This window comes from Novosphingobium sp. BL-S-21, assembly GCF_055521655.1.
This window is the reverse complement of record NZ_CM145496.1, coordinates 2,871,998-2,928,703: the sequence shown is the minus strand read 5'-3', so window position 1 is coordinate 2,928,703 and position 56,706 is coordinate 2,871,998. Positions and strand designations below refer to the sequence as shown.

At 66.3% G+C, this 56,706-nt stretch carries 50 protein-coding genes and 1 tRNA gene (2 of these 51 only partly in view); 14 read left to right on the top strand and 37 right to left on the bottom strand.

What is annotated here, in order from left to right; genetic code table 11:
- Nucleotides 1–712, top strand: the 3' portion of a protein-coding gene (locus tag ACZ1J6_RS22455; protein WP_431568801.1) for a formylglycine-generating enzyme family protein. 215 nt of this gene lie to the left of the window's left edge; only the last 712 of its 927 coding nucleotides appear in the window; its start codon lies beyond the left edge, outside the window; it ends in the stop codon at nt 710–712.
- 123 nt (nt 713–835) lie between these two features.
- On the opposite strand, the gene ACZ1J6_RS22450 is transcribed toward ACZ1J6_RS22455, so the two are convergent.
- From ACZ1J6_RS22450 to ACZ1J6_RS22435, 4 genes are all read right to left on the bottom strand, one after another.
- Entirely contained in the window at nt 836–1,576 is a 741-nt protein-coding gene (locus ACZ1J6_RS22450) for a LuxR C-terminal-related transcriptional regulator (protein WP_132261827.1), read from the bottom strand.
- Between the two features lie 1,135 nt (nt 1,577–2,711).
- The gene (locus ACZ1J6_RS22445; RefSeq protein WP_132261826.1) at nt 2,712–3,395 is read right to left on the bottom strand and encodes a PIG-L deacetylase family protein; all 684 of its coding nucleotides are present in this window, start codon (nt 3,393–3,395) and stop codon (nt 2,712–2,714) included.
- Between the two features lie 3 nt (nt 3,396–3,398).
- Nucleotides 3,399–4,304: a methionyl-tRNA formyltransferase gene (locus ACZ1J6_RS22440; RefSeq protein WP_431568704.1), complete on the bottom strand. Its 906-nt coding sequence runs from the start codon at nt 4,302–4,304 to the stop codon at nt 3,399–3,401.
- Between the two features lie 97 nt (nt 4,305–4,401).
- Entirely contained in the window at nt 4,402–5,643 is a 1,242-nt protein-coding gene (locus ACZ1J6_RS22435; RefSeq protein WP_132261823.1) for a glycosyltransferase family 4 protein, read from the bottom strand.
- Between the two features lie 485 nt (nt 5,644–6,128).
- Between ACZ1J6_RS22435 and ACZ1J6_RS22430 the strand changes: the two genes are divergently transcribed.
- The 3 genes from ACZ1J6_RS22430 to ACZ1J6_RS22420 are packed head-to-tail and all read left to right on the top strand — an operon-like array spanning nt 6,129 to nt 10,388.
- Nucleotides 6,129–8,228: a nucleoside-diphosphate sugar epimerase/dehydratase gene (locus tag ACZ1J6_RS22430; RefSeq protein ID WP_165921304.1), complete on the top strand. Its 2,100-nt coding sequence runs from the start codon at nt 6,129–6,131 to the stop codon at nt 8,226–8,228.
- A 13-nt stretch (nt 8,229–8,241) separates the two neighbouring features.
- Entirely contained in the window at nt 8,242–9,543 is a 1,302-nt protein-coding gene (locus tag ACZ1J6_RS22425; protein WP_431568703.1) for a DegT/DnrJ/EryC1/StrS family aminotransferase, read from the top strand.
- Nucleotides 9,540–10,388 (top strand): sulfotransferase family protein, encoded by an 849-nt coding sequence (locus tag ACZ1J6_RS22420; RefSeq protein WP_243654011.1) that lies wholly within the window; start codon nt 9,540–9,542, stop codon nt 10,386–10,388. The genes ACZ1J6_RS22425 and ACZ1J6_RS22420 overlap by 4 nt, the downstream gene beginning before the upstream one ends.
- A 49-nt stretch (nt 10,389–10,437) precedes the next feature.
- Here the strand turns inward: ACZ1J6_RS22420 and ACZ1J6_RS22415 are convergent, their stop codons facing one another.
- From ACZ1J6_RS22415 to ACZ1J6_RS22405, 3 genes are all read right to left on the bottom strand, one after another.
- Complete coding sequence (locus ACZ1J6_RS22415; RefSeq protein WP_431568800.1) at nt 10,438–11,808, bottom strand: aromatic ring-hydroxylating oxygenase subunit alpha; 1,371 nt, start codon at nt 11,806–11,808, stop codon at nt 10,438–10,440.
- Nucleotides 11,809–12,080: 272 nt separating this feature from the next.
- Nucleotides 12,081–14,549 (bottom strand): PhoX family protein, encoded by a 2,469-nt coding sequence (locus ACZ1J6_RS22410; RefSeq protein ID WP_431568702.1) that lies wholly within the window; start codon nt 14,547–14,549, stop codon nt 12,081–12,083.
- A gap of 209 nt (nt 14,550–14,758) precedes the next feature.
- Complete coding sequence (locus tag ACZ1J6_RS22405; protein WP_243654009.1) at nt 14,759–15,514, bottom strand: Crp/Fnr family transcriptional regulator; 756 nt, start codon at nt 15,512–15,514, stop codon at nt 14,759–14,761.
- Nucleotides 15,515–15,859: 345 nt separating this feature from the next.
- On the opposite strand from ACZ1J6_RS22405, the gene ACZ1J6_RS22400 reads away from it, so the two are divergent.
- The gene (locus ACZ1J6_RS22400) at nt 15,860–16,501 is read left to right on the top strand and encodes a biliverdin-producing heme oxygenase (RefSeq protein WP_431568701.1); all 642 of its coding nucleotides are present in this window, start codon (nt 15,860–15,862) and stop codon (nt 16,499–16,501) included.
- Complete coding sequence (locus ACZ1J6_RS22395; RefSeq protein ID WP_431568700.1) at nt 16,488–19,055, top strand: HWE histidine kinase domain-containing protein; 2,568 nt, start codon at nt 16,488–16,490, stop codon at nt 19,053–19,055. Before ACZ1J6_RS22400 ends, ACZ1J6_RS22395 begins: the two co-directional genes overlap by 14 nt.
- Before the next feature lie 54 nt (nt 19,056–19,109).
- Here ACZ1J6_RS22395 and ACZ1J6_RS22390 read toward each other — a convergent pair whose 3' ends face one another.
- Nucleotides 19,110–20,117, bottom strand: a complete 1,008-nt coding sequence (locus ACZ1J6_RS22390; protein WP_431568699.1) for a DNA topoisomerase IB — start codon at nt 20,115–20,117, stop codon at nt 19,110–19,112.
- Between the two features lie 180 nt (nt 20,118–20,297).
- On the opposite strand from ACZ1J6_RS22390, the gene ACZ1J6_RS22385 reads away from it, so the two are divergent.
- Both ACZ1J6_RS22385 and ACZ1J6_RS22380 read left to right on the top strand, forming a co-directional pair.
- Complete coding sequence (locus tag ACZ1J6_RS22385; protein ID WP_431568698.1) at nt 20,298–20,780, top strand: hemerythrin domain-containing protein; 483 nt, start codon at nt 20,298–20,300, stop codon at nt 20,778–20,780.
- 120 nt (nt 20,781–20,900) lie between these two features.
- The gene (locus ACZ1J6_RS22380) at nt 20,901–21,365 is read left to right on the top strand and encodes a pyridoxamine 5'-phosphate oxidase family protein (RefSeq protein ID WP_134095094.1); all 465 of its coding nucleotides are present in this window, start codon (nt 20,901–20,903) and stop codon (nt 21,363–21,365) included.
- Between the two features lie 94 nt (nt 21,366–21,459).
- Here the strand turns inward: ACZ1J6_RS22380 and ACZ1J6_RS22375 are convergent, their stop codons facing one another.
- The 3 genes from ACZ1J6_RS22375 to ACZ1J6_RS22365 all read right to left on the bottom strand — a co-directional run bounded on the left by ACZ1J6_RS22375 (nt 21,460) and on the right by ACZ1J6_RS22365 (nt 23,123).
- Entirely contained in the window at nt 21,460–21,846 is a 387-nt protein-coding gene (locus ACZ1J6_RS22375; RefSeq protein WP_431568697.1) for a DUF2501 domain-containing protein, read from the bottom strand.
- Between the two features lie 95 nt (nt 21,847–21,941).
- Nucleotides 21,942–22,349, bottom strand: a complete 408-nt coding sequence (locus tag ACZ1J6_RS22370) for a response regulator (RefSeq protein WP_134095096.1) — start codon at nt 22,347–22,349, stop codon at nt 21,942–21,944.
- Nucleotides 22,350–22,457: 108 nt separating this feature from the next.
- Complete coding sequence (locus tag ACZ1J6_RS22365) at nt 22,458–23,123, bottom strand: sigma-70 family RNA polymerase sigma factor (RefSeq protein ID WP_243654007.1); 666 nt, start codon at nt 23,121–23,123, stop codon at nt 22,458–22,460.
- Between the two features lie 544 nt (nt 23,124–23,667).
- On the opposite strand from ACZ1J6_RS22365, the gene ACZ1J6_RS22360 reads away from it, so the two are divergent.
- Nucleotides 23,668–24,462: a response regulator gene (locus tag ACZ1J6_RS22360; RefSeq protein ID WP_132261806.1), complete on the top strand. Its 795-nt coding sequence runs from the start codon at nt 23,668–23,670 to the stop codon at nt 24,460–24,462.
- Between the two features lie 146 nt (nt 24,463–24,608).
- On the opposite strand, the gene ACZ1J6_RS22355 is transcribed toward ACZ1J6_RS22360, so the two are convergent.
- Together ACZ1J6_RS22355 and ACZ1J6_RS22350 are read right to left on the bottom strand one after the other, a co-directional pair.
- Complete coding sequence (locus ACZ1J6_RS22355; protein ID WP_314463706.1) at nt 24,609–24,986, bottom strand: PilZ domain-containing protein; 378 nt, start codon at nt 24,984–24,986, stop codon at nt 24,609–24,611.
- A gap of 95 nt (nt 24,987–25,081) precedes the next feature.
- Complete coding sequence (locus ACZ1J6_RS22350) at nt 25,082–26,743, bottom strand: CHASE domain-containing protein (protein ID WP_134095098.1); 1,662 nt, start codon at nt 26,741–26,743, stop codon at nt 25,082–25,084.
- Between the two features lie 271 nt (nt 26,744–27,014).
- On the opposite strand from ACZ1J6_RS22350, the gene ACZ1J6_RS22345 reads away from it, so the two are divergent.
- The gene (locus tag ACZ1J6_RS22345; protein WP_431568696.1) at nt 27,015–27,227 is read left to right on the top strand and encodes a NepR family anti-sigma factor; all 213 of its coding nucleotides are present in this window, start codon (nt 27,015–27,017) and stop codon (nt 27,225–27,227) included.
- Complete coding sequence (locus ACZ1J6_RS22340; protein WP_431568695.1) at nt 27,220–27,873, top strand: sigma-70 family RNA polymerase sigma factor; 654 nt, start codon at nt 27,220–27,222, stop codon at nt 27,871–27,873. The genes ACZ1J6_RS22345 and ACZ1J6_RS22340 overlap by 8 nt, the downstream gene beginning before the upstream one ends.
- A 164-nt stretch (nt 27,874–28,037) precedes the next feature.
- Here ACZ1J6_RS22340 and ACZ1J6_RS22335 read toward each other — a convergent pair whose 3' ends face one another.
- The 4 genes from ACZ1J6_RS22335 to ACZ1J6_RS22320 form a co-directional block, all read right to left on the bottom strand.
- Nucleotides 28,038–28,904: an NAD(P)-dependent oxidoreductase gene (locus ACZ1J6_RS22335; protein ID WP_431568694.1), complete on the bottom strand. Its 867-nt coding sequence runs from the start codon at nt 28,902–28,904 to the stop codon at nt 28,038–28,040.
- 130 nt (nt 28,905–29,034) lie between these two features.
- Complete coding sequence (locus ACZ1J6_RS22330; protein ID WP_132261797.1) at nt 29,035–29,637, bottom strand: superoxide dismutase; 603 nt, start codon at nt 29,635–29,637, stop codon at nt 29,035–29,037.
- A 317-nt stretch (nt 29,638–29,954) separates the two neighbouring features.
- The gene (locus ACZ1J6_RS22325) at nt 29,955–30,242 is read right to left on the bottom strand and encodes a hypothetical protein (RefSeq protein WP_132261795.1); all 288 of its coding nucleotides are present in this window, start codon (nt 30,240–30,242) and stop codon (nt 29,955–29,957) included.
- A gap of 106 nt (nt 30,243–30,348) precedes the next feature.
- Nucleotides 30,349–30,618, bottom strand: coding sequence for a GlsB/YeaQ/YmgE family stress response membrane protein (locus ACZ1J6_RS22320; RefSeq protein WP_054439274.1), 270 nt, complete (start codon nt 30,616–30,618; stop codon nt 30,349–30,351).
- Nucleotides 30,619–30,813: 195 nt separating this feature from the next.
- Between ACZ1J6_RS22320 and ACZ1J6_RS22315 the strand changes: the two genes are divergently transcribed.
- Together ACZ1J6_RS22315 and fahA are read left to right on the top strand one after the other, a co-directional pair.
- Nucleotides 30,814–31,566: a TonB family protein gene (locus ACZ1J6_RS22315; protein WP_431568693.1), complete on the top strand. Its 753-nt coding sequence runs from the start codon at nt 30,814–30,816 to the stop codon at nt 31,564–31,566.
- Nucleotides 31,567–31,651: 85 nt separating this feature from the next.
- Nucleotides 31,652–32,968, top strand: coding sequence for a fumarylacetoacetase (gene fahA / locus ACZ1J6_RS22310; RefSeq protein WP_431568692.1), 1,317 nt, complete (start codon nt 31,652–31,654; stop codon nt 32,966–32,968).
- 69 nt (nt 32,969–33,037) lie between these two features.
- Here fahA and ACZ1J6_RS22305 read toward each other — a convergent pair whose 3' ends face one another.
- The 3 genes from ACZ1J6_RS22305 to ACZ1J6_RS22295 form a co-directional block, all read right to left on the bottom strand.
- On the bottom strand, nt 33,038–33,961 hold the full coding sequence (locus ACZ1J6_RS22305) for an NAD-dependent epimerase/dehydratase family protein (RefSeq protein ID WP_431568691.1): 924 nt from the start codon (nt 33,959–33,961) through the stop codon (nt 33,038–33,040).
- Nucleotides 33,961–35,091, bottom strand: a complete 1,131-nt coding sequence (gene proB, locus ACZ1J6_RS22300) for a glutamate 5-kinase (protein ID WP_314463717.1) — start codon at nt 35,089–35,091, stop codon at nt 33,961–33,963. Before proB ends, ACZ1J6_RS22305 begins: the two co-directional genes overlap by 1 nt.
- Nucleotides 35,092–35,221: 130 nt before the next feature.
- Nucleotides 35,222–36,181, bottom strand: coding sequence for a DMT family transporter (locus ACZ1J6_RS22295; RefSeq protein WP_465128046.1), 960 nt, complete (start codon nt 36,179–36,181; stop codon nt 35,222–35,224).
- Between the two features lie 161 nt (nt 36,182–36,342).
- Between ACZ1J6_RS22295 and ACZ1J6_RS22290 the strand changes: the two genes are divergently transcribed.
- Nucleotides 36,343–37,671 (top strand): family 1 glycosylhydrolase, encoded by a 1,329-nt coding sequence (locus ACZ1J6_RS22290; protein WP_431568689.1) that lies wholly within the window; start codon nt 36,343–36,345, stop codon nt 37,669–37,671.
- Between the two features lie 10 nt (nt 37,672–37,681).
- Here ACZ1J6_RS22290 and ACZ1J6_RS22285 read toward each other — a convergent pair whose 3' ends face one another.
- The 17 genes from ACZ1J6_RS22285 to murD all read right to left on the bottom strand — a co-directional run.
- A complete protein-coding gene (locus ACZ1J6_RS22285) occupies nt 37,682–38,611 on the bottom strand; it encodes an alpha/beta hydrolase (RefSeq protein WP_431568688.1) in 930 nt (309 codons plus the stop codon).
- 143 nt (nt 38,612–38,754) lie between these two features.
- Entirely contained in the window at nt 38,755–39,810 is a 1,056-nt protein-coding gene (obgE, locus tag ACZ1J6_RS22280; RefSeq protein ID WP_132261783.1) for a GTPase ObgE, read from the bottom strand.
- A gap of 161 nt (nt 39,811–39,971) precedes the next feature.
- Nucleotides 39,972–40,047: transfer RNA gene (locus tag ACZ1J6_RS22275), tRNA-Ala, on the bottom strand.
- 221 nt (nt 40,048–40,268) lie between these two features.
- Nucleotides 40,269–40,964: a hypothetical protein gene (locus ACZ1J6_RS22270; RefSeq protein WP_132261781.1), complete on the bottom strand. Its 696-nt coding sequence runs from the start codon at nt 40,962–40,964 to the stop codon at nt 40,269–40,271.
- A gap of 163 nt (nt 40,965–41,127) precedes the next feature.
- Nucleotides 41,128–41,868 (bottom strand): Bax inhibitor-1/YccA family protein, encoded by a 741-nt coding sequence (locus ACZ1J6_RS22265; RefSeq protein ID WP_132261779.1) that lies wholly within the window; start codon nt 41,866–41,868, stop codon nt 41,128–41,130.
- A 147-nt stretch (nt 41,869–42,015) separates the two neighbouring features.
- A complete protein-coding gene (locus ACZ1J6_RS22260) occupies nt 42,016–42,825 on the bottom strand; it encodes a pyrroline-5-carboxylate reductase family protein (RefSeq protein ID WP_132261777.1) in 810 nt (269 codons plus the stop codon).
- 282 nt (nt 42,826–43,107) lie between these two features.
- Nucleotides 43,108–43,614 carry a type III secretion system chaperone family protein gene (locus ACZ1J6_RS22255; protein WP_243654004.1) on the bottom strand — a complete coding sequence of 169 codons (507 nt, stop codon included), beginning with the start codon at nt 43,612–43,614 and terminating at the stop codon, nt 43,108–43,110.
- 235 nt (nt 43,615–43,849) lie between these two features.
- Nucleotides 43,850–45,916 carry an SPOR domain-containing protein gene (locus tag ACZ1J6_RS22250; RefSeq protein ID WP_431568687.1) on the bottom strand — a complete coding sequence of 689 codons (2,067 nt, stop codon included), beginning with the start codon at nt 45,914–45,916 and terminating at the stop codon, nt 43,850–43,852.
- 150 nt (nt 45,917–46,066) lie between these two features.
- Nucleotides 46,067–47,617 (bottom strand): cell division protein FtsZ, encoded by a 1,551-nt coding sequence (ftsZ, locus tag ACZ1J6_RS22245; RefSeq protein ID WP_431568686.1) that lies wholly within the window; start codon nt 47,615–47,617, stop codon nt 46,067–46,069.
- Nucleotides 47,618–47,879: 262 nt separating this feature from the next.
- Nucleotides 47,880–49,160, bottom strand: coding sequence for a cell division protein FtsA (gene ftsA, locus ACZ1J6_RS22240; protein WP_134095109.1), 1,281 nt, complete (start codon nt 49,158–49,160; stop codon nt 47,880–47,882).
- The gene (locus ACZ1J6_RS22235) at nt 49,160–50,125 is read right to left on the bottom strand and encodes a cell division protein FtsQ/DivIB (RefSeq protein WP_132261769.1); all 966 of its coding nucleotides are present in this window, start codon (nt 50,123–50,125) and stop codon (nt 49,160–49,162) included. Before ACZ1J6_RS22235 ends, ftsA begins: the two co-directional genes overlap by 1 nt.
- Nucleotides 50,122–51,078 (bottom strand): D-alanine--D-alanine ligase, encoded by a 957-nt coding sequence (locus ACZ1J6_RS22230; RefSeq protein ID WP_431568685.1) that lies wholly within the window; start codon nt 51,076–51,078, stop codon nt 50,122–50,124. Before ACZ1J6_RS22230 ends, ACZ1J6_RS22235 begins: the two co-directional genes overlap by 4 nt.
- Nucleotides 51,075–51,998, bottom strand: a complete 924-nt coding sequence (murB, locus tag ACZ1J6_RS22225) for a UDP-N-acetylmuramate dehydrogenase (RefSeq protein ID WP_431568684.1) — start codon at nt 51,996–51,998, stop codon at nt 51,075–51,077. The genes ACZ1J6_RS22230 and murB overlap by 4 nt, the downstream gene beginning before the upstream one ends.
- On the bottom strand, nt 51,995–53,416 hold the full coding sequence (gene murC, locus ACZ1J6_RS22220) for a UDP-N-acetylmuramate--L-alanine ligase (protein WP_431568683.1): 1,422 nt from the start codon (nt 53,414–53,416) through the stop codon (nt 51,995–51,997). Before murC ends, murB begins: the two co-directional genes overlap by 4 nt.
- Entirely contained in the window at nt 53,413–54,639 is a 1,227-nt protein-coding gene (gene murG, locus ACZ1J6_RS22215; RefSeq protein WP_431568682.1) for an undecaprenyldiphospho-muramoylpentapeptide beta-N-acetylglucosaminyltransferase, read from the bottom strand. Before murG ends, murC begins: the two co-directional genes overlap by 4 nt.
- The gene (locus tag ACZ1J6_RS22210; RefSeq protein WP_134095114.1) at nt 54,636–55,847 is read right to left on the bottom strand and encodes an FtsW/RodA/SpoVE family cell cycle protein; all 1,212 of its coding nucleotides are present in this window, start codon (nt 55,845–55,847) and stop codon (nt 54,636–54,638) included. The genes murG and ACZ1J6_RS22210 overlap by 4 nt, the downstream gene beginning before the upstream one ends.
- A protein-coding gene (gene murD / locus ACZ1J6_RS22205) for a UDP-N-acetylmuramoyl-L-alanine--D-glutamate ligase (RefSeq protein ID WP_431568681.1) crosses the window boundary here: on the bottom strand, nt 55,847–56,706 show its 3' portion. Its footprint extends 541 nt past the window's final position; 860 of the gene's 1,401 nt are visible here — the last part of the coding sequence; the start codon falls outside the window, past its right edge — the gene reads right to left on this strand; it ends in the stop codon at nt 55,847–55,849. The genes ACZ1J6_RS22210 and murD overlap by 1 nt, the downstream gene beginning before the upstream one ends.

Below are 56,706 nucleotides of genomic sequence, written 5' to 3'. Positions count from 1 at the left end.
GGCGCATGCCGGCTCGCTGGTCTTCCGCAAGAGCGCGACCCCGGTGGACACGTCCAACCCGGCCAACTGGTGGAATTTCGAATTCGGCGCATCGTGGCGCCATCCGCTCGGGCCGGGCAGCGACATCGATGCGCTGGACCTCTGGGATCATCCGGTGATCCACGTCGCTTATGCCGATGCCGAAGCCTACGCGACGTGGGCAGGCAAGGATCTTCCGACCGAGGCCGAGTTCGAATTCGCCGCCAAGGGCGGTCTCGATGATGCGGCCTATGCCTGGGGCGACGAACTCGCGCCCGAAGGCCGGATGATGGCCAATTACTGGCAGGGGCTGTTCCCTTTCGCGAACCAGTGCCTGGACGGCTGGGAACGCACTTCGCCGGTGCGCAGCTTCCCGGCCAACGGCTACGGGCTTTACGACATGATCGGCAATACCTGGGAATGGACGCGCGACTGGTGGTCGGAGCGGCCGGACGCCGGCAAGAAGCAGGGCGGCTCCTGCTGCGCGATCAGCAACCCCAAGGGCGCGAAGCTGAAGGACAGCTTCGATCCCGCGCAGCCGCAGATCCGTATCGGCCGCAAGGTCATCAAGGGCGGCTCGCATCTTTGCGCTGCGAATTACTGCCAGCGCTATCGCCCCGCCGCACGCCATCCCGAAATGATCGACACGGCGACGACGCACATCGGCTTTCGCTGCGTGGTCCGGGAAAAATAGAAATCCGATCAAGGCGCAGCGTGTAGGAAGCGGCGCTTTGGGAAGCAGCGGCCGGCCGATGGGATCGGCCGGCCAGCACTGTCATTCAGGTCCGTTGCGGCAAAATCGCGCTCGGGACGTTTCCTAGCGGGCGATGGCCAGGGCCACCGGCGCGCGGACCGTTTCCTCGACCGGCACGAAGTCCGGCGTTTCGCGGAAGTCGCCGCCGTGCGTGATGAGCCCCTGGTTCACGGCCCAGATCGCGGCCTGGGTACGGTTCTGGACCATGAGCTTGCGCAGAATGGCCTTGACGTGAACCTTGACCGTGGCCTCGCTGATGTCGAGACGATAGGCGATCACCTTGTTGGGATAGCCCATGACCAGGCAGCGCAGCGTATCGATTTCGCGATCGGAAAGCAGCTCGCTGAGCTGGACCTGCACTTCGGCCTTGCCCTCGGCAATGACCTGCTTCTGCGGCAGATGCTGCAGCAGCGCGCTGGGCAATACCTTTTCACCCTGATTAACCAATCGCAGGGATTCGATCAGGGGTTCGGAGCCGATTTCCTTCAACAGGAAGGCATGGGCGCCAAGCTGGAAGGCTTCCACCATCTGCCCGAACTCGAATTCGTCCGCCAGCAGGACCGCCCGCATGTGCGGATGGCGCTCCTTCATGGCCGGAAGGCATTCGAGCAGGTCTCCACACGTTCCCATGTCGAAAACGGTAAGACCAACGGTTGGTGAATCGCTGTCGCTGAGCACCGCGTCACAGTCCTTGAAGAACCGGGTGCACTTGAACTCGCACTTGTCGAGAATCTTGCAGATCCCTTCCCTCACGAGGGAGTTGAAACCGACAATGCTCACGCACACTTCATCAAAAGTCGACATCGTCTTTCTCTCCTGAATAACGGAAATACGGACGACCCAAGCGTATTATGATATTATTTTGGGACTGATCCTGACTCACCCAAGCGCAGGACGGAACAGTCAAAGAACTTCCCTTTCGGAAAATCCCAAATCAGAAAATCAACGACAATCGCTGGATGACCTTGCCAGAATGGCGAGCCCCCCCTTTGCATGCCCCCTATTTCCACCCACACCTTAGGTAGATCACCTTAGAACATATTGTCGTCTTCAAGTCGAGGGGGTGGTTAGGTTCTATTCGAGCCGTGAATGAGCATTCTAGGTGCCTTCGAATTCCCCCTATGATCAGTGGGATACCCCCCCTTTCCAAAAGTTCATTCTGGAGGGCAGGGAGTCAAACGTATAATTCTGGTACACTGTACCTCCAAAGAGGTAGTCTTTCGATAACTTACACCTTTTCAAGACGTTAACTTACAAAAGTTAACATACCTTCCCCTGCCAGGCACGGCTGGAGGGGATCCGCGCCAGCCTGCGGAACGGGTGCGAGCGAGGCGTCTTTTTCCGGAAGTCGAGGATTTCCGCCATGCGACTCGCGCTGCGACTGCCCAGTCGCTGCAATCCTCTGCAACCTCCTGGGATCAGGAGGTAGGGCCGGCGAATCGGTTGAGGCCCAGGGCGATTCTCTTCGCGGCTGCAGCACGAGTCTCGCGGCACTGCGGTGAGAAGCTACCGGCAACTACCTCCCCGGTTGTACAGTAAACTAACCGGGCGAATCGATTCGGAGATTTTTCGGGCTCGTTCGAGCCTTTTTACGATGCTCGATCGGGTCGGGGTGAAAGACCGCCCCAAACCGGCGTCACGACGCCGCGGCAAAGTATTCACCATCTATACATATTCGGATCGCGTCAGAAAAACCGAAGTATTCCCGCTTCAATAGCTGACGCGCAGGCCGCTTCTTGGCAAAGACCGGCCGCCCAACTGTAAAGAGCAGCTCCGCGGCGGCGGCTGGCGGCCGGCGATCCCGCCCTTGCCGGGACGGTGCGACGAGCCGCCCGCGTCTTGCGCCGGGCGGGACCCGAAGCGCGGTCACGGCTTTCAGCGTCAGGCGCGATCGAAAGATGACCTTTCGCGCGTGCCGGGAGTCGCGCCGGCCGTGGCCTCAGCGCTCTATGGCGCGAACCAGGACGAAGCCTTCGGCAGCCTCGGAAAACACGGTGGAACCCCGCAGCCGGGCCAGGGCCTCGATGGTGATGAGCGAGCGCTCGTCGGGAAAGTCGCGAACCTGGCTCTCGAACAGCGCGAAGGCATCGAGCTTGCGCTGCAGGGTGGCCGAGATGTCGATATGGACGTTGGGCACGAAAGGCGGCGTCATCGGCGCTGCGTACCAGTTGGTCTCGGACAGGGTCTCATAGGCCAGCACCCGCGTCGGCACGGTGCGGTCGCGCGGGCGAGCGGCGACCATCGCGGCCAGGAAGCTCAACTGGTGGTCCTGGTGAATGTCCCCCAGGAACGGCACGAAGAGCGTGTCCGGCGCGACTTCGCGCACCACGCGCCCGAGCGCCGCATTGAGTTCCGCAGCAGGCACCACGTCCAGCGAGGCGGCCGGAAAATCCAGCATGTGCACTTGGCTCACGCCGATATGATCGTGCGCGCGGCGCATCTCGGCCTGGACCCGCGCGACGCCGTCTTCCGAGAAGGCGGGAGGCCGCCCGCTGGTGACGACCACGACCTGCACGTCCATGCCCGCCGCCGCCATGCGCGCCATCGTGCCGCCGCAGCCGAGGATCTCGTCGTCGGGATGGGGCGCGACGACGAGGACCTTTCCATAGTGATCGAGAGCCAAGCGCTATCCTTTCAGCACGGCATGCAGGGCCGGTGGCTTGCCCTCGGCAAGCTCCCAGTCGGTCAGTTCGAGCAACCCGTCTCCGGTCTGCACGGTCAATATCCCGTCGCGGCTGGCCATGACCTGCCCCGCGATGGCGTGATGCCGGTCCGCGCCGCCCACGGGCCGCGTGGCCCAGACGGTCATCCTGCGTCCGGAAACATGCGTGAAAGCCCCCGGATAGGGCCGCCCCACGGCGCGGACGAGCCGGTCGATCCCGGCCGCGGAATCGCGCCAGTCGATCAGGCCGTCGGCCGGAGTGCGCTTGGTCGCCCAGGTCGCATAGCGCTCGTCCTGCACCTGCCTTGGCTGCTCGCCTTGCGCCAGGCGGGGCAGGAGCGCGCGCAACATCGTGCGCAGGGCATCCATGTGCTTGTCGTAGAGGCCCTGCGCCGTTTCATCGCGCGCAAGGTGGAAATAGTGCTGCCCCAGGATGTCGCCATCGTCGGTGCCCTCGGCGATCCAGAACAGGCTGGACGCGGAGATCGGCTCGTCCAGCAGGATCGTCCAGGGAATGGCGGCGCGCCCGCGCAGGCGCGGCAGCGGTGCGGGATGATAGCCGATCGCGCCTTTCGCGGCGATCGACAGGAATTCCGGACCGACGATCTGCGACCAGCCGACCACGAAGACGTAGTCGGGCCGCTCGGCGCGAACCATGTCCAGCACCTCGGCATCGTTGGTGCGCGCGATATGGGCGAGCCGCGCCCCTGCCCTTTCGGCGAATGGCGCCATGTCGACCAGGTCCGAGTGCCGCCCGTGCAGTTCGGGCGGCAAGGTGCCGACCAACGTGAGGTCCCAGCCCGGCGCCTCGGCCAGTTCTTCGACGAGCACCTGCGTGCTCCCCACGGCGCCGATCACGACAGCCCGCATTGCCTTGCCCCCGATCCTGACTTCAGAGCACTTTCGCATCGGTTAGGACACCGGATGACTCGGAAAATGCGAAAAACGAAAAACTGGAGTGACCGCTCTAACCCGCGATCGCCCGCGAAGGCCCTGCACTCTGGAGGCGCGGCCCGGCGGATTCGGGCGGCCGGTCGTCCGACGGCGCCGGTTCCGAGCGGATCGTCGCCGGCTCGTTCCAGGGTTCGCGCAGGAGATCCATCTCGTCGAGCAGCTGGTGGTTCACCTTGCGCACGTCGTAGATCTTCTCGGCCAGATCCCGTGAGCGCGCGGCCATGCTCGTCACCAGCGAGGGCGCCTCGATGAAGCGCTGCATCGCCGCCTTGAGCGCGCCCGCGTCGCGCGGTGCCACCAGGAAGCCGTTCTCGCCCTCGATGATCGGCTCGCGGCAGCCGGGCATGTCGGTGGTGATGATCGGACGGCCGGTGGCCATGGCTTCGAGGATCGTGCGCGGCAGGCCCTCGCGGTAGTAGGACGGCAGCACGAAGACCGAGCAGCTCGCGAGATAGGGCCGCACGTCGCTGGTGCCGGGGATGAACTGAACGGGGAACTGCCGCGCCAGCCGGGCGCATTCGACTTCGTCGATCCCGGTCGGATTGTCGCGCTCGTAATGGCCGAGCACGCAGAATTCGACTTCGGGATTGTCCAGCTTGAGCTGCCGGGCCGCCTCGACGAATTCGTAGATGCCCTTATCGCGCATCAGCCGGCCGACCAGCAGGAAGCGCAGGCGGTTGCGCGGCAGCGGCTCCAGCCGAAAGCGTTCGAGATCGATGCCCGAGCCTGGCACTTGCACCACGTTCTGGCGCGACGTGACGATACCGAGGTCGATCATGTCCTGCCGGTCGTCGGCATTGAACACGAAGACGCCCCGGGCGCGGCGAACCGCCTCGCGGTAAAGCCGGGTCACGGCCCAGCGCAGGCCCTTGCGGGCGCTGGAATCCTCGCTGAAGACGTAGCCCAGCCCCGACATCAGCGCGAAGAAGCGCGGCACGCAGAGCATGCGTGCGGCGATCCCGCCGTAGATGATCGGCTTCTGGGTATAGGCCAGGACCAGGTCCGGCTTTTCGGCCATCATCAACTTGACGTAAGCGGACAGCAGGGCCGCATCCTTGACCGGATTGGTGCCGGTGCGCGCCATCGGCACGATCCTGAAGCCTATGCCCCAGGCCGCGAGATCGCGTTCCACGGCGGCGTTCTGGTCAGGCGCCACGGCGACGACTTCATGCCCGTTCGCCTTCAATTCCCGCAGCAAGGCGCCCCGGAAATTGGTGAGCGAATAGGCAAGACTGGACAGGACGAGTATCTTCATTGCGTAATCGAGCCCCAGGCTGACGGATGGTGCCGCAAGGCAGCCCCCACGCCCCCGCGTGTGTGCCCCATCCCGATGTCGCCCTGAATGATGACCCTCGGACCGCCGATCGCAAGCGACTAATCGGCTGATAGCCCTTCGAGATGGCCCGCGGCGATTAAGGGATGGTTTCCGGCAAGGGCGCCCGCTCCCTTTGGATCACCCCCATGTCCGACAGTCGAAGGCGCGACCTATTCGCAAGAGAATCGGCAATTACGGCTGATGGCTTCATGCACAAGTGCGCGCCCTGAAATTGGTCAATAGATCATGAATCGATGAGGCCGGGTGCGGCCCCCCGAGCATTTTTCCGGTCCTGAAAAACGGCGCCGGAAAGAAGGAGCCGGAAAAGCCGGACCCGCGGAAACTGCCACGGGCACTGCTCCGGAACGCCGGGAGGCAGGATGCACCGGGGAAATTGGGCCCGAAAAGCTGAAAAGGTCGACGCGATGAGTCATACCGCCACGGGAAGCAGTGCCTCGACGATGAGCGTCGGCTCCGCAAACAGGTTCCTGCGCGTACGCAAGTTCGGATCGACGGGCGGGCGTTCGCGCTCTCCGTCCACGCAGTTCAGCCTGCGGCGGACTTTCCGCAATACCGTGCTGATGACGATCGACTTCATCGTGCTGTCGATCACGCTGGCGCTGGCCTTCACGCTGATCGGCAAGACCGGCTTCCCCAAGTCCGACGGCCACATGGGCGCCATCCTGGGCTTTGCCCTGGTGGTGATCGGCGTGTTCTACACCGCCGGGATCTATCGCCGCAGCTGGCGCTACTTCAGCTTCGCCCATGCCATCCAGCTGGCGATGCTGACGGTGCCGGCCTTCGCGCTGGCCTGGGTGGCGATCATGATCGTGCCCGGTGTGCGCGCCGAACGCGCGCAGCTGCTGGAGATCGCGCTGGCCCAGTGGCTCTTCGCGATGACCGCGCTGTTCTTCGTGCGCGGCGCCCGCCGTGCCCTGCGCGAGAAGATGACGCACACGGCCAAGATCCTGCCGGCGCATGTCGACAACAAGAACCTGCGCGGCGCGCTGCTGGTGGGATCGCCCGACTGGGCGCTCTCGATCATCGAGATGCTGCGCCGCGAGGCCACGCCCAGCTTCTTCGTCACCGGCGTCCTGCTTCCGGCCGACAACGATACCCTGCAGCAGATCGCCAGCGTACCGGTGCTCGGCAGCCACGACGATCTGGCCCATGCGGTGGAAACGCTGGAACTCCAGGGCCGCCGCCCTTCGCTGGTGATCGCCTGCGACGACGGCACCGACCTTTCCAACCGCGAGATGGCGCGGCTGACGTCGCGCGCGCGCAACCTCGGCCTCGAACTCTCGCGCATCCGCGACGGCTGGAGCCATATCCTCCAGCGCAACCACGGTGCCGCGCCCGACGAGCTTTCGGTGAAGGACCTGCTGGGCCGCAGCGAATTCACGCTGGAGGGCGAGCAGATCACCAGCCAGATCACCGGCAAGTGCGTGCTGGTGACCGGCGCGGGCGGCACGATCGGCGGCGAACTGTGCTGGCAGCTCGCCAGCTTCCGCCCCTCGCGCATCGTGCTGGTGGAGCATAGCGAATACCATCTCTATGCCATCGAGATGAAGCTGCGCGAGCAGTATCCCGATCTCGACGTCCAGCCCGAGCTTTGCAACATCCGCGAACGCGACGAAGTGCGCCGCGTGTTCGAGCGCCACCGGCCGGTCATCGTCTACCATGCCGCCGCGCTCAAGCATGTGCCCATCGTCGAGGCCAGCCCTTGCGCCGGGGTCCACACCAATATCCTGGGCACGCGCATCGTCGCTGACGCGGTCTGCGAATATTCCGCCAAGGCCATGGTCCAGGTCTCCACCGACAAGGCGGTGAACCCAGTGGGCATGATGGGCGCCACCAAGCGCGTGGGCGAGCTTTACAGCCAGGCGCTGGACATGTGCGGCGTGGACGATCCGGAAGCCCCGCGCTTCATGACCGTGCGCTTCGGCAACGTGCTGGGATCGAGCGGCTCCATCGTCCCGCTGTTCCACCGCCAGCTTCGCGAAGGCCGCGCGCTCACCGTCACCCATCCCGACATCGAGCGCTTCTTCATGACCGTGCGCGAAGCGGTGCAGCTGATCCTCCAGAGCAGCTCGGCCGCGCTCAGCCAGAACTCCCAGCGCGGCACGATCTTCGTGCTCGACATGGGCAAGGCGGTGCGCATCGTCGACCTCGCCTATCGCATGATCCGGCTCTACGGACTTCAGCCGGAGATCGACGTGCCGGTGGAATTCGTGGGCCTGCGCCCCGGCGAGAAGCTCTACGAGGAGCTGTTCGACATCTGCGAGGAACAGCTTCCCTCGGGCATCAAGGGCATCTTCGAGGCGCAGTCCAAGCCGATCCCCCTGCCCTTCATCTCGCGCAGCATCGACCGGCTCGCCCGCGCGGTGGAACTGGGCGACCACACCGAAGCGCGGCGGATCACGCACACCCTCGTCAAGGTGCCGAGCGGCAGTGCCGGGTTCGAAGTGGTCGAGAACCAGAGCATGATCCACCCGCACGGCACCGGCGAACCGGTCAAGGCTTGAGGAGAGCATTGTCGTGAACCTGGCTTCCCCGCCCGCCGTCGAGGATGCGTCCTCGCCGGCGGCAGACACCACCCGTCCTTTGCACGCCTCCGCGGTATCGGCCGCGACGACGACCGCGACCGAGCCGGTGCCGCCCCGGCCCGTGCGCAGCCTCTGGCCCCGCCACGAGGCCGACGAGATCGAGGCGGTCGCCCATGTCCTGCGCTCGGGCAAGGTCAATGCGCTCGTGCACGGCGGGGAGAACCGCGCCTTTGCCGCCGAGTTCGCCCGCTTCGTCGGCATGCCGGAAGGGATGTGCCTGGCCAATGGCACGCTGACGCTGGAAGTGGCGCTGCGCGCGCTTGGCGTCGGGCCGGGCCATGAAGTGATCGTCCCCGCCCGCAGCTTCTTCGCCACGGCCAGCTGCGTGCTGGCGGTGGGCGCACTGCCGGTCTTCGCGGATGTCGACCCGGTCAGCCAGAACATCGATCCGGCCTCGGTCGAGCGGCTGGTGACGCCGGCGACGCGCGCCGTGCTCTGCGTCCATCTGGCCGGCTGGCCCTGCGACATGGATGCGCTCGGCCGGATCTGCGAGGATCACCGCCTCCACCTCATCGAGGACTGCGCCCAGGCCCACGGCGCCACCTGGCGCGGCCGCCAGGTCGGCTCCTTCGGCGCGGCATCGTCCTTCTCGTTCTGCACCGACAAGATCATGTCCACCGGGGGCGAAGGCGGCCTGCTGCTGCTGCGCGACCATCAGGTCTGGCTGCGCGGCTGGGCCTTCAAGGACCACGGCAAGAGCTACCTCAAGGTCACTGACGGCGGCGGCACGCCCGGCGCCTTCCGCTATATCCACGACACGCCCGGCTCCAACTATCGCATGACCGAGATGCAGGCCGCGCTCGGCCGCTGCCAGCTCGGCAAGCTGCCGCGCTGGCTGGCCGCCCGCCGCCGCAATGCCGAGGCGCTGCTGGAAATGCTGGCCGATGTGCCCGGGCTGATCCTGCCCGAAGCGCCGGCGGAAGTGGGCCATGCCTGGTACAAGTTCTATGTCCGCCTGGAAGGCAGCGCCGACCGGGTGGAAGAGCGCCGCCGCGCGGTGCTGGCCGGTCTGCTGGCGCGCGGCATTCCCGCCGGAAGCGGATCGTGCCCCGACATGAGCCGCGAACATGCGCTCTCCGGACTGCCCGTCCGGCGCGACGGCGCGCTGGCGAATGCCGTGGACCTCGGCCGGCGAACCTTGATGTTCCCGGTCGATCACACGCTGGAACCGCAGGACATGGCACGCATGGCCGAAGCCCTGCGCGAGGCGATGATGGAGACGACGGCACGATGATGACCCCCGAATGGCATCCCGGTTTCATCGTCATCGGCGCGGTCAAGGCAGCCACCACCTGGATCCAGGCGCGCCTTCAGGACAATCCGGCGATCTTCATGCCCGATGCCGAGCCGCACTACTTCAGTTCCGAATTCGATCGCGGCGAGGACTGGTATCGCGGCTTCTTCGCGAACCGCCCTGCGCAGGCCCAGGTGATCGGCGAGAAATCCGCCGACTATCTTGCCCATCCGCTGGCCGCGCATCGGATCGCCCGCGCGCTGCCGCAGGCGCGGCTGGTGCTGCAGCTGCGCAACCCGGTGGAGCGCGCTTATTCCGACTACAAGATGTTCTACCGCCGCGGCACCTTGAAAGGGCCCCCGGAAGAATACCTGCGCTCGATGGACAATCCCTACCCCCGCTTTCTGGAGGACGGGCTCTATGCACGCCATCTGGCGCGCTGGTACGACCTGTTTCCGCGCGAGCAGATCCTGATCTACCTCTATGACGACGTGACCGTGCAGCCCGAGCGAATCGTCGAGGCCGTGTCCGAACATATCGGCGTCTCGCCGGTCTATCGGCCGGAAGCCGCGCGGGAGCGCGCCAACAACAGCCGCGCCGCGATCCTGCCGCTGCCGCTGCGCAAGGCGCTGGCCCCGCTGAAAGACACGGTGCGCCCGCTACGCGGCACCCCGGTGTTCGAGAACGTCCGCTCGCTGCTGGCGCGGGAAATGACCTATCCCCCGCTCGCGCCGGGCCTGCGCGAACAGCTGCGCGATTTCTATGCGCGCGACGTGGAGACGCTGGAAGCGATCTGCGGGCTGGACCTTTCGCGCTGGAAAGTGACGGCGCGAACCGCCGCCTGAACGCGCAAAAAGCCCGTCGTCACCGTTCCGGCACGACGGGCTTTTTGGCTTACTCCAGTTCCAGCCGCGTCGGCGCGCCCATGCCGTCCATGAAATTGGCCAGGTTGCGGTGGAGGTTGATGACCTTCTGCTCCTGGTGCGGGTTGGGCAGCGGGCCGCGGAAGCCGCTGGACTTCATGCCCTTCTGCACGAACTGCATGTTCGAGAAGTCCTGCGCCAGCACCGAACCCCAGTTCTCGCCGATCGGGTCGGCATAAGTCCATTCGGTTTCCGGCGCCTCGCCATTAGGGAAGCGTTCGAGCGCGTAGCTTTCGAACACGCACTTGTCCGGGTCGTCGCCGTAAGGACGCACGCGGTAGCAGAGCGCGAACGTCTCGCCGTGCAGGATGTTCTGGTTGGGGAACAGGCCCCAGGCGAGACCGCCCTCCTTCTTGATCTCCGGCGGGACGTCCGGCCAGACCACCCCGCGCGCGGCATCGTCGGCACGGGCGGATTTCAGCCAGTGAGCGATGATCTCACCCGGCGTGGCGGTGTCGGGCAATTCGTCCACCAGGCGGCTGGCGGCATTCACCAGCGTTTCGGTGGAGGCGGAGTAGTTCACCGTCTCGTAGTTTTCGCGGATGAGTTCGTAGGTGGAGACGCGCGCGTCGTCGCCCTTGCCGGCGCGGGTGGTGCCGGCGCTTTCGCTCATCTGGAACTTGCTGTCGCGGGTGTCGTAGCTGGAGACCGAGTGCAGCCCGTACTGCTTCGACAGCGCGTAGTAGTCGCCATAAGCGAGCAGCTGCGTGTGGGTGCCGGCGACGTGGTAGGGTTCCAGGAACGCCTCGATTGCGGTCTTCCAGTTGCAGTCGTAGATCGCCCACTGGCGCCACTTGTAGTGCATGCCGGCCAGGTCGAAGTGATCCAGGATCTCGCCCGCGCGGCCCATCCATTCCTTCAGCGGCACCGCATCGGGGTCCATGCTGATGTAGATGTAGCCGCCCCAGGTATCGACCTGCACGTCCGACAGGCAGGTCATCTCCGGCGTCAGCTTGTTCTGCCAGTCCTGCGGGTCGAGGATGTAGGTGTTCTTGCCGTCCAGGTCGAACGTCCAGCCGTGGAAGCCGCAGACGAAGCTCTTGCGGTTGTTGCCGCGCACGTCGTGCACTTTGCCGGGCAGCATCGACGGCACCGAGACGAGCTGGCGGCCGCGGTGCGGGCAGACATTGTGGAAGGCGCGCAGGCTGCCGTCGTCCCCCCGCAGGACGATGATCGATTCGTCCGCGACGTCGTACGTCATCCAGTCGCCGGGATTCGGCAGGTCGCTCTCGCGCTCCACCATCTGCCAGACCTTCGGCCAGAGCAGTGTCTTTTCGGCTGCCAGGTAGTCCTTCGAAAGGAAGGCGGTGGTGGGGTAGGTGGCGAGACGTTCCTCGTCCATGTCCTGCGCGGTCAGCGTGGTCCTGGTGCTTGTTTGCCCGTTGCCATATTGCGGCTTGCCCGTCTCTTTCACGCGGCCTCTCCTGTTATCAACAGGACTGTTCATTAAGCCATCGCGGGCACCAGTTCCAGCGGCAGTATCCCCTCGGCGCAACGCCGGGGCGATACGACCGACGCGCCCCTGAACGAAAAGAGGAGGAGACGCGCTGCGTCCCCTCCTCCTTCGATCGCTAAAGGATTTCCGTCAGAGCGCGATAACGCCCCCATCATCGCTCACAGAGCGATAACGCCTCCGTCATCCTTGGTGATCGCAACGATCGCCGAGCGCGGACGCACGGTGGCAGCCGCCGCGCCCGTCTGGCTGTCGGGCCAGTGGCTCGACGGTGCGGCCGGGGTGCCGTCCTCGCCCGGGTGCTGGATGCCGACGAAGAGCGTGCGGCCGTCCGGCGTCATGTCGATGCCGGTGATCTCGCACTGGACCGGTCCGACGAGGAAGCGGCGCAGGTTCGCTGCGGTCGCTGCCGCGCCAACGATGGTCGCCTGGGTGGCGGTGGCGCCGGTGGAGCCGGTGTTGGTGATCGTCCTGGCGCCGCCGTCTCCGACATGGCCGGGAATGGCCGCCAGCAGCATGCAGTTGGTGCGATCGGTCATCGCGCCGTCGTCCGTTTCGATCCAGAGCACCGGATTGAACTGGCCTGCCGCATTGGTTGCGCGCGAGAAGTAGCAACCGTCCGGGCTGGAGAAGTCGTTGTCGGCAGTCAGGCCCGAGATGTTGACGTTGGCCCCAGCATCGGCGGCATCCGCGCCGAACAGGTAGATATCCCACTTGAAGGTGAGCGCGGCCGTGGTGTCGCCGTCTTCGCGCAGGCGGACGATGTGGCCGTTGGGGTTGCCGTACTGCGCGGTGTTCGACGAACCCTTGGGGTCGTTGTAGTGGCGCGGGTTGGCAGCGTCGGTGCCGGTGAGCGGACGGCCGGCGGCATTGTTGTTGGTGAGGGTGAGGTAGATCTCACCGGTCACCGGGTTGCCGGCCGTCCATTCCGGACGGTCCATCGGCGTGGCGCCGAGCGCGTCGGCGGCCAGGCGGGTGTTGACGAGAATGTCGGCCTGGTCGGCGAAGACATATTCCGGGGTCGTGCCCACGGCCGCACGGTTCGGCACCGAACCGAAGACCATGGGCAGCCACTGGCCGGAACCGTCGGCATTGAACTTGGCGACGTAGAGCGTGCCGGCGTCAAGGTACTTGTCGCCCATGGCCAGGCGGCTGGTCGTGGCGGCATCGGCTGCGGCGTAAGTGGCCGAGGACACGAACTTGTAGAGGTATTCGCGGCGCGAGTCGTCGCCCATGTAGACGCCCAGCTTCTGGCCATCGACGGCGCGAACGAAGGCGCCTTCATGGCCGCAGCGGCCCAGTGCCGTGCGCTTGCGCGGGGTCGATTTGGGATCGTAGGGATCGATCTCGACCACCCAGCCGTACTGGTTGGGCTCGTTGCGATAATCTTCGGCCGCACTGGCGCCGATGATGGTCGCATTCCACTTGGTGTAGATCGAGTCGGCCGAATCGGCGAACGACCAGGCATAGCTGCCGGTGCGGCTGGTGACGCCGAAACGGGCAAGCGCGGTCATTTCGCGAACGCTGCGCTTGGCGTCGTCCGCTGCGTCGCGGCGGAAGTAGCCGGCCCAGTTTTCCTCGCACGTGAGGTTGGTGGCCCAGGGCGTGATGCCGTTGGCGCAGTTGTTGATGGTGCCGCGGCCGATCGACCCATTGGTCGAGTAAGCCGTGACCAGCATCGCCGAACCGGCTGCCGGACCGTGGAAGCTCATCGGCGTGTTCGGGGTGATGCGGCGATTGAAGCTGCCGGTGGGCACGTAGGACCACTTGCGGCTTCCGGCATCGACATATTCCGACACCGAGACGCCGTGGGCCTCGATTTCCTTGAGCGCTTCGGCAGCCGGGCGCGGGCCGGTGGAAACGTTCGTGGGGCCGTTCGGGTGGAGGTACTGGACGTTCAGGTTCTCGTGGTTCTGCACCATGAGGCCGCGGGTCGAGCTGGCATCGTCGCGTCCGCCGGCGGCCGAGAGGCCGAAGAAGTGCAGCGCGTCGCCGTGATCGCCGATGCGCTGGGCGAAGTTGCTGTCCGAACCGTCGTTGGCATAAGCCGAAATACCGGTGGCGAGCGGGTCGCCAAGGCGGGTCATCACGGTGACCGAATAGCCCGAGGGCACCTTGACGCTGTCTTCCAGGCTATGAGCGACGGCGGCAAAGCCGAGCACCGCCGGCGAGACGCGCACGGTGGTGGTGGCGGTGCGCACTTCGCCGGTCACGCTGGTGGCCGAGAACGTGAAGACCAGATCGCTGGCGGCGCTCACGGCCGGGGCGAGGAAGCTGACGGTGGAGCCGGTGCCGGTGAGGGTCACGGCGGTGCCGGACGTCTGGGCCCAGCCGGTGGCATAGCCGCCGAAGCCGTTCTCGGGCGTGCCGGTCAGCGTGACGACGCGGCCGGCGCTGGTCGCGGCATTGGCGCCGGCGCTGACCGAAACGGTGTTTTCGTTGTCGTCATCGCCGCAGGCGGCCAGCAGGGCCGTGCCCATGAAGGCCATGGTCGTGGCGCCGGCGCCGCGGAACAGGGCCTGGCGGCGCGAGTAACGCTCCGCGGCCATGCTCTCCAGCGAGCGCTCGGTAGTTGGATTCGTATCGACATCGCCATCGGTATAGCCGTTGGCGGGAAGCCCTTCAGTCATGGTGTGCCCCTGTTCTTGTGACATTCGCACAGGGGTAGCTAAGAGCGCTTCATGGCAATTGAGCGCAAATTCGATGTCACTTCGATGTCTATTTCACGACATCACTCCGTGTTGCAGCAGAACGCCGGCAACTTTGCTCGATTACGGAGGCGATTGCGGTATTTCTTGGGGGATCACCGGCGCGGCGGACACGCCATTCTCTTTCGCGCTCAGTCCTCTTTCGGGTAGACGCCGCCCAGCACTTTCTCGAAATGCGCGGCAACGTGCTCGTTGCACGAACAGGCCTTCTCGCTCAGGCTTTCACGGTCCGCGACATGGATCCCGCCGCGCCGGGTCCGCACCAGCCCCTCGCGCTTGAAGCGCTGGAGCACGCGGCTGGCATAGCTGCGCCCGATCCCCATCATCGAGGCGAGCTGTTCCTGGGTCATCGTCACGTCGTTGCGGCCGATCCGGTCCACCGCGGCGATCAGCCACTTGGCCGCGCGTTCCTCGATGGTATGGACCGCGTTGCAGGCGATCGACTGGAACACTTGCGCCATGACGCAGTCCGCATAGCGCGCGAACAGGCTGGCGACCGACGGGGAGCGGCTTTTCACGTCATCGAGCTGGCGCGTGGGGATGCGCCAGAACAGGCCGCCATGAAGCACGTTGGCGCGCGCATATGCCGGCAGGCTGCCGTGGCTCACCACCCCGCCCAGCGCGCCTTCGCGGCCCACCAGGATCGTCTCCACCGAGATGCCGCTGTCGAGTTCGACGAAATAGGAGCAGATCGCGCCGCCGCGCGGCAGGAAGCAGTAATCGACCGGGTCCCCCGGCTGGTAGATCACTTCGCCGGGCCGCATCTGCACTTCGGCCAGGTGGGGTTCGAGCAGGGCAAAATCCGCCGGCCTCAGGGCAGCGAGAAGATCGCTCTGCTCGTGGCCCGACTGGACGGCCATTTTCATCGGCTCCCTGATATAACTCACCATATTCTCCCGCGCCTTAAGGCCAGTAATGCGGCTGGCCGCTTGCGGTTCCCTTGGGCCGCGTACAGAAGTGAACAGACGCAGGGGTGCCGGGCCGTTAAAGCGTTACGGAGGAACATTTCTCCGGCGCCGGAGTTGTGATGCCTCGCAAGATGTGCGGGGCACGGGGTGTTGGGACGGGATGTGCCAGAACAAAAGGGCGGGGCAAAAGCGCGAGGCGCACAAATGCTGGCGAGTCGGGGCATCCTTGTGCTTAAGCACGTCCCGTATGCGGGCGCGCCCGGGCAACGCCCGCGCATCCTGAACCAAGTGCTTGTAGATATTTCCTTTTAGGCGAACGAATTGATGCGGACCGAGGACCTGACTGCCCAAGAAGCCGACCTGCTGGCTGCCCTGCGCGGCGCCACCGCTCCGGCTCACGAAGGGCTCGACAGTGCTTTCGGCTCGCTCGACCTGAGCCGCCGCGAAGCGCAGGCGCGCTTCCTGGCCGCCCATGCCATCGGCCTTGCGCCGCTGTTCCCCATCGTCCGCCACTTCGCGGAGACGGTGCTGGGCCAGTCCATCCCGGACTATCCCGCCATGCTGCGGGCCGACCTTGCCGAACTGGGCATGGATGCCGCGCGCCTTGCGGCGCTCCCCATGCCTGACGACGCGGCGCGCGGTGCGCCAGCCCCTGATGCCGGAGCCACCGATGCCGGAGCCGCAGGCACCTGCTACGTCGTCGCCGGTTCGCGGCTGGGCATGACGGTGATCCGCCGCGAAGGCTACTGGGGCCGCGCCCATGGCACGCCCTCGCGCTACATGGAGGACGAGGCAGGCCACGGCCTGTGGAAGGCGCTGGTGCCTTGGCTCAAGGCGCAGCGCGCCGGGAACCTGGAGGGCCAGGCGGCGGTCTCGGCCGCCCGCAGTGCCTTCGCCACTTTCGCACAGGCCTTCGATCTTGCGCAAGGCGAGGCTCCGGCACCGGAAGGCGATGTTCGTGGCTGACGACATGCCCCAGGTCGACCTCACCACCTGCGATCTCGAACCGATCCACGTCATCGGCCGTATCCAGAGCTTCGGATGGCTCCTGTCGTTCTCCAGCGACTGGATCATCAACCACGTCTCGCTCAACTGCGCGGAGCTGTTCGGCATCGCGCCGCGTGAACTGGTCGGTCTGCCGGCCATGCAGTTCCTGTCCCCCGCCGCCATGCACGACATCCGCTCGCGACTGCAGGTACTGGGCGGGGCGAGCGCGGTGGAGCGCGTCTTCGAGGTGGACCTGCGCGGCGATGGCCGCCTGTTCGACATGGCGATCCATGTCTCCGGCCGGTCCTACGTGCTGGAGATCGAGCGGCACGAAGGCGGCCGCCGCCGCGACTTCGTGAGCTATGTGCGCCCGATGATCGACCGGTTGCGCCAGGCCACCTCCATCGAGCAGCTCTGCACCAACGCCGCCCGCCACTTGCGCGGGCTGACCGGGTTCGACCGGGTGATGGTCTACCGTTTCGAGAACGACGGCGCCGGCGAAGTGATCGCCGAAAGCCTGAACGGCATGGTCGACAGCTTCAAAGGCCAGCACTTCCCCGCGTCCGACATTCCCGCGCAGGCACGCCGGCTCTACACCCGCAACCTGCTGCGCATCATCAGCGACATCGACGATCCCACCGTGGCGATCCATCCGGTGACCGACCCGAATGGCGACCCGCTCGACTTGTCCATGTCGGGCCTGCGCGCGGTTTCGCCGATCCACATCGAATACCTGCGCAACATGGGCGTGAAGGCATCGATGTCGGTTTCGATCATGCGGCGCGGCAAGCTCTGGGGGCTGATGGCCTGCCATCACTATTCGCCGCTGCGTCTGTCCTACTCCGTCCGCACCGCCAGCGAGCTGTTCGGCGAGTTCTTCGCCTATCTGCTGGAGCAGAAGGAAACCGACTTCGCGCTGGAACAGCGCGCAGCCTCGATGCGGCTTCACGACGAGATGATGTCGCGGGTCGCGGGTGGCGGGTCGCTGCTGGAGGCTTTCGAGGACTTCTCGGAATCGATCGGCCGCGTGATCCCCTTCGACGGCGCGATCGGCTGGGTGGACGGACGCTTCATGAGCCACGGCGCCGCGCCCAGCGAGCAGCAGTTCGCCGAACTCGCCCGCTTTCTCAACACCGCCGGCGCCAGCACGATCTGGTCCACCGATTCCATCGGCGCGGTCTTCGAGCCTGCCCGCGAATGGCTGGACAAGGCCGCGGGCCTGCTGGCGCTGCCGGTCAGCCGCTCCCCGCGCGACTACATCGTCCTGTTCCGCCAGGAGCAGGTACGCGAAGTCAAATGGGCCGGAAATCCGGAAAAGGCGGTCGAGCTTGGTCCCAACGGGGCGCGCCTGACGCCCCGCAAGAGCTTCGAGATCTGGAAGGAGGAACGCCGCGGCTTCTCCCTGCCCTGGGCCGAGGAAGAAGTTCTCGCCGCCGAAGCCTTGCGCATCACCCTGCTCGAAGTCGTGCTGCGTCTGTCCGACGCCGCCCATGTCGAGCGTGAGCAGGCCACTCGCCAGCAGGACATGCTGATCGCGGAGCTGAACCACCGCGTGCGCAATATCCTCAACCTGATCCGCGGCCTGGTGGCGCAGAGCAAGGAGGGCGCCGCGACCATCGACGAATTCGCCGATATCGTCGGCAGCCGCATCCACGCCCTCGCCCGCGCGCACGACCAGGTGACGCAGAAGGACTGGACGCCGTCCTCGATCTACGACCTCATTCGTACCGAGACCGCCGCTTATGCCAGCGACAGCGCCGACCGCGTGGTGATCGACGGCCCCGACGCGCTGGTCGCGCCCAGCGCCTTCACGACGCTGGCGCTGGTGTTCCATGAGCTGATGACCAATTCGTGCAAGTACGGCGCCCTGTCGGATCCGCGCGGGACCGTGACGGTCACGCTCGACCGCGGCGACGACGGCTCGCTGGAGATCGACTGGCGCGAAGCCGGTGGTCCGCCCGTTGCCACGCCCACCCGGCGCGGCTTCGGCTCCACCATCATCGAGCGCACTATCCCGCACGAACTGGGTGGATCCGCCTCGGTGATCTACCCCAGGGAGGGGATGAAGGCGCTGTTCCTCCTGCCCGCGGACCATGTCGCCAGCTTCGAGACGCCCAGCCCGTCCGAACTGCGCCCCGCGCCCGCACCTGCGGACGGCGCGGACCTCACCGGCGCGCTCCAGAACGGCATCGCCCTGGTGGTGGAAGACAACATCATCATCGCCATGGAAGCGGAGGACCTGCTGCGCGACATAGGCTTCCAGGACTGCCGCGTGGCCGGTTCGATCCAGCCGGCCATGGCGCTGATCGAGACCGGGGAAGTCTCCTTCGCCATGCTCGACGTCAACCTCGGCCGGGAAACCAGCGAGCCGGTGGCTCAGGCACTTGCGGAGCGCGGCGTGCCCTTCATCTTCGCCAGCGGCTATGGCGAGCGATCGCTGATGTCCGGCCTGTTCAAGGGCGTGCCCGTGGTCACCAAGCCTTACGGCGAACGCGAAGTGCGCGCGGCCATCGCCCGGCTGCACGAAGGGTAAGGGGATCGGGCCAAGGCACTTGCCCCGTCTCTCCAGACCTGACCTTTTCGGGCACTAACCCCAGCTTGCCGCCGGCGGCGCGGCTTCGAGAAAGGCCATCAATCCCCGTTCCTCGCGCGCGAGCCACCGGGTTCGGCGCGGGAGTTCGGACGGCAGCTTCGGCACCGGATCGCTTGCGCGCACGAAAGCGATCAGCGCTGGATGGACGTAGGACTTGCGGGCGATCGCCGGCGTATTGCCGAGATGCTCCGCCACGTCCTCCAGCAAGCCCTTGAGTGTCACGTCCGGCTCCTGCCAGATCCGGGTAAAGGCCAGGGCACTGGCAGCGAACGTGCGGAAATCCTTGGCCGAAAAATCATCGCCCATGGTTTCGTGCAGGTAATCGTTCACATCCTGCGAACCCACGGGACAGGCGCAGCCCTCCTCATCGAGATACTGGAACAGATGCTGCCCCGGCAGGTCCTGCATCTTGCGCACGCAGGCCACCACCGCGCGGTCGCTGGACATGACCTCGCGCAGCTTGCCGTGCTTGGCGCGGAACCGCAGCTTCAGCGTGCGCCCCTTCACCGTCGCGTGCCGACCCCGCAGCGTCGTCGCGCCGAAACTGCGGTTCTGTTCGGCGTAGCGCTCGTTGCCGATGCGGATCGCCGCACTGTCCAGCAAGGCCACGACCGAGGCGATCGCCCGCTCCCGGCAGAGGCGCGACAGGGCGAGATCCTCGGCCACGCGCTGGCGCAGGCCGGGCAGCGCCTCGCCGAAAACGGCGCAGCGGTCGAACTTGCGCGCGTCCCGGTCGGCGCGCCAGTCGGGATGGTAGCGATATTGCTTGCGCCCCCGCGCATCGAAGCCGGTCGCCAGGAGATGCGCCTCGGGATCGGCGGAGAACCAGCAGTCGACATAAGCGGGCGGCAGGGCGATGCGATTGAGCCGGTCGATCTCGTCCCGGTCCTTGATGCGGTCTCCATCGGGGTCGAAATAGGCCCATCTGACGATCTTGCCGCCCTTCACCGGCTTGCGGCTGATGCCGGGCTCCGTTTCTTCGGCAAATGTCAGACGGGGCATCGATCTATCCTGTGGTCGCGATATCGGTCAGCCTCGGGGCGGTTCGGCCTGCGGGCATCTCCACCAGGAAAACGCACGATATGGCGCGAGGTTGTCGGCCACCGGTCAGCGCTGCGGAACCGCAACGCGGGGGCGCCCGTTCCTTCGGCAACACGAATTGCCCCAGGAAGGAGCGACACCATGGCCGATGCCCGTATTTTCAAGGATCTCAAGGCGGACCACGACCGCCACCGCGACATGCTGGCCCGTCTGGGCGACACCCAAGGCGACAGCCCCCAACGCCGCGAACTGTTCGAAGCGCTGCGCCAGGAACTCCAGGCCCATGCCGCCGCCGAGGAAGAGTCCCTCTATGCGACGATGCTGGCCTGCCCCGACCTTCGCGACGAAGCGCGCCACTCCGTTTCGGAGCACAAGGAGATCGACGATTTCCTGGGCGAGCTGCTGGACATCGACATGAGTTCCAGCGCCTGGCTCATGAAGTTCAAGGACATGCGCCACCGCTACCTGCATCACATCGACGAGGAAGAGGAAGAGATGTTCCCCTCGGCCGCGAAGACACTCTCCGCGGACGCCGAAAGGACGATGGCGAAGACTTTCGAGAACCGCAAACCCAAGGAACTCCAGCTGGCGGCGGAACAGAAGCCGGGCGATGAGCGCGAATAGCCGGCCCAGCCCCGCCGCGCCGTTCGGTGCGTTTGCGAACGCGCCGAACGCGCCATGCGGTACGGGAACATCCGGGGCTTTGGCGGCGTTGCTTCGTTAACAACCAGGAGGAGACCTGCCATGGAAAGCCACGTCCGCGAGAGGTTCTGGAAAGCCTTCGCCGCCAGCCCGTTCATGATGATCAAGCTCGATGCCGCACATGGCCATGCCGAGCCGATGACCGCCCTGCTCGACAAGGAAGCGCACCACGCCGTGTGGTTCTTCTGCAAGCGGGACAACCGCATCGGCGCCGGCGGCCGCGCGATGGGCCAGGTCATGACCAAGGGCCACGATGTATTCGCCTGCGTTTCCGGCACACTGGTCGAGGAAACCGACCGCGCCGTGCGCGACAAGCATTGGAGCAATGCCGTGGAGGCATGGTTCCCCAACGGCAAGGACGATCCCTCCATCGTCATGCTGCGTTTCGAGGTCGACGATGCCGAAGTCTGGACTTCGGACGTCGGGATCACCGGCCTGTTCAAGCTGGCGACCGGCGGTACGATCGATCCGTCAAAGGCTGGCGAGCACGAGGTAGGCGCGGTCTGAATCCCTCGTCGATCGCGCGACCGAGTGCTCCCGGGGGGCGCGAAGGCCAGCCCCTTCGCGCCCCTTCTCGTGTCCGGCCGTAAGGGTCAGGGCGTCAGAGGAAGGATCGGGACTGCTTGAGCACCATGTTGCACACGGTCTTGCGAACGGACTTGGGCGCCTTGTCCAGAGAATAAGGCGCCTTGCCTGCGCTGATGAGGTTGCCCGAAGTGCCGGACTGGTAGTCCTCCGATTGCTGGGACACCTCCGGCTTCTTGGAAAGCTGGCCGAAGACGGAATTGCCCTCCACCGAATCCACCAGCTTCTGCTTCATGCAATAGCTCAGAACACCCGCGGCATTGCCTGCGCCGGTGGAAGCGACATCGGGCAAGGCCGAGCTGCCGATGGCGCCAGGATTGATCTGGCTGGGGATTTGCGCCTGCGCGGTGCCAGTCAGCACGGCGAGTGCGATGAGGGGGAAAGTGTAGCGGCGAAGCGTCATGGTCGGCTCCCTGCAAAAGGCCTGGGACCGAAACGGTCCCAAGCCTTGCGGCCATACCATACCCTATCCCCGCCGTCAGGCAGGAAGCATCCCCATCAGGCGCGAAGCAGCGGTTCCAGTTCGGCGGGACGGGCGTGGTCCGGGCAGTCTTCCATCGCGTAAGCGATGGCGGAGAGGATAGCCTGCCGGGAAAACGGCTTCTGGACGATGCCCACCGCGGTCTGGGCCGGCTTGTCGATCTGGCCGGGATTGGCGGTCACGTAGATCACGCGGGCGCCGAAGCGCAGGGCGAGATCGCGCGCCACGGCCGGGCCGGTGAGCCCGTCGCGCAAGTTGAGATCGACCAGCGCAACATCCGGGGCTTCCCCGAATGCCGCCACGGAGGCGGCATCGGGGAAAGTGCCCAGGACGGCGTGGCCGCCGTCCGAAAGGATGTCTTCGAGTTGTAGCGCCACCAGAAACTCATCTTCGACGATGAGGATCTTGGCGGCTGCCTGTATCATCGCGCCCAAGACACTGTTCCCAAAGACTCAGGCCGTGAAAGCGAGGGCCTTGAAAGCGAGGGCCTCGAAAGCAAGCGCGTTGTAAGCGACCGGGGGGCCGCTGCGGCGTCAGGCTGCGATGGCATCCCGTTCGTCCACGTTGGCGATCTTCACCAGTTCGGCGAAGAAGGCGTCGATTGCTTCGCCGGTGAGGACGAAGTTGTGGCGGAAATCGGGAAGCTGGCCCGACTCGATCACCTTCGACAGCATCGCGCGGGCGCGGCAGATGCGGCTCTTCACGGTACCCAGGGCAATGCCGCAGATACGCGCGATTTCCTCGTAGGAAAGATTGCCGGCAGCCACGAGGATCAGGGCCTCGCGATAGGTTTCCGGAATGGCGGTGAGTGCACGAAGCACGTCCGCCAGTTCGACAGCGCTTTCCTGGCTGGCTTCGGCGCGCAGGATGCGTTCCGCCGCCAGTTCGTCGTACTCGCCGTGGAAGCGGGCGCGGCGGGCTTCGCTATAGAAGTGGTTGCGCAGGATCGTGAAGGTCCAGGCCTTGAAGTTGGTGCCCGCTGCATAACGCTCGCGTGCGGCCCATGCGCGCAGCATGGCTTCCTGGGCGAGATCGTCGGCACGATCGCGGCAGCCGCAGAGGCCGCGGGCGAATGCACGAAGATGCGGCGCCACTTCGGCAAGCGCGCGCTTGAAATCCCGGTCGCTGAGGGCTGCCACTGGCACGGCCACGGCCTTCACTGTTTCGGTGCCGGCGCTGGTTTCGGTTGCTGCGGACATTGCGTTCCCTCCTTGGCTGACCACGTTTCATGGTCCGTCGAATTGGCAAACGCGACTAATGCACACAAAGTTCCCGAAGAGTTCCGCAGACACGCAGCAGCGACGGTTTTCTACGTTCGATACAAGACAGAACGAGCCGGATGCGCGATCTTCAGTGAAACCCGCGAGTTGGCAGCCTCGATGGTCCAGGCTCGGCAACTCGCAACCGCAGGTCACATCCACGGCAGCCAGTGCAATTTTTTTCGTTCATCTTGGGAACATCGCCGGCCCGTAAACTTTGAGGCCTCCGTCCACTCGAAAGTGAACGAAGGCCTCCGGGATCGGGTCACCACCGGTTTGCGGGGGGTGGGGGAGCCAGTGGTGATACCGAGCAAACGAGCGACCCTCGACTTGGTTCCCGCGAATGCTGGCTTTCGGAGAAAAATTTTGAGGTTGCCCTGCACCCCTTGCGGCGTCAGAAATCGATGACTGGTCGGGAGGGGCGCGGGCCACCGATACGATGAAGAACACAGGAAGATGACTTCCCACGATCCGAGGAATTTCAATGTCCGTCTCTGATCAGATCGCCATGCAGCTGCCCTATCTGCGCCGTTACGCACGCGCGCTGACCGGCTCGCAGCAGTCGGGCGATACTTACGTTCGCGCCACTCTGGAAGCGGCCCTGGCCGACAAGCTGCTGCGCGAGGATATCGCCCGCAGCCGCGCCGCGCTCTACGCCGCCTTTACCCGCATCTGGGCGACCGGCCATGTCGAGGAGCCCGGCCTTTCGGGCGAGAGCGGCCAGCACGAACAGGCGGCGCAGACCCGCCTCGCCACGATTGCGCCCACCCATCGCCAGGCCCTGCTGCTGACCACGGTGGAAGAATTCTCGCGTGAGGATACTGCCCGCATTCTTGCGGTTTCGCCCGAAGAGGTCGATGCCCTGGTTGCCCAGGCGATCCTCGAGATCGAGAGCGAAAGCACCACCGACGTTCTCATCATCGAGGACGAGCCGCTGATCTCCATGCAGCTCGAAGGCCTCGTCAGCGAACTGGGCCACCGCGTGGTCGGCACTGCCGCCACCCATGCCCAGGCGCTCGACATCTTCGAACGCTCGCCTGCCGGACTGGTGCTGGCCGATATCCAGCTGGCCGATGGCAGCTCGGGCATCGAAGCGGTGGAAGACCTGCTCAAGTTCGGCGACGTGCCGGTGATCTTCATCACCGCCTATCCCGAACGCCTGCTCACCGGCGAGCGTCCGGAGCCGACTTACCTCGTCACCAAGCCCTTCCAGGAAGCGACCGTGCGCGCGGCGATCAGCCAGGCGCTGTTCTTCGGTTCGAGCAAGCCGCTCGGCTGAACCTGTTCCAGACTTCGGCGTCGCGCCCGGCCCAGCGGCCGGCGCGGCGCTGACGCGTTCAGGCCGCTGATACGGGCTCGACGCATGAAACATACCGGCGCGGGTGAAGGGCAGTCGCCCTCCCGCCCCCGCCGCTTATCCGCTCGTCACACCCGAGGCGCGCTTCTGCGCTCCCCTGCGTCCAGCGGCGGCAAAGTCCGGCCGAAACGGTCGCGCGGGGTCTGCTCGTCGAACGAGAGCGGCGGCGGCTGGAAACCGAGGTGGCGCACGACCGCCTCGTGGATCGGCGCCAGGAACCGCACGCCGGCGCATCCCCCCACTTGCCAGACGACTTCCCCCGGCACGAGCTGGTCGCGGCAGAGATCCAGCTCCAGCCGCGTTCCCCTGCCGGGTCCGTCCTTCGGAAATTCCAGCATGCAGCCACCGGCCGACAGGTCGTAGAGGAAAGCGCTCCCCACCGTTTCCCCGTCCCGGCATTCGATCTTCTTTTCGACGATGTGTCGATCCCAGCTACGCGCGTCCATGTCCCACCTCCCGGATGAACGATTGTTCATCCTAATCGGCATTCACCTAAGTTTTGGTGAAAATGCCGAAAGACGACATGGAGTACCGGCGCGCGCTATTTGCGGTCGGTCCTCAGCGCGAATTCGCGGCTGGCGCGCACCGGCACCTTGAGGCGGCATTCGACGCCTTCCGGCTTGAAGCGAAGATCCACTTCGGACTTGAGTTCGTGCGCGACGATCTTCTCGATGAGGTCGCGGCCGAACCCGCGCTTGACGGGTTCGCGCACGGGCGGACCGCCCTCCTCGCGCCAATCGAGTTCGGCCAGATCCGGGCTGACCAGCACCCAGTTGACGTGAATACGCCCGCCGCTGCTGCTGAGCGCGCCGTACTTGGCGGCATTGGTCGCCAGCTCGTGAATGGCCAGGCCCAGCGACATCGCGTCGTTGGGGGCCAGGCGGATCTCCGGGCCGGACAGCTCGACGTGGCTTTCGTTGCCCTCCATGTAAGGCGCCAGTTCGGAGCGGACGACGTCGCCCAGGATCGCGTGAGTCCAGTCGGACTGCGAGAGCAAGTCGTGCGTGGCCGAAAGCGCCCGGATGCGGGCGGTGAGGCTCTCGGTGAAATCGTCGATGTCCGAGGCCCGCCGCCGGGTGAGCGCGGCGATCGACAGCACGTTGGCAAGGGTATTCTTGACGCGGTGGTTAAGCTCGCGCGTCAGCGAATTGCGGATCGCGGCCTGGCTCTGCAGCCATTCCAGCACCATGCGGTCTTCCGCCGCACGCCGCGTGATCAGCCGGCCGATCGCCATGACCATCAGCGAGGCCAGCGCGCCGAAGAACAGGGTGATGCGCGAGGCGGTCGACAGCACGCCGCTCTTGCGGTCGCTGATGACGACCACCCAGGTATGGCTGCCGAGATCGATCCGGCGCTCCATCTGCGGCCCCGAGGAACCCTCGGTGCGCCGTTCGGCCAGGAGTTTTTCCGGCTCCACCGCGCCGTCATAGACGCCGAGGTCGATATTGTTGTTGCGGTAGAGTTCGCTGGCGGATTCCAGGAAAGTCTCGGCGCGAAACGGGCTGAACACGAAGCCCTTCACCTGCCCGCCGGAGCGCGGCGCGATGACGGGCATGTAGATGAGGAAGCCCGGCGTCTGCTTCCTGTCGCTGACGTCCTGGACCAGGTGGACTTTGCCCGAGGCAACCGGCTTGCCCAGCTTGATCGCCCGCTCCATCGCCGCGCGGCGAACGTCCTCCGACAGCATGTCGTAGCCCAGCGCGGCACGGTTCGTGCCGTCGTCGGGTTCGAGATAGACGATTGGCGCCAGATTGCGCCGCGAAACGTCGGGACGGGGATAGACCAGGAAGTCCGGTCGGTCGCTGCCCTGGATCGACAGTTCCAGGTTCGAAAGGCGGTCGGCCGGCACCAGCGGTGCCCAGCCCATGCCCAGCGAGCCGTAGAGATCGCCCTTGCCCTGAAGGTCCTCCGCGAAAGAGCGGAACTGATCGGCACTGACGTTTTCCTGAGTCGCGAAGAGCGCGGCCCCGGCGCGTAGCAACGCAATGTTCTCCGTGGCGCGGCGCTGCAACGCCGAAGCGATCTCGGTAAGATTGCGGTCCAGTTCGACCTGCCGCGTCTGGCGATCGGCCCGCTCGATGGCCATGACCGAAACCGCCGTAGTGATCGAGGCGATCACGAACAGCAGGAACGGCCAGCCGCGTGGGTACTTGTGGAACCACGCCTGTTTCTGAACCCTGTCCAGCAGGGCTTGGTCAATCACCGGAAATCCACGCCATTTCAGCCGAGCCGAATCACTTCTCAAGAGCATTGCCATGCTCCGGACCATTCGCAAGCCAGCCCAGGACAAGACTTCATAGCAGAGGGAACCAAGACAGGCCTCGATTGTTCCAACGAAAACGACGTTCGGTTGCCTTGCCGGCGATAGGACAGCGATCAGGTGTGCCATCGACGGCGTTGCAACGCGGTTGCAGCATGACTCTTGACCCGCTCCCCGCCAGCAAGCAAGTGTTCAGGTTGCGATGGAGTCAAAGTTGAATCAATCCGAAGGACATGGCGCCGACCGCCGCGTCGCCCCTGGAGGGGGTGATACGGCAACGCCTGGGCTACCGCCGGAACTCCGCAAGGACGGCGAACCGGGCTGGGCCGGAGGGTTGAGGAAGCTTTACAACTCCGTGGTGGACGAACCGCTTCCGGACAGCTTCAAGGATCTTCTCAAGAAGCTGGACGGGGCGGACGATGCCTGACGCCAAGGCTTCCTTGCCCGGCCGGTCAGGCGCCGAAAGCCCACCCCACTCCCCCACCCCGCCCGAACCGACGAGCACCGCAAAGGAACCCGCGGCAACGCGCGTCGATCCCAGCATTCCCCGGCCCGAGGACGATGAGTTCCGCCGCGAACTCCTGACCGTGCTGCCGCATTTGCGCGCCTTCGCCCGCGGCTTGTCCGGCCGTCCGGATTTCGCGGACGACCTCGTGCAGGAGGCCGCGATCAAGGCCTGGACCGCGCGCGACCGCTACACGGCAGGCACCAACATGCGCGCCTGGACTTTCGCGATCCTGCGCAACCACTACTTGTCCGAGCTGCGCAAGAGCAAGCGCCAGACCGACCTCGACGAAGGCGCGGTGGAGCGGATGCTGGTGATGGAGGCCGATCAGGAAGGCCCGCTGCATCTCGGCGACATGGAGACAGCCCTGCAGAAGCTGGCCCCCGAGCGGCGCGAGGCCGTGCTGCTGGTCGGCGCCTCGGGGTTCAGCTACGAGGAAGCGGCCCAGATCGCCTGTTGCCCCATCGGCACGATGAAAAGCCGCGTCGCTCGCGCTCGCGCCGACCTGGCCCGCATGCTGGATGGCGAGGCCGACCTGCTGGAAGTGGGCGAGCGCCGCAAGGGCTGACGGCCCCATCGGCCGGACTGGCCGAGATTGCTCCAACCCATGTCGTGCCTGGGGCTCGCTGGCCGCGAAAGTTCCGTTGAACGTCCACCGCAATGATCTGGCTCGGCAGCCGCGAGGGGGCCAATCGCTCTCCCTCGCGGTGCCGTCTCGCCTTGCCGGAAGCCTCAGCCCCGGGCGGTGTCGATGGTGTGTTCGGCCATGACGGCCCAATCGCGGTCCGCATGGCCGGCCGCAATGGCCTCCCCCATGCGCGCGTGCACGGCATCGAGCATCGGCAGGCTGCCTTGCGTGCCCGGAGCGGTTTCCGCCGCCAGTTCTCGCGCCAGGCGAAGGTCCTTGAGGCCGAGCACGGCCTTGAAGCCCGGTTCGTATTCGCGCGCGGAAATGATGCCCGAATAGTTCTGATAGACCCGGCTGCCGAACAGGGTGCCCAGGATCAGCTCGAAGAACTTCTCGCGCGGGAGGCCCTTGCCTTCGGTCAGCACGACGGCTTCAGCCATGCCCTCGATGGCCATGGTGATCATCATGTTGCAAGCGATCTTGGCGGCATTGGCCACCGTGGCGTCCTCGCCCATGTCCCAGACCTTGCCGGCGATCGCCGCGAAGACCGGCTCCAGCCGCGCGGCATGTTCGGCGGGACCGCCGAGGATCACGTTGAGCTGGCCCGCCGCCGCCACATCGGGACGGCCGAGCACCGGCGCCGAAAGATAGCCCACGCCCGCCGCCGCATGACGCTCCACCAGTTCGCGCGCGAAAGCGACCGAGATCGTGGAGCACACGAGGTGGATGACGCTTTTCGGCGCTGCATCCAGCACACCGCTGTCCAGCAGGACCTGCCGGATGGCCCCGTCCTCGGAGAGCATGGTCAGCACCGCGTCGCCGGTGAAGGCCTCTGCCGGGGTGGCAACCATCTCGACGCCGTCCACCGCGCCGCCCGAACGATTCCACGCCCGCACCCGGTGCCCTGCCGCCGCCAGGTTGCGCGCCATGGCGCTGCCCATCGCGCCCAGACCGATGAAGCCGATGTCCATATTCAATTCCCGAAAAAAGGAGGAAACAGGTGTGCCGGACATGCTGCGGGCCGGATCGCGCCTTTCAGCGGCGACCCGGCCCGTTTCAGCATGTCATGTCACCCCGCGCATCGCTGCGCGAAGCGAGAAATCAGGCCGGATAGGTCCAGGCCGTGCCGCGGTCGAAGTTGTCCGACGCGAACTTCCAGTTGATGAGGTTCTCCAGAACCGTCTTCACGTAGGCCGGGCGCTTGTTCATCTGGTCGATGTAGTAGGCGTGCTCCCAGACATCGATGGTGATGAGCGGGTTGACGTCGGTGGTGATCGGCGTGCCCGCATCATGGGTCGAGATGACCTTGAGCTTGCCACCGTCCACGACGAGCCATGCCCAGCCCGAAGCGAAGTGATTGACGGCTTCGTTCGAGAGCGCTTCGAGCAGCGCGTCCAGCGAACCGAAGTCGTTGGTGATCGCGGCCAGCAGGCTTTCGCTCGGCGCGGTCTTTTCCGGGCTCAGCGAGTGCCAGTAGAAACCGTGGTTCCAGGTCTGGGCGGCATTGTTGAACAGCGGGCCCGAAGCGAGCTTGGCGATTTCCTCGACCGACTTGTCGGCGTTGTCCGTGCCTTCGACGGCAGCGTTCAGCTTGTCGACGTACGTCTTGTGGTGAGCGCCGTGGTGAATTTCGAGCGTCTTGGCCGAGATATGCGGTTCGAGCGCGTCCTGCGCGTAGGGCAGCGGCATCAGCTGAATGGTCATGGCTGTCTTCCTGTTTCAGGTTGTCAAAGGCTTGGACCTGCACGCCCACCTTGGCAGGGTTGGACGGCACGTCATATGGGACGTCGAACTTTCGGGGGCTATGTCTGCCCTCTTGCCCGACAATTCAAGCATCTATTGGCGGCATTTTGATTGCACGGCCGGATAGTTTCGCTTCGCACCGGGTGCCTGTGCCTTCCCCTTGCCCAGGAAAGGCGACACCGGGAAATGGGCCTGACGAAAGGAGCCGGCCCAACGAAAGAAGGATGGCGGAACCCGCCATCCTTCCTGTCTTCTTGCGATGAGGGTCGCGGAACGGATCAGTGCTGTTCCTTGATCCGGTCTGCCTTTTCTTCCAGCGCGTCCGACTTGGCCTCGCCTGCCGCCTGGACGGCATCGGCCTTTTCATCCACGGCCTCGGAAGCAGCGCCGGTCATCTGGTCCGCCTGGTCGCGCATGGCGTCTGCGGCGGAGTCGGACGACTGCTCGACCGCGTCGGCCTGCTGCTCGGTGGCATCGTCCGCCTTGTTGTTGCAGGCCGCGAGGCCCAGCGAACCGGCAGCGACGACAGCGATCATGGCAAGACGCGAAGTGTTGATGGCTTTCATGTCAGGCTTCCTTATCCCTGTTGAAAAGGGCGCGTTCGGGGTTGGAGGACGCGCCAGCCTCCTTGGCGACTTATGAGAGTCGCAACCTACCGTTTAGCCGCCAATCTTAGCGAATGGAACCGCGACGGAAGAGGTTCACGATCGCCAGAAGGACAACCGCACCCAGGAACGAAGCGAACAGCGACATGATGTCGAACGCACCGCTGGTGATGGGCGCACCGCCGATCAGCGGGGTGATGATGAGGCCCGCGATCAGGGCGCCGACGACACCGACGACCACGTTGAGGAAGACGCCCTGCTGCGCATCGGTGCGCATGAGGATCGAAGCGAGCCAGCCGATGACGCCACCGACCAGGAGAATAAGAAGTAGAGTCATTGTTGCTTCTCCGAAATTGTCTCGTTGGCGGAATAACGATGATGTCGAGCCATGGTTCCGCAACATGTGATCGTCCTGCCGCAGCACAGGCGATTCGTCGGCACCGTTCGCCACTTGCGGGACCTTTCGCAGGCGCGACTTGTTTTCCCGGCACCGGGGTTGGCCCGGTGGGTCTCGACGGGGAAGGAGCAGGTCTTGCACGCACCGCGACGCGACAGGTGGGTTTCCGCACTGGCATCGGCCACCGTCGTCGGTGCCGGGCTGGCCGCCCTGGCGTTCGGGCTGGGCGTGGACCTGCCGCAGCTTCCTGACCGCGCTGCGCTGACGGCCATGGTGACCGTGCCGGATCGGCCGCCTCCCACGCCCACACCGACGCCCACCCCCTCACCGCGCAAGCAAGAGTCCGCCGCAGCGCCCAAGGCCGCCCCTGCGCCCGAGGGACGCAGGGCCAGGGCCGTGCCCCTGGTCGTGCCGCCGCCGCGGATCGTCCTGCCCGTTGCCCCGCCGATCATCGCCGCGCCGCGCCCCGGACAGGGCGCGCAATCGTCCCAGGGCACGGGAAACAGCGGATCCGGCCCCGGTGCGGGCGGCGCCGGGAGAGGCAACGGCGGCGGCGGCCAAGGCGGCGAGGGATCGGGCGCGAATGCCGGCGTGGCGCAATTCCCCCGCCAGACCTCCGGACGCCTCCACTACTCCGACCTGCCGCCCGACTTGCGCAAGTCCCGCAGCGGCGGCGACATCACGGTACGCTACCGGATCGGGACGGACGGCCGGGTCAGCGGCTGCACCGTGGTTTCCTCCAGCGGCCGACCGGACCTCGACGCCGGCACCTGCCAGCGCATCACCGAACGCTTTCGGTTCCGCCCGGCCCGCGACGCCCGCGGCGATCCGGTGCCTTTCGTCATGACCGAGACCCATGGATGGGACGATGTCCAGGAAGGCCCGTGACGCGGCCTGTGCGACCGGCTAGTGAAGCGCTCCCATCGAGAAACGCGCGTCACGGACGCCCAGCACCAACGGAAGAGGTAAGACCATGGCCACGATCGACGAAACCCATGACCGCGCTCTGCGCTCCTGGGTCGAAAGCGCGAACGGCCACGGCGATTTTCCGATCCAGAACCTGCCCCTCGGCGTCTTCTCGCGCCGCGATGAAGCTGCCCGGGGCGGCATCGCCATCGGGGACATGATCCTCGACCTCGGCGCGCTGGCCGCCACGACCCTGCTCGAAGGCGATGCGCTGGACGCCGCCCGCGCCGGAGCCGGCGAAACGCTCAATCCCCTGCTGGCCCTGGGTGCCGGCCCGCGCCGCGCGCTGCGCCGCCGTGTCTCCGCGCTCCTGGCCGAAGGCGCGGCCGAGCGCGCGCAAGTCGAAGCGCTGCTGGTGCCGATGGCCGAAGCCACGCTGCACCTGCCCGCGCGCATCGCGGACTACACCGATTTCTACGTCGGCATCCATCACGCCACCAATATCGGCAAACTGTTCCGCCCCGACAATCCGCTGCTGCCCAACTACAAGCACGTTCCCATCGGCTATCACGGCCGTGCCTCCACCGTACGGGCGAGCGGCGCCCCGGTGATCCGCCCCAACGGCCAGACCAAGGCGCCCGATGCCGAAGCGCCTGCGTTCGGCCCCATCGGACGGCTGGATTACGAATTGGAACTCGGCGTGTGGATGGCGCAGGGCAACACGCTCGGCCAGCCCATCGCCATCGACGCGGCGCTCGACCATGTCGCCGGACTGACCCTGCTCAACGACTGGTCGGCGCGCGATGTCCAGGCCTGGGAATATCAGCCGCTCGGGCCGTTCCTCGCCAAGAACTTCCTCACCACCGTCTCGCCCTGGATCGTGACCATGGAAGCGCTCGCCCCGTTCCGCATGGCCCAGCCCGCGCGGCCCGAAGGCGACCCGCGCCCCCTGCCCTATCTCTGGAACGAGGCCGACCAGCGCGAGGGCGCGCTTGCGCTGGACCTCGAAGTCAGCCTCAGCACCCGGACGATGCGCGACCAGGGCCTGCCCGCCCAGCGCCTCAGCCGCGGCCCGGCCTGCAACATGTACTGGACGATCGCGCAGATGGTGACGCACCATGCATCGAACGGCTGCGAGATGAACCCGGGCGATCTGCTGGGCACCGGCACGATCTCCGGCCCCGAGGACGGCTCGCAGGGCAGCCTCATGGAGATCACCCGCTCCGGCCGGGAAGCCCTGACCCTGCCCACCGGCGAAACGCGCACCTTCCTTCAGGACGGCGACGAACTGGCGCTGTCCGGCCGCTTCGTGGCGGAAGGCGCCGTGTCGATCGGGTTCGGGGCCTGCACCGGGGTGGTGCAGCCGGCGATGGCCCTGAACTAGTGCGGCAGGGTTTGCCGGGGTAGCGCCACAACCGGACTACCTCGGCGCCGTTCGATTACCGGGATCCGCTCAAAGCCAGTCGTTCGCGCGGTACCACTCGGCCGTGGCGCGCAGACCGTCGCGCGTATCGATACGCGGCTCCCAGATCGAGGCCGGCACCCCCGCCCCCGCGCTGACCACCCAGTCCGGGTGGCTGAAATAGGCCGCGCGGTCGGCGGTCATCTTCGCCCCGTCGCCGCGCAGGAACTGGTCCACCTTCGCCGCCTTGCGCAGCGCTCCGGCGGAAAGCGACAGTACGCGCGCACGGCGGCCGACGGCTGCACCGATGGCGCGGGCCATCTCGGCATTGTCCCAGCCGTGGACTTTGCCGTCGTCCGGTTCGAACAGCTTGCCGGTCACGTCCTCGCCGCCCGGAACCAGCGCCACCAGCAGGCGGGCAAGGTCCTCGACATGGATCATCGAGGCGCTGCCGCCCTTGGGCACCGGCACGAGGCCCCAGCGCGCCGCGCGGAACAGCTCGAACATTTCCTTGTCGCGCGGGCCGTAGATCGCGGGCGGGCGCACGATGGTCCAATCGAGCGGGCTGGCGCGCAAGAGCTTCTCGGCCTTGGCCTTGGAGGCCCCGTAGGCGGAGAGCTGCGGTTCGCGCGCGGAGAGCGAGGAGACGAATACGAAGCGCCGGATGCCCTTGGCCACGGCCGTCTCGATCAGGTTCAGCGTCCCGGCGACATTGCCCGCTTCGTATCCGGCCGGGTCGGGCGCATTGACCACGCCGGCAACGTGGAGGATCGCCTCCGCCCCGCGCGTCAGTTCGGAAAGGGAGCCGGTGTCGCGCAGTTCGCCGCGCACCCAGGTGACGTTCGGGCGCGGCTCCTGTTCGCGGCGGGCGAGCGCGCGGACATCGTATCCGGCGGCAACGGCCTCATCGAGCAGGCTCTGGCCAACGAAGCCGGTGGCGCCGGTCAGCGCGATGGTGGGGCGGTCGAGTTCCATTACTTCAAGACAAGCTGATCGCGATGCACGACGGATGAACGGGGCGCATAACCGAGCACTTCGGCCTGCTCGCTGGAGTGCAGCCCGCGGATCGCGGTGCATTCGCCAGCGTGATATTCGGAAAGGCCATGGGCCAGGACCCGTGCCTCGGGGTCGACGATGGCTACCGGGTCGCCGCGTTCGAAGGCTCCCTCCACGCGCGTCACGCCCTTGGCCAGCAAGCTCGATCCCCGCAGCAGGGCAGCGGCTGCCCCGGCATCGACGTGGATGCTGCCCTTCAGCCGCAGCCGTCCGCCAAGCCAGGCCTTGCGCGCGCCGGCCCGGCGGCGCGGCAGGAACAGTGTGCCGATGCCCTCGCCGATGATCCGCGCGACCGGGCGTTCATGCTGGCCATTGCCGATGACGAGGCAGATTCCGGCCAGTTCCGCGATCTCTGCGGCCTGCAGCTTCGAAACCATCCCGCCCGAGCCCATGCCCGAATTCGATTCGGTACTGGCCATGGCGTGGACCTCGCCGGTCACGCCTTCGACCACCGGGATCATCCTGGCACCCGGCTCCCGCGGATGGCGATCGTAGAGCCCGTCGATATCGGAGAGCAGCAGCACGGCGCTGGCCTGCGCGGCCTGGGCGACGCGCGCGGCAAGGCGGTCGTTGTCGCCGAAGCGGATTTCCTGCGTGGCGACCGAATCGTTCTCGTTGATCACCGGCACGGCCCCCGCATCGAGCAGCCGCGTGAGCGTGGCCGTGACGTTGAGGTAGCGGCGGCGGTCTTCAAGGTCTTCCAGCGTCAGCAGCATCTGCGCGGCAGTGAGGCCGTGGCTGCCGAGCAATTCCGCCCAGAGGCCGGAAAGCGCGATCTGACCGACGGCGGCCGCCGCCTGGGCATCGGCCAGCGAGCCGCGCCCGCCCTTTTCCAGGCCGAGCGTGGCCGCGCCAAGGGCGATCGCGCCGGAGGAAACCACGATCACATCCTGCCCGCGTGCGCGCGCCTCGGCGATTTCCGCCACCAGCGCCGTCAGCCACGCGCGCCTTACGCCCTCTTTGCCGACGAGCAGCGCCGAGCCCACCTTGATGACGAGGCGGGGGGCAAGGGCTCTGTCGGAGAGATCGGAAAGACGCGATACAGGCATGGAGGCAGTGCCTCTAGGACAGTTGCCGCCCGCTGGAAAGCGCTCGCTTGCGAAAGCGCTACGCCCCGTCCCGCCACGGGAACGGCGAGACGCCCGGATCAATCAGGCCGGATCGGTCAGGACGGGTCGATCAGGCCGGGTCGATAAGCACCGTCTGCGCCCGCCGCGCCTTTCGGGCCTTGAAGATTTCGTGACCGCTGACCAGCAGGATGCCCGCCAGGACCATCAGCGCACCGGCGATGAAGGCCGCGTCCAGTCGTTCGCCCAGCAGAACGACCCCGAACAGCACGCCGAACAGCGGCGTCATGAACGAGAGCACGCCCAGTCGCGAGGCCAGGTAGACGCGCAGGAGTCCGAACCAGACGAGCAGGCTGATCAGCGACATGAAGACCACCTGGAACACCATGCTCACGCCCAGCAGCACGGTCGGCCGCGCATATGTCTGCCCGGTGCCGACCGCCAGCAGCCCCAGCAGCACGAAAGCGCCGAGCAGCTGGTAGAGCGTGGTGACCGAACTGGGCGCCTGCGAGAGCCGGGAGAATCGCAGCGTCAGCGTCGTCGCGCCCCAGGCGGCGCCTGCGCCGATGCCCATGAGGTCCCCGATCCAGGCCGAATCGCGCCGCGGGCCGTCCGCTCCGCCGCCCAGGAACGAGACCGCGACGCCGCTGAAAGCCGCGGCGATGCCCAGCCATTGCAGCGGGCTCAGGCGTTCCTCGGGCACCCGAAAATGCAGGCCGAGCGCGGTGAAGATCGGGGCGGTGTAGAGGAAGATGCCCATGTGCGAGGCGCTGGTGAAGCGCAGCCCCTCGCCCATGAACAGATATTCGAGCGCAAAGAGCGCGCCGATCGCCAGCCCCGCCTTCCATGTCCCGCCGCGCAGGGCATGTCCTTCCTTCCGCATGAACACCAGCGCGGCGATGAACAGGGCCGCGATGCCCGAGCGCAAGGAAATCTGAAGCACCGGCGCTATGTCCGGAGCCGCTGCCTTCAGCGCCGTCTGCTGCATGCCCCAGATCGCGCAGAGGCCGACCATGAGCAGGGCCGCACGGCCGTCCACGGGTTTGCGCGAAAGAGGCTGGTCGATGTCCATGATCCGGCCCTTAGCGCCCGCGCCGGGGTGGCGGCAGTCCCTTTTTGTCGCGGCCATTCTCTCAGGTCCGACGATGCGGGTTCCATTTTAGATTTATGGTTCTAATTTTACATTTTTGGCCGATTCGAAACGAAACCGGCGCGAACAGGGAGAAGAACCGCGTGATCGACCGCCGAACCATGCTGGCCGCCACGGCCGCCGGGGCCACGCTTGTGAGCACCTCCACCCTGGCGCGCACGGCCAGGCCCGTCGATCCCAAGTTCCCGGACGGCTTCCTCTGGGGCGCGGCAACGGCGGCGCACCAGATCGAAGGCAACAACGTCAACAGCGATGTCTGGGCCATGGAGCACGCCAATCCCACGGTCTACATGGAACCCTCCGGCGACGCCGCGAACAGCCTGGCGCTCTGGCCGGTGGACCTCGACCTGGTGAAGGGCCTTGGGCTCAACACGTATCGCTTCAGCCTGGAATGGGCGCGCATCGAGCCTGCCAAGGGCCAGTTCTCGATCGCCATGCTCGATCATTACAAGGCCATGATCGAGGGCTGCAACGCGCGCGGCCTCAAGGCGATGGTGACGTTCAACCACTTCACCACGCCCGCCTGGTTCGCAGCGCAGGGCGGATGGTCCCATGCCGAGGCCCCTGCCCTTTTCGCCCGCTATTGCGATCGCGCAGCCCGCCATCTCGCCGCGGGGATCAGCCATGCCACCACCTTGAACGAGCCCAATCTCAGCGGCTTGCTGGACGTTGTGCTTCCCGGCGACATCGGGCCGCGCCTGCTCGGCGCGGACAAGGCCATGCAGGAAGCCGCCGCCCGCGAGCATGCCGTCGCCCGCTTCCTGCCCGGCAATCCGCTCTACGTCGCTGACCCGGAAGTGGTGCAGGGCAACCTCCTGGCCGGCCACAAGGCCGGGCGCGCGGCGATCAAGGCCGTGCGGAGCGACCTGCCGGTCGGGGTCAGCCTTGCCGTGATCGACGATCAGGCCGCCGGCCGCAACAGCCTGCGCGATGCCATGCGCGCCAAGCTCTACCTGCCCTGGCTGGAGGCCGCGCGCGGCAACGACTTCGTCGGTGTGCAGAACTACGAGCGGACCGTCTGGAACGACAAGGGCCGCCTGCCCCCGCCCAGCGGCGCGGAAACCAACGACGCCGGCTCCGAAATCTACCCGGCATCCCTCGCCGGCGCGGTGCGCTATGCCCATGCGGTCAGCGGCGTGCCGGTGGTCGTTACCGAGCACGGCATCAATTCGGCCGACGACACCAAGCGCGCGCGGCTGATCCCGGCAGCGCTGGGCGAACTCAAGCGCGCCATGGACGATGGCGTGCCCGTGCTCGGCTATATGCACTGGTCGCTGGTCGACAATTACGAATGGGTTTTCGGTTACAAGCCGCAGTTCGGCCTGCACACGCTCGATCGCACGACCTTCAAGCGCACACCCAAGCCCAGCGCTGCCGTGCTGGCCGCCATCGCCCGGCGCAATTCGCTCTGAGGAAGAGGCCTCAGCCCGCGGGCGTGGTGGGCGAAGGTGGTGGAGGCGACGGTGGTGGGGGCTGGGCCCCCTCGATCATGAACCACGGCGTCCCCCCGCCTTCATAGGGCGGCGCGGGATAGAGCCAGCGCAGCGCGTCCTCCGCCGCATGGTGATAGACGGTGGCATGCGAAGCGCTCTTGCTGAAATCGTCGTAGCGCAAGGTGACGCGGTCCGCCGGCTGGCTCTCGAGGAATGTGCGCAGCCGATCGATCCCGTCCTGCATGGTCCCACCCTCGTCGCCCACCGCCAGATAGAGGCGGGCCTTGGCAAGCCCCTTCACGCCGGCCGTCCGGTCGAGGTGAGCGAGCGGCCGGCGGTCGTCCCACCAGAGGCTGGGGCTGATCGCCACATAGTCGGCGAAAAGCGCGGGTTCGTTGAGCAGGGTATCGACCACGAAGAGGCCGGCCAGCGATTCACCCATGATCGCGCGGCGCTCTCCGGTGCGGAAGCGTGCTTCCACGAAGGGGATCACCTCCTGGCGCAGGAAGCGGCGAAAGCGATCCGCCCCGCCGCTTTCGGGAAATGCGGAGAGGTAGCGGGGATCTGTGGGCCGCGACGTCAGTTCCGCGCGGCGGTTCCTGGTTTGCACGCCGACCACGATCATCGGGCCATAGGTCCAGCTCAGCGAAGCAAGGTTGGCGAGGCCCGCGATATGCTGGAAGTCCTGATCGAGCGCGCCGTCCAGCAGGTAGACCACCGGATAGCGATCGTGCGACGCCGCGTAGCCGGTCGGCAGCCAGACGTTCACTTCGCGCGTGTCGCCCAGCACCGTCGAAGGGAGGCTGTAGCTCGTGCCGATCTCGATCGGACGGCTGGCGACCGGAGCGGGCTCTGCCGCAGCGGCGCGAAGGGGCGACAGGAACAAGCCCGCCGCCAGTGCCATGTGCATGATCTTCATGGCAAAGCTGTAGCCGGAGCGAGGCCCGGCGCCAACTCAAACCGTCACGGCGAACGACCCGGTGCCTCCGGGTCGGATCGCCGAAATCACGGCGCCGCCGTTAATATGCGGGCCGTCAATATGGGGGCGTCAAATAGCCGAGATCAAATCGGCGACCAGGGCTTGTCGTCGGATTCCTCGCGCTCGCCTTCGGGACGCTCGGTAACGGTGGCCGCGGGAAGGTAGTCGATCACCGCGTCCAGCAGCTTCGACATGCCCTTGCCGGTCGCGCCGGAGATCGGGAAGACTTCGTCCGCCCCGGCCTTCAGCAGTTCCTTGGCATAGGCCGCGGCCAGATCGTCGTCCACGAGGTCGATCTTGTTCAGCGCGACCAGGCGCGGCTTGTTCTCGAGATCGCCGCCATAGGCCGCCAGCTCTTCCTCGACGACATGCATCGCTTCCACCGGATCGGTGTTCGAGATGTCGATGAGGTGGACGAGCACACGGCAGCGTTCGATATGACCCAGGAAGCGGTCACCGATGCCCGCACCATCGGCGGCGCCAGCGATCAGGCCCGGAATGTCGGCCAGCACGAATTCGCGATTCTTGTGCATGACGACGCCAAGCTGCGGGCGCAGCGTGGTGAAGGCATAGTCGCCGACTTTCGCCTTGGCGTTCGACAGCTTGTTGATGAACGTGGACTTGCCTGCGTTCGGCATGCCGACCAGGCCGACGTCGGCCAGCAGCTTCAGGCGCAGCCATACCCACATTTCCTGTGCGGGAATGCCGGGCTGGTGCTGGCGCGGAGCGCGGTTGGTGGAGGTCTTGTAGCTGGCATTGCCGCGACCGCCCATGCCGCCTTCCATCAGCGTCACGCGCTGGCCGGCCTCGGTCAGGTCGGCCAGGACCGTTTCGCGATCCTCGTCGTCGACGATCTGGGTGCCGACGGGAACCTTGATGACCAGGTCCTTGCCGGCCGCGCCATTGCGGTTCTTGCCCATGCCGTGGCCGCCGCGGGGAGCCTTGAAATGCTGGGTGTAGCGGAAATCGATCAGGGTATTGAGGCCCGCAACCGCCTCGAACACGATGTCCGCGCCCTTCCCGCCATTGCCGCCGTCGGGTCCGCCGTACTCGACGTACTTCTCGCGCCGGAACGAAACCGCGCCGGGGCCGCCTCCGCCCGAACGGATGTAGATCTTGGCCTGGTCGAGAAAGTGCATCTTGTATGTTTCCGGCGCGTTCAAAGACGTTCAAAGGCGAAGGGACAGCGGCAGAGCCTTATCCGTCCATCGCAGATAAACAAAAAACCCGGCCATGTCGCGTCAAACGCCTCATGCCGGGGTAGACCCGGGCAGACCCGGATCGCTTCAGAATTTCATACTGGTGGAGCCGAGGGGGATCGAACCCCTGACCTCGTCATTGCGAACGACGCGCTCTCCCATCTGAGCTACGGCCCCGTTCCAGTATTTTCGCTGGGACGACAAGCGCCTTCGCGAGGCGTCCCCTTAGCGAAGTGCTCTTCCGCATGAAAGAGCAAAAATGCACCGGGCCGAGATTCGATTCCCGAGATCTGGCACCCGAGACTCGCCCTGAATTCGGCCGGAGAACTGGCCCTGTCAGGTTCGGAGCGAGGCAGGATCGCGGCCTTGCGCGCCCCTGCCCGCTCGTCCCTTCGGGCTTACCGCGAGTAGGCCTGCTGGCTCACCGTGGGCGCTGCCGCCACCGGCGTCGTGCCCGAAGGCGCGCTGGCCGAGGCGCCCGCGCCGTAGCGCGCTTCCCAGGCGGCCAGATCGGCGCGGTACTGGTCGTAGCTGTTGAAGAACTCCTTGAAGGGAGCCTCCGCCTTGGCAAGCCCGCTCACCGCGAAACCGTCAAGCTGACCGGCCGGCACGGCCTGGAGGTCGACCGCGAGACCCATCGCCGCGTTGCAGAGCGCGGGAACGACGGGGGGCAGCGCGAAGAAGTTGTAGACCTGGGTCTGATAGGCTTCGCGCTCGCGGACGGACTTGGCGCCGAACCGCGACTTGAATTCCTTGTCGAGTTCCTTGTTGGCCGCCGTCAGGCTCTTGACGTGCTTCTTCAGGAAGTCCTTGTAGCCCGCCAGGATCGGCTCGTACTGCGGCCCGACGCAGTTCAGCGCCGCGACGTTGTAGGCAGAGCGCAGGTTCCACAGGGACTGGGCAGCCGAGATGCCCGAATTCACCGTGCGGCGCGAACCGTCCACGGCCAAGACCGGCACGATCATGTTCGGCGCGGCGCCCAGCGGCGGCATCGGCCGCGGCGGGATCACCACCACGGGCGGCGGCGGCGGCGGCGCAACGGCAACCTCCTTGGGTCCGCAACCGGACAGCATGGCGACGAGCGAGCCCGTCATAATGGCAAGGCCGCGCAAAAGGCCTTTTTTCTTCAGGTTTACCACCCCGGACACTCCAGTTCTCACGATGGCCGGGATTCTATCTCGTCTTGACTCCAATGAAAATGCCCGGTGCGACGAATCGCACCGGGCATGATCGTTTCATCCGTCAAAAAACGGTGGATTAACGGCGATCGCCCAGGAAGCTCAGCAGGAACTGGAACATGTTGATGAAGTCCAGGTAAAGGCTGAGCGCGCCCATCACCACGGCCTTGCCGAGGAACTCGGTGCCGCGAAGCTGTGCGTACTGGTTCTTGAGCATCTGCGTGTCATAGGCGGTGAGGCCGGCGAAGATCAGCACGCCAAGCACCGAGATCGCCAGCTGCAGCACCGTCGAACCCACGAAGATGTTGATCAGCATCGCGATCAGAATGCCGAACAGGCCCATGATCAGGAACGTGCCGAAGCCCGAAAGGTCCTTCTTGGTGGTATAGCCCACCAGGCTCAGACCCGCGAAGGCCGCAGCCGTTGCGAAGAAGGTGGTGGCGATCGACGTGGCGGTGAAGGCCAGGAAGATCGTCGACAGCGACAGACCCATGACCACGCAGAAGCCCCAATAGAGCATCTGGAGGGTCGAGGTCTTCATACGGTTCAGGCCGAAGTTCATCGCCATCACGAAGCCCAGCGGGGCGAGCATGATGACCCAACGCAGCGGGGTGGTCAGCACCTGCATCGCCATGCCGGAGGAAGCGAACAACAGCGCCACGATGCCCGACAGCAGCACGCCCGAGGCCATGTAGTTGTAGATGGACAGCATGTAGCTGCGCAGGCCCGCGTCATACGTGGCCCGGCCGGCTTCGCGTCCGTCAAGGCTCGGAGACGCACCGAAGCCCGTGCCGGGCTGGGGGTCGTTCCAATTCGCCATTTCAAACTCCCTTTCACAGGCGCTTGCGAAATGCGGCACCCGTACAGGCACGAATATCTGCTGTCCGGCCTCCGAATTCAAGGAAAACCGGCGGATCGACTTTGTGTCAAAATGTAAAGACTGTCGGAACCCGCCGGAATACGGCGATCAGGCCTTGCGGGCCTCCGCGGCCATTTCGGCATTACGGTCGCGCGAGGCCGCCATCGTGGCCGCAATCAGGCGCGTCAGGGCGTCGTCCGCATCGAGCACGTTCATGCCGGCGCGGGTCGACCCACCGGGGCTGGCCACCTTGTCCGCCAGTTCGCCGGCCGAGAACGGCGAGGCGGCCGCGAGCTGCGCCGCCCCTTCGACCATGGCCAGGGCAAGCCGCTGCGACTGCGCCTCGTCCAGCCCGAGCGACACGGCCCCTGCCGTCAGCGCGTCGATGAAACGGTAGACGAAGGCGGGGCCGCAGCCTGCCAGCGCCGTGACGGAATCGAACAGCGCCTCTTCCGCCAGCCACTCCGGGGTGCCGAGATGGGCCATCATCGCCGTGACCGCTGCGCGCCCCGTCTCATCGAGACCACGCGAATCCAGCGCGATCGGCGACTTGCCGATGGCGGCGGCAAGGTTGGGCATGATCCGCACGACGGCGCCCGCCGCGGGGAACCGCGCGGCAAGGCTCTCGAACTCCACACCTGCAAGAATCGAGAAGAGCGTCGTCTCGCGCCCGACCAGCGCGCCGATCGCCGGGGCGGCCTCATCCAGGCCCTGAGGCTTGATACCCAGCATGACCACGTCGAAGCGACCTTCGCGCGGCAGTTCGCCGAGCAGGGTCACGCCCTCGGGCGCTTCGGTGCGCTTGGGATCGACGATGGTGAAACGCGATGCGGCGATGCCGCCCTTCAGCCAGCCCTCCAGCATGGCGCCGGCCATATTGCCGCAGCCGACGAGAAGGATGTTCTGAAACCGCTCCATGTCATTCCCCTTGCGCGAGACCTTGCGACGTCCCGGCGCCTAGAGCGTTTGCCAAGCAGATGGGATCACCTGATTGCTCGGAAAACGCGGCAAACCAAAAACCTGCGGCGACAGGGCCGACGCAGCAGGATCGGATCCCGCTCTAAGGGAGCGACGGCACACTGCCAAGGGCCAAAGCCCGACAGACGGGCCATCCACGCCGAACCTGCACTGACCGGCGCCGGCATGGCAGTCCCGCCCCCATATCCTTGCGCCAGCGCTGTCAGCGCCGGCGCAGCGGGGTCAGGCCTCTCCCGCCGCGTCGATCATGGCTGCAGCGAGCGCCTCGGTCGGGGTCTTGTCGCCCCAGAGGATGAACTGGAACACCGGATAGAAGCGGTCGCATTCCTCGATCGCCGCCTCCACCACGGTCTGCGCCTGGCCCGGACCGAGCAGGCCTTCCTCGCCCAGCATCAGCCCGTGGCGATAGAGCACCACGCCGCTGCTGGACCAGGTGTCGAAATGGCCGACCCAGAGCTGCTCGTTGATGAGAGCCAGGGCCTCGAACATGGCCTGCCGCTTGCTGTCGGCGATGCGAATGTCCGGCAGGCAGAGCAATTGCAGCACACGGTCTTCCGCGCGCCAGATCGCCTGGATCTGATAGGTCGCCCAGGCGCCCTTCACTTCGGCGGAGATCTCATCCTCGCCCGAGTGCTCGAACGCCCAGTCGCGCGCTTCGAACAGCGACGCCAGCATCTCGATCGGGGCGGACTCGTCCTCCCGGCTGATGTCGTCCTGTACCTGCCTCATGATTTCCGACATTTGCCCTCCGCGACGCGACGAGCCATGGATGCTTTGCCTGGGGGGGCAAGCACAATCCGGGGCATGCGATCGCCTGAGCAAAACTGCACAAGCCTGTTCACAGGATGTGGATAAGGCCCGCCGCCCCGCCATTAGGACAGTTCGAAGTCACCCGGATTTGCTGGACGCGGCCCTCAGGCCCGCTTTACGCATAGGGAAACGGGCCGCCTCCGCGACCCGCCCGTCACTTCGCCGAAAGCGCGTCGACGACCTGCCCCGCCGGACTCGTCCAGGGAAGCGCGTCGTTGAAGCCCTGCTTCTTCGCATCGGCGATGAAGCTGCCGGCCGCCTTCTGCGTCTCGAACGGACCCACGAGGATGCGGTTGGTCCGCCCCATGTCGCTGACATAGGGTTCGTGGCCCTTGAACAGCGCGGGCGACTGCTTGAGGTAGCGGCGCCAGTCGAAAGCGATGGCAGCCTTGTCGCGGCCCACGCCGATCTGCACCCAGATCCGGCTGGGATGCGACGGCGGCGCAGGCTTCTTGGCCTTGGCGGCGGCATCGGCCTTGGCCTTCGCGGCAGCCTTGGTCTTGGCAGAGGCCTTGTCGTCTTCCGCCTTGTCATCGGGCTTGGTCTTGGGGTCGAGCTTGGCCTTGGGGTCTGCCTTGGCTTTCGGCTCGGGCACCTTGGGTGCTTCCGGTTCCGGCTTGGGAAGGTCGATCTTGGGCGGCGCCGGACGTGCGGGCTCTATCTGCCGCATGTCGACCGCGCCCGAGGCCGGCATGATCTGCATGGTTGGCTTGCCCAGATCCGCGAAGATCTGCTCCAGCGAAAGCTGCTGGGCGTTCGGTTCCGGCGGCGCTTCCGCCACGGGCGGCTTGGCCGGCGTGGCGGCGAGCGGCGCAACTGGCGCACTCGGCGTGGCGGCGAGCCCGGGCGCGGGTGTCGCGGGTTTGGAGACAACGGGCGACGTCGAGGGCGCCGCGGCAGGCTGACCCGCCGGAACCCGGGCAAGGTCGAAACCGGGGCTTGCGGCGGCCGTAGGCGGCGCAGAGCTACTCCGCGCAGCCAGCGAGGCGGCAGCCCATTCGCGCGTCACCGAGGTCGAGGCAGGCGCGGCCGTTGTCGTCGCGGGCGGCTTGGCGCTGACCGGGGCGGGTTGCTCCGCCTTCGGCTTCACGGGCGGCAGTTCGCCCGTCGGCGTATCGGCGCGCTCGATGGTCGGCATCGGTTCGGGCGGTGCGACCCGTGCCGGCTCTGCCGCCGCAGCGGGCGCCGTGCGCGTGGAGGTCGTCCGCCCGCCGCCGATGCGATAGGGATCCGCCGCGGCCACCGATGTGCCGCCGGTCCGCGGGCCGGCCTTTGCCGGTTTCGTGCTGGCCTTGGCCGTGCGGGACGTGCGGGTAGCCGCAGTGCTGCCGCTGCCCAGGGCCTCGCCGCGCGGAACGAGATTCGCGTCCGCGCTGGCAAGCCGCGTCGGCGTGTAGGCCGCGATCCGGGCATCGTCATGCCCGATTTCCGAAGCGCGCGGGAACTTGCCGAGATTGGCCGCCGCCGCCTGCTGCGCGCGGGTGAGACGCGGCATGTAGCGCAAGTAAGGCGCGATGTTCTGGGCCAGTTGCGGGGGCAGGATCGTGTTCGAGACTTCCACCGCCTGCTTGGCGTCGCCCGCGATCGCCAGCGAGAAGGCGCGCGTACGCCAGCCCGGTTTGTCCTGCTTGCGCAGCAGGGGCATGATCGTCGTTTCCGATGCCTGGGCATCGCCGGAAATCGCCTGGCTGATCGCCAGTCGCATGCGGACATCCTCGTCATTGGCACCGCCGAGCGCCAAGGCGTAGTAGCGCTGCGCGGCGGCGTTGTCGCCGACGAGGTCGTAGGCAAGGCCGCGGTCTGCCGCCAGCTGCGTGGGGCTGGCGCCCGCCTTCTCCGCCTCGGCGAACAGCGGCAGCGCGGCAACGGGATCGCCGCTCTGCGCCAGTGAGGCGGCGAGCCCCGCCTTGACCCGCGCATTGCCGGGCGAAATTTCGTCGGCGCGGCGATAGAAGCCGATGGCGGCGTCGAAATCGCCCAGCTTGCGCGCCGCATCGCCCGCGTCGAGCAAGGCGGAGGTGTCCCGCGGATCGCGCGCCAGTCGCGACAGCGCGGCGTTGAGCTTCAACTGGTCGGCGCTCGGCAGCGCTTGCACCACCGGCGCAGCGATGGCTGCGGCCGGGAGGACGGCGAACGAGAGGGACGCAGCGGGAACGACCAGCGCTACATGCACGGCGGCCGAGGCCAGCCACTTGCTCGAAACCCTCTGACGTACCCGCAAGACCCGAAAAACCTCTCAAAACGCGCAAAGGCCCGACTGGAATCGGGCCTTTGCTGGAAACCGATCGGCCGCGTCTATGTCGTCCGATTCATGAACCTTGCGAAAACGGGAGGCGACGGCCGCAAACCGGCCGCCGCCCGCCCATTTTCATTACTGGTTGTTCTGGCGCCCCAGGAAACGGGGGATGCTGATCGAGCCGCCATCATCGTCATCGCCCGCCGGTTCGGCCGGGGCCGCCTTGGGACGCGAAAGGCTGGTCATGCGCTCGAACAAAGTGCTGCCACCGCCGACCGGGCGCGCCGGTGCGGGATCGGCCGGACGCGCGCGGGCGGGTTCAGCGGCTTGCGGCTGCCCGCCGCCCAGCAGGAGTTCGTCCTGCTGGCGCTGGCTGGCGGCCTGCGGAGCCGGCTGATGCGGGGGCTGGGCCTGCGCCATCGCGCCGAGATCGAGCGGTTCGGGACGCGCGCTGCGAAGGCCGGTGTAAGCGGCCGGGGCCTCCTGCTCGACTTCCTCGCTGGCGCCGAGTTCCAGTTCGAACGGCTGGTCGGCCGACTCGGCAGCCGGCGTCGACAGTTCGAAGGGCTCGGAAGCCGGAGCGACCGGCGCTGCGGCGGCCGGAGCGGGCGTGACGAGCGGCGTCGGTGCGCTGGGCACCGGGCGCGACACCATCGGACGCACCGGGCCGCGCGAGGCGCTGAGGTTCAGCGGACGCGAGGCGATCTCGGCCATTTCCGTGGTCTGCTCGATGCCGGTGGCCACTACCGAAACGCGGATCTTGCCCTGAAGGTCGGGGTTGAAGGCCGAGCCCCAGATGATGTTGGCGTCAGGGTCGACCAGTTCGCGAATGTGGTTCGCGGCTTCGTCGACTTCGAGCAGCTTCATGTCGTCGCCGCCGATGATCGAGATGATCACGCCCTTGGCGCCCTGCATCGACACGCCGTCGAGCAGCGGGTTCGCTATGGCGCGTTCGGCCGCTTCGAGTGCGCGGTTCGGGCCTTCGCCCTCTCCGGTGCCCATCATCGCCTTGCCCATTTCGCCCATGACCGAGCGGACGTCCGCGAAGTCGAGGTTGATGAGGCCCGGCATGATCATCAGGTCGGTGATCGAGCGAACGCCCTGCTGAAGCACTTCGTCGGCAAGCTGGAAGGCTTCCTTGAACGTGGTTTCCGCCTTGGCGACCAGGAACAGGTTCTGGTTCGGGATGACGATCAGGGTATCGACGTGCTTCTGCAGCTCCTCGATGCCCGAGTCCGCCGAACGCATGCGGCGCGTGCCTTCGAACATGAAGGGCTTGGAAACCACGCCCACCGTCAGCACGCCCTTTGCGCGCGCGGCCTGCGCGATGATCGGCGCCGCACCCGTGCCGGTGCCGCCGCCCATGCCGGCGGCGATGAAGACCATGTGGACGCCGTCAAGCAGACGTTCGATCTCTTCGATCGTCTCTTCCGCCGCAGCGCGGCCCACTTCCGGACGCGCACCGGCGCCGAGGCCCTGCGTGATTTCCGGGCCGAGCTGGATGCGGGTTTCGGCGATCGCGTTGTTGAGCGCCTGCGCGTCGGTATTGGCGACGACGAAGTCCACGCCCTCGATCTGGGCCTGGATCATGTTGGCGATGGCGTTGCCGCCTGCTCCGCCAACGCCGATGACGACAATACGCGGACGAAGCTCTTCGATCGCCGGCGGTCCGATGTTGATGCTCATTTCGATCTCCTGGCAGGCACGTGCGCGAAGAAATTTACCTTGACTAGCCTGATTGCACGGCAGCCTCCGTCAAGGCAAAGCGTGCAGCCTTGTTGTCCACAGCCGAAACCGCGAATTCCAGCCAATCGTGCCGTTCCCGTCGCAGGGAATGCACGACTGACCAAAGGGCTTTGAGTCGGTTTGGAAATTCGCGGACAGGAATTCAGCGGCACCGGCCCTCGCCCCCACTAAATGCCCTGACGGGCATCTTCCAAACAGTTGCTCAAAAGTACTCTTTCAATGCTCTATAGACGCGGTTGACCACGCCAAGACCGCTGTAACTCACTGTACCTTGGCGGTTCTTGCCGAAGGTGCGAATGTCGATCGGGTCCGCGGCGGCATAGAGAACCAGTCCCGCAAGCGTGGAGAAGCCCGGTTTTACGTGGGCTTCGGCCAGTCCCGAAAGGTGCGGCACGCGGCCGATGCGCACCGGCTTGCCCAGCGCCGCCTGCGCATAGTCGGCCAATCCCACCAGTTCCGCGCCGCCCCCGGTGAAGACCACCTGCTTGCCGCGCTGCGCGTTGAAGCGCATCAACTTCAGCGCCTTGTTTATTTCTTCCATCAGGATGCCGAGCTGGCCGGTAATCACACCGATCAGTTCGGCGCGCGGGATCCGGTTCTTGTCATCGGCATGGCGGGCGATCGGGCCGGTGCCTTCCTCGCCCGGCGCATTGACGGGAATCATCTCGCGGTGATCGTGCGGGCTGGCGATGGCGGAGCCGTTCACGCACTTGAGCCGCTCGGCCTGGAACCGGCGAATGCCGAAGGCCGAGGCGACGGCGTCGGTGATGTCGGCCGAGCCCATCGGGATCGAGATCATGTCGATCAGCAGCCCATGCGAATAGACCGCGACATTGGTGACTTCCGCGCCGAATTCCACCAGCGCCACGCCCAGGTCACGCTCCTCGGGCGAGAGGCACGCCTGCCCCGCCGCGATGGGCGAGCCGACCACGGCCTCCACTTCGAGATGCGCGCATTGCACCGCTTCGGTCAGGTTGCGGATCGGAGCGCCGTCGGCCAGGACTATGTGGATGTCGACGCCAAGCCGCTCGGCATGGAGCCCCTTGGGATTGCCCACGCCGTGCGCACCGTCCAGGCGATATTGCGCCGGCTGGGCATGGAGCACCATGCGCCCGTCGGGCTGGATCACTTCGCGCGCCGAGATCAGGAGCTGATCGATATCCTCCTGCTCGATGCGGCGGCCGCCGATCTCGGCATCGAACTGGTCGATGCGGCTGGCGAGCCCCGCCCCCGAGCAGCCGATCCAGACTTTGGTGACGCTGGTGTCGGCCATCTTCTCCGCCCGGTCGATGGCATCGCGGACGGCATAAGTGGCGGCGGCCATGTCAGTGACGAAGCCGCGCTTGATGCCCTGGCTGGCGCGGTGGCCCGAGCCGAGCACGATCATGTCCCCCATCTCGGACATGCCCGCGACAATGGCGGAAATGCGGAAGGACCCGATGTTGACCGCGCCGAACACCCGGGTGATGCGTGGGGGTGCCATCACTGTTCCTCCGCTGCGGCGGCACTCTGGCTGCTCGCTTCGACGCTCGTATGGGGGACTGCGCCCGCCTTCATCGCCAGTTCCTGTCCTTCGGCGTCCGGGACCCGCAAGTAGATGCGGTCCTTCGCGCGCATGTCGATAGCCGTGACTTTGCCGCCGATCAGCCGGTTGGTGCCGTCAAGCCGGGCAAAAGTGACGAGCGCCCCGGCGGATTCGGTGTCGCCTTCCGGCAGCGCCAGCACCTGCCCGGTCTGAAACGTCAGGTTCCAGCGGCGGTTGCCGATCCATTCCGCTTCCTGCACTTTCGGCTGGAGCGCCGGCGCCGCTTCGAGCAGATGGCCGAGCTGGGTCACCTGCTGGCCCGCACCTGGGCCGGAGACGATCAGCTTGCCTTTGGCGTCCTTCCGGTTGATCGCTTCCAGTTCCTGCCCGGTCTCGTCGATGAGCACGAAACGGTCCGCCTTGCGGAGCACCGCATGGGGCTCTCGCTCGACGATGTCGATCACCAGCGTGTCCGGCAGCTGGCGCGAGACGCGCGCGTCCTTCACCCACGACAGACCCAGCAGTTCGCTGCGCAGCCCGTCGAGATCGACCTGGGTCATTGCCCGGTCGCGCTCGGCCAGGGCCTTTTCGTAGACTTTCAGCTCGTTGAGGTTCTTCACCCCGCGCACTTCGACGCGCTTCACCTCGAAACCGGCATCGGCGGCGACCTGGGCGAACTGCTTGCCCGCCAGCATCGGCACGCCGGCCGCATTGGCCACGACCCAGATGAGCAAGCCCGCGCCGCCGAGTATGGCGACGAGGAAGATCTTGTGAAGCTGCTCCTCGGTGAAGGGCAGCCAGCTCATCACCGTATCGACGGCGGTGCCGCTGGTCGCCTTGGCCTGGCGGACCTTGGCCTTGGTGTTCTGGGCCGCGGCGGCCTTTCGCGCTGTCTTCGGCTTGCGCCGGATCGTCTGGCTCATTTGGCCCCCTTGGCGACCTTTCCGGCGTCGGCAAGCGCTTCGGCAATCACTGCTTCCACGAGATCGGGATATTCCATGCCGCAGGCGCGCGCCTGCTCGGGAACCAGGCTGAGCGGCGTCATGCCGGGCTGGGTATTGACCTCCAGCAGGAACAGACCCTCGATCCCCTGCGTGTCGTCCCAGCGGAAGTCGGCGCGGCTGGCGCCCTTGCAGCCCAGCAACTGATGGGAGCGCAAGGCAAGGTCCTTGCAGGCCGCCGTAATCTCGTCCGGAATTTCCGCCGGGCAGACGTGCTCGGTCATGCCGTCGGTATACTTGGCGTCGAAGTCGTAGAAGCCGGACTTGGGCTTGAGTTCGGTGACCAGCAGAGCGCGATCACCGATCACCGCAGTGGTCAGTTCCCGGCCGCGAATGAAGGGTTCGGCGAGCAGGCGGTCGAATTCCTGCCACGGGCCCTTGGCGTCCGGCGCGATCGGATTACCGTAATTGCCCTCATCGGTGACGATGGCGACGCCCACGGAGGAACCCTCGTTGACGGGCTTGAGCACATAGGGACGCGGCAGTGGATCGCGTTCGTGGATCGTGGCGCTCTCGACGATGCGGCCGCCGGGCATGGGAATGCCGTGAGGTACGAGCGCCTGCTTGGTCAGCTCCTTGTCGATGGCGATGACCGACGTGGCGAGGCCCGAATGCGTGTAGGTAAGGCCCATCAGGTCCATCATGCCCTGCACCGTGCCGTCCTCGCCCGGCGCGCCGTGGAGCGCGTTGAACACGACGTCCGGCTTCGCCTCCGACAGGCGCAGCGCGACATCGCGGTCCATGTCGATGCGCGTGACCGTGTGGCCCTTGGACTCAAGCGCCTTGGCCACGCCCTCGCCGCTCATCAGCGAGACCGGCCGTTCGTTCGACCAACCGCCCATCAGGACCGCGACGTGGAGCTTGGAGAGGGTCACTGCGTCAACTCACTTCTTGCTTCAGCGGATAGTCCAACCCGCTGGATTTCCCATTCGAGCGTCACGCCCGAGTTTTCCTTGACCCGGCGGCGGACTTCCTCGCCCAGGGCCTCGATATCGCTGCTGGTGGCGTCGGCCACGTTGAGCAGGAAGTTGGTGTGCTTCTCGCTCACTTGCGCGCCGCCGAGAGTCAGGCCGCGGCATCCGGCTTCGTCCACGAGCTGCCAGGCCTTGTGGCCTTCCGGGTTCTTGAACGTCGAGCCGCCGGTCTTGCTGCGCAGCGGCTGGCTGGCTTCGCGGCTGGCGGAAATCCGGTCCATCTCGGCCTGGATCGCCTCGGATTCGCCCGCGCGGCCCTTGAAGCGCGCAGCGACGACCACGGCGCCTTCGGGCAGCTGCGAATGGCGATAGGTATAGCCGAGGTCGGCGTTGTTCAGGGTGACCAGCGTGCCGTCGCGCAGCACCACGTCGCAATCGACCAGCACGTCCTTGACCTCGACGCCATAGGCACCGCCGTTCATGCGCACGAAGCCGCCGACCGTGCCGGGGATCGAGCGCAGGAATTCGACACCGGCAATGCCGTTGTCGCGCGCGGTGGAGGAAACGAGGATGCCGCTGGCGCCGCCGCCGCATTCCAGTGTGACTTCATCGACGCGGCCGACTTTCGCGAAAGCCTTGCCGAGCCGGATCACCACGCCCGGAACGCCGCCGTCGCGCACGATCATGTTGGAGCCGAGGCCGAGCGCCATGACCGGGACCGACGGATCGAGATCGCGCAGGAAGCCCTGCAGATCGGCAAGATCCTTCGGCTCGAACAGCCACTCCGCCGCGCCGCCCGACTTGAACCAGACGAGCGGCGCCAGCGGCGCATCGGCCTTGAGCTTGCCGGCTACCTGGGGAAGGCTTGGCGCTTCGCTCAAGCAGCCCTCCGCTTGACGATCGCGTCGGCAAGACCGGCTGCCCACTTGGTGATGTCGCCCGCGCCGAGGCAGACGACCATGTCGCCCGCCTGAATCGACGTGGCCAGGACATCGGCCAGCGCGTCCGGTCCGGCGACGACTTGCGCCGAGCGATGTCCGCGCGCCTTCATGCCCGAAACCATGTGCTCGGAATCGACGCCTTCGATGGGCTGCTCGCCCGCGGCATAGACCGGGGCGGCGTAGACCACGTCGGCATCGTTGAAGGCCGCTTCGAAGTCTTCCATGTGATCGCGCAGGCGCGTGAAGCGATGCGGCTGGACCACGGCGATGACGCGATTGCGCACGCCTTCGCGGGCGGCTGCCAGCACGGCGCGGATTTCGACCGGGTGGTGGCCGTAATCGTCGATCACGGTGACGACACCGCCCTCGACCTCGACTTCGCCGACTTTGGTGAAGCGGCGCTTCACGCCGCCGAACTTGGAGAAGCCGGTCTGGATGCACTCTTCCGAACAGCCCATCTCCACCGCCACGCCCACGGCGGCGAGCGCGTTCTGGACGTTGTGGCGGCCCGGCATCGGCAATTCGATGCCCTCGATCCGGCGGAACGAGCCGTCGCGCTGGCGCAGGGCCACGTCGAAGCGGTTGCCGCCGGGGATCGGCGTCACGTTCTCGCCGCGAATGTCGGCCTGGGCGGAGAAGCCGTATGTCACCACGCGGCGGTCGCGCACCTTGGGGATGATCGCCTGCACTTCCGGGTGATCGATGCAGAGCATCGCCGCGCCGTAGAAGGGCACATTCTCGATGAATTCGACGAAGGAGTCCTTCACCTTGTCGAACGAGCCGTAGTGATCGAGGTGCTCGGGATCGATGTTGGTGACGACAGCGATGGTGCCGTCGAGGCGCAGGAACGAACCGTCGCTCTCGTCGGCTTCCACCACCATCCAGTCCGAAGCGCCGAGGCGCGCGTTCGAACCGTAGGAATTGATGATGCCGCCGTTGATGACAGTGGGATCGACCCCGCCGGCATCGAGCAGCGCCGCGACCATCGATGTCGTGGTGGTCTTGCCGTGCGTACCGGCCACGGCCACCGTGTTCTTGAGGCGCATCAGCTCGGCCAGCATTTCCGCGCGGCGGACCACCGGAATGCGGTTTTCGAGCGCGTAGACGACTTCGGGATTATCGCGCTTCACGGCGGTGGAAGTGACGACCACGGCGACGCCTTCGACGTTCTCCGCCGCCTGGCCGATCATCACCTTTATGCCCCGGCCGCGCAGGCCTTCGACCACGTAGCCCTCGGCAATGTCGGAGCCCTGCACCGAATAGCCCAGGTTGTGCATCACTTCGGCAATGCCGGACATGCCGATGCCGCCAATGCCCACGAAGTGGATCGTGCCGATGTCGGTGCCGACGCCCCTCACTGTGCGGGCTCCTTCGCGAGCTTGCTCTTGGCCAATCCACTTTGAGCACGCGCCTCGCCGCCCTTGGCGGGCATGGCTTTCTCCAGGCGGATCACGTCCATGATCGGGGCTGCGCCGAAGCTTTCGACAAGGTCGGCAAGATCGCTGGCGGCATTGGGATAACCGCAGTTCCACGAGGCGTGGGCGGCGTTGGCAAGGGTTTCGGGGTGCTGGGCCATGGCCTGAATCTGTTTCGCGAGCATGGTCGCGGTGAAGCTTTCCTGTCGGATTGCGCGGGCGCCGCCGGCCGCGACGATCTCGCGGGTATTGGCGGCCTGGTGGTCGTCGGTGGCAATCGGCAGCGGGATCAGGATCGCCGGTCGGCCGACCGCGGTAAGCTCCGCGATGGTCGAGGCGCCGGAGCGGCCGATGAAGAGATGGGCGCCGGCAAGCCGCTCGGCCATGTCTTCGAAATAAGTCGCGAGTTCGGCGGGGATGCCGTGGCCGGCATAGCGCGCGCGCACGGCATCGATATCCTCGGGCCGGCACTGCTGGATCACCTGGAGCCGCGAACGCAGCGCCGGGGGCAGCATGGCAAGGCCGTCAGGCACGACTTCGGAAAGCACGCGGGCGCCCTGGCTGCCGCCGGTCACCAGGATGCGCAGCAGGCTGTCCTCACCGAATTCGGGGAACGGCGCGTCGCGCAGGGCCAGGACTTCCTCGCGCACCGGATTGCCGACCAGCGTGACTTTGTCCGCCAGCTTTGGATCGAGCCGGTCCACTTGCGCAAAGGCCGTGGCGATGGCGTTGACCTTGCCGGCGAAGTAGCGATTCACCCGGCCGAGCACCGAGTTCTGCTCGTGCAGCACCGTCGGGATCTTCGCCGAACGGGCGGCGAGCATCGTCGGCAGGGCGGGATAGCCGCCAAAGCCGACCACGGCAGTCGGCTCGAAACTCTCGAACAGGCGCAGCGCCATCGCGCGGCCGGACAGGATGCCCTTGAGACCCTTGAGCCAGTTCAGCGGGTTCTTGCCGGCAATCCGGCCCTGCGGCAGGACATGAGCGGGCAGATAGTCGGGCTTGCCGGGAATGGCCGCGCCGCGCTCGTCGGTGATGAGCGCGACGTGATGGCCGCGACGGTCCAACTCCGCGGCGAGCGCGAAGGCGGGGATGAGGTGGCCGCCCGTTCCGCCCGCGGCGAGGACGTAGTGGCGGCTGACCGAGCCGGATACGGCCGAACTCATGAAGAAAAGTCTCCAACGGCGCGCAGTGAGAACTTCTCGCGCTTGATGAACGGATTGCGGCGCGTGATCGCCAGCAGCAGGCCGACGGTCATGCACATGGCCACCGTGGACGAGCCGCCGTAGCTGATCAGCGGCAAGGTCATGCCCTTCGACGGGAAGAGCTGCAGGTTGACCAGGATGTTGATGAAAGCCTGCCCGCCGAACTGCGAGGCGATGCCCGAGGCGGCGAGCACGGTGAAGAGGTCCTCCTCGTCCACCAGGCGCAGCATGACCCGCGTCAGCAGGGCAAGATAGATCATGACGATGACGACGCAGGCGATCAGCCCGAATTCCTCGCCGATGACGGAGAAGATGTAGTCGGTATGCGCTTCGGGCAGCGCCATCTTGCGCGCGCCCATCCAGAAGCCCTGCCCGAACCATCCCCCGTTCAGGAGCGTGCGCTGCGCAAGGTCCACCTGGTCGAAGGCATTGCCGCCGGACAGGAAGGAATCGATGCGGTTGCGGCCGTTGTCGTATGTGAAATACATCAGGACGATACCCGCGACGCCCAGCCCGGCGAACATGCCGATGCGCTTGAGCGGAATGCCCGCCAGCAGGATCATCACGAAGAACGTGCCCGAAAACAGCATGGTGGAACCGAAGTCCGGCTGCGCCATGAGCAGCGCGCCCAGCAGGCCCATGAGGCAGAAGCAGATCGCCACCACCGGAATATGCGGATCGCGCGCGCGCCAGGACAGGATCCAGGCCAGCAGGATCGGGAAGCCGGAGCCCAGGAACTGCGACGGCTGGATCGAAAAGCCCAGCTTCAGCCAGCGCCGCGCGCCGTTCACTTCGGAGCCGATCACCGGCACCAGCACCAGCCCGACCAGCATGACGGCAGCAATCAGGATGCCCACGCGGCGCGCGCTGTCCTTCGACAGGCTGGACGCCCAGAACATCGCGCAAAGGCCCACGAACTGCCAGCGCAAGTGCAGCCAGAAGAAGTGGAGCTGCGAGAGCTTTTCATGCGCGGTAGACAGGCGCCGCGCACTCGCGGGCGAACCGGCCGCCACCGCAACGGCGCCGATGCCCATGAGGATCAGCACGATGGCCAGGACGGTGCGGTCGATCTCCTGCCACCAGATCGCCAGCTGGCCCCGGCGGTTGCGGTTGTAGCGGACGTTGGCGGGCTGAACGCCCGAAGCGGAACCGGGAGCGGCAGTGGCCATCAGTGCTTCACCCCATCTTCGCCTTCACCCTCGGGCGTATCGGCGGATGCGCCCTGCTCCTGCTCGCCATGAAGTTCGAGCAGAGCCTCGACGATCTGGCGGAAGGCCAGTCCGCGCGCTTCGTAGTCGCGGAACTGGTCGAAGCTGGCACAGGCGGGCGAAAGCATGATGACGTCGCCGGGCCTGGCGCGGGTCATCGCATCGCGGATGGCTTCGGCCATCATCTCGCTGCGGTGCACTTCGGTGTAAGGCGCGAGGATTTCCGCGAAGCGCGGCCCGGCATCGCCGATGGTATAGGCAGCCGCGACATTGCCGAAGAACGGCGCGCATTCGTCAAGGTCGTCGCCCTTGGGAAGACCGCCGAGAATCCAGTGGAGGCGCGGCTCGGGATCGGGCGGAAACGCGGCCAGCGCCGGTGCGGTCGAGGCCGGGTTGGTCGCCTTGCTGTCGTTGATGTAGAGCACGCCGCCGGCCTCGGCCACGCGCTCCATGCGGTGCGGCAACCCGCTGAAGGTGCGCAGCGCGGGCTGCCACTGCTCCGCGGGAATGCCCAGGGCCTCGACGATGGCGACGGCCACCGCGGCGTTCTGCAGGTTGTGCGGGCCTTGCAGCGAGGGCCAGTCCTTCTGGAGCGGCGCAAGGTCCTGCCCGCCGACGCGGCGGACGGCGTCGGGCGCGCGGCGCAGTTCCTCGGTCTCGGCAATGTCGGAGGTCTCGCGGTCGCCGGTCCCGAAGATGGCGGGGCGCGCGGCGTCCTGCATCGCGAAGAGGCGCGCCTTGGACATGGCATAAGCCTCGAACCCGTCATAGCGGTCGAGATGGTCCGGCGTGATGTTGAGCAGCGCGGCCACGTCGCAGT

Excerpts from the sequence above, each read along its gene's own strand:
- ACZ1J6_RS22450 (WP_132261827.1), bottom strand. The coding sequence starts at position 1,576 with ATGTCGACTTTTGATGAAGTGTGCGTGAGCATTGTCGGTTTCAACTCC.
- ACZ1J6_RS22440 (WP_431568704.1), bottom strand. The coding sequence starts at position 4,304 with ATGCGGGCTGTCGTGATCGGCGCCGTGGGGAGCACGCAGGTGCTCGTC.
- ACZ1J6_RS22435 (WP_132261823.1), bottom strand. The coding sequence starts at position 5,643 with ATGAAGATACTCGTCCTGTCCAGTCTTGCCTATTCGCTCACCAATTTC.
- ACZ1J6_RS22430 (WP_165921304.1), top strand. The coding sequence starts at position 6,129 with ATGAGTCATACCGCCACGGGAAGCAGTGCCTCGACGATGAGCGTCGGC.
- ACZ1J6_RS22420 (WP_243654011.1), top strand. The coding sequence starts at position 9,540 with ATGATGACCCCCGAATGGCATCCCGGTTTCATCGTCATCGGCGCGGTC.
- ACZ1J6_RS22415 (WP_431568800.1), bottom strand. The coding sequence starts at position 11,808 with ATGGACGAGGAACGTCTCGCCACCTACCCCACCACCGCCTTCCTTTCG.
- ACZ1J6_RS22410 (WP_431568702.1), bottom strand. The coding sequence starts at position 14,549 with ATGACTGAAGGGCTTCCCGCCAACGGCTATACCGATGGCGATGTCGAT.
- ACZ1J6_RS22400 (WP_431568701.1), top strand. The coding sequence starts at position 15,860 with ATGCGGACCGAGGACCTGACTGCCCAAGAAGCCGACCTGCTGGCTGCC.
- ACZ1J6_RS22395 (WP_431568700.1), top strand. The coding sequence starts at position 16,488 with ATGTTCGTGGCTGACGACATGCCCCAGGTCGACCTCACCACCTGCGAT.
- ACZ1J6_RS22390 (WP_431568699.1), bottom strand. The coding sequence starts at position 20,117 with ATGCCCCGTCTGACATTTGCCGAAGAAACGGAGCCCGGCATCAGCCGC.
- ACZ1J6_RS22385 (WP_431568698.1), top strand. The coding sequence starts at position 20,298 with ATGGCCGATGCCCGTATTTTCAAGGATCTCAAGGCGGACCACGACCGC.
- ACZ1J6_RS22380 (WP_134095094.1), top strand. The coding sequence starts at position 20,901 with ATGGAAAGCCACGTCCGCGAGAGGTTCTGGAAAGCCTTCGCCGCCAGC.
- ACZ1J6_RS22375 (WP_431568697.1), bottom strand. The coding sequence starts at position 21,846 with ATGACGCTTCGCCGCTACACTTTCCCCCTCATCGCACTCGCCGTGCTG.
- ACZ1J6_RS22370 (WP_134095096.1), bottom strand. The coding sequence starts at position 22,349 with ATGATACAGGCAGCCGCCAAGATCCTCATCGTCGAAGATGAGTTTCTG.
- ACZ1J6_RS22365 (WP_243654007.1), bottom strand. The coding sequence starts at position 23,123 with ATGTCCGCAGCAACCGAAACCAGCGCCGGCACCGAAACAGTGAAGGCC.
- ACZ1J6_RS22360 (WP_132261806.1), top strand. The coding sequence starts at position 23,668 with ATGTCCGTCTCTGATCAGATCGCCATGCAGCTGCCCTATCTGCGCCGT.
- ACZ1J6_RS22355 (WP_314463706.1), bottom strand. The coding sequence starts at position 24,986 with ATGGACGCGCGTAGCTGGGATCGACACATCGTCGAAAAGAAGATCGAA.
- ACZ1J6_RS22340 (WP_431568695.1), top strand. The coding sequence starts at position 27,220 with ATGCCTGACGCCAAGGCTTCCTTGCCCGGCCGGTCAGGCGCCGAAAGC.
- ACZ1J6_RS22335 (WP_431568694.1), bottom strand. The coding sequence starts at position 28,904 with ATGGACATCGGCTTCATCGGTCTGGGCGCGATGGGCAGCGCCATGGCG.
- ACZ1J6_RS22330 (WP_132261797.1), bottom strand. The coding sequence starts at position 29,637 with ATGACCATTCAGCTGATGCCGCTGCCCTACGCGCAGGACGCGCTCGAA.
- ACZ1J6_RS22325 (WP_132261795.1), bottom strand. The coding sequence starts at position 30,242 with ATGAAAGCCATCAACACTTCGCGTCTTGCCATGATCGCTGTCGTCGCT.
- ACZ1J6_RS22320 (WP_054439274.1), bottom strand. The coding sequence starts at position 30,618 with ATGACTCTACTTCTTATTCTCCTGGTCGGTGGCGTCATCGGCTGGCTC.
- fahA (WP_431568692.1), top strand. The coding sequence starts at position 31,652 with ATGGCCACGATCGACGAAACCCATGACCGCGCTCTGCGCTCCTGGGTC.
- ACZ1J6_RS22305 (WP_431568691.1), bottom strand. The coding sequence starts at position 33,961 with ATGGAACTCGACCGCCCCACCATCGCGCTGACCGGCGCCACCGGCTTC.
- proB (WP_314463717.1), bottom strand. The coding sequence starts at position 35,091 with ATGCCTGTATCGCGTCTTTCCGATCTCTCCGACAGAGCCCTTGCCCCC.
- ACZ1J6_RS22295 (WP_465128046.1), bottom strand. The coding sequence starts at position 36,181 with ATGGACATCGACCAGCCTCTTTCGCGCAAACCCGTGGACGGCCGTGCG.
- ACZ1J6_RS22285 (WP_431568688.1), bottom strand. The coding sequence starts at position 38,611 with ATGAAGATCATGCACATGGCACTGGCGGCGGGCTTGTTCCTGTCGCCC.
- obgE (WP_132261783.1), bottom strand. The coding sequence starts at position 39,810 with ATGCACTTTCTCGACCAGGCCAAGATCTACATCCGTTCGGGCGGAGGC.
- ACZ1J6_RS22270 (WP_132261781.1), bottom strand. The coding sequence starts at position 40,964 with ATGACGGGCTCGCTCGTCGCCATGCTGTCCGGTTGCGGACCCAAGGAG.
- ACZ1J6_RS22265 (WP_132261779.1), bottom strand. The coding sequence starts at position 41,868 with ATGGCGAATTGGAACGACCCCCAGCCCGGCACGGGCTTCGGTGCGTCT.
- ACZ1J6_RS22260 (WP_132261777.1), bottom strand. The coding sequence starts at position 42,825 with ATGGAGCGGTTTCAGAACATCCTTCTCGTCGGCTGCGGCAATATGGCC.
- ACZ1J6_RS22255 (WP_243654004.1), bottom strand. The coding sequence starts at position 43,614 with ATGAGGCAGGTACAGGACGACATCAGCCGGGAGGACGAGTCCGCCCCG.
- ftsZ (WP_431568686.1), bottom strand. The coding sequence starts at position 47,617 with ATGAGCATCAACATCGGACCGCCGGCGATCGAAGAGCTTCGTCCGCGT.
- ftsA (WP_134095109.1), bottom strand. The coding sequence starts at position 49,160 with ATGGCACCCCCACGCATCACCCGGGTGTTCGGCGCGGTCAACATCGGG.
- ACZ1J6_RS22235 (WP_132261769.1), bottom strand. The coding sequence starts at position 50,125 with ATGAGCCAGACGATCCGGCGCAAGCCGAAGACAGCGCGAAAGGCCGCC.
- murG (WP_431568682.1), bottom strand. The coding sequence starts at position 54,639 with ATGAGTTCGGCCGTATCCGGCTCGGTCAGCCGCCACTACGTCCTCGCC.
- ACZ1J6_RS22210 (WP_134095114.1), bottom strand. The coding sequence starts at position 55,847 with ATGGCCACTGCCGCTCCCGGTTCCGCTTCGGGCGTTCAGCCCGCCAAC.